The sequence below is a fragment of the Mycobacterium sp. E2497 genome (assembly GCF_001668695.1).
Classification (GTDB): Bacteria; Actinomycetota; Actinomycetes; order Mycobacteriales; family Mycobacteriaceae; genus Mycobacterium.
Genome location: NZ_LZKD01000155.1, coordinates 1 through 47,560, shown reverse-complemented (window position 1 = coordinate 47,560; position 47,560 = coordinate 1). Strand labels below are relative to the sequence as shown.

At 70.1% G+C, this 47,560-nt stretch carries 47 protein-coding genes and 1 pseudogene; 10 read left to right on the top strand and 38 right to left on the bottom strand.

Annotated features, from left to right (window positions below; all coding sequences use genetic code 11):
- Positions 1-41 precede the first annotated feature (41 nt).
- The gene (locus A5713_RS14545; protein ID WP_068092792.1) at positions 42-461 is read left to right on the top strand and encodes a MarR family winged helix-turn-helix transcriptional regulator; all 420 of its coding nucleotides are present in this window, start codon (positions 42-44) and stop codon (positions 459-461) included.
- A 7-nt stretch (positions 462-468) separates the two neighbouring features.
- On the opposite strand, the gene A5713_RS14540 is transcribed toward A5713_RS14545, so the two are convergent.
- From A5713_RS14540 to rpsB, 3 genes are read right to left on the bottom strand one after another with little or no spacing between them, the layout of a single operon-like run.
- Positions 469-1,866, bottom strand: coding sequence for an amidase (locus tag A5713_RS14540; RefSeq protein WP_068096476.1), 1,398 nt, complete (start codon positions 1,864-1,866; stop codon positions 469-471).
- A 33-nt stretch (positions 1,867-1,899) separates the two neighbouring features.
- Entirely contained in the window at positions 1,900-2,727 is an 828-nt protein-coding gene (gene tsf, locus A5713_RS14535) for a translation elongation factor Ts (RefSeq protein ID WP_068096474.1), read from the bottom strand.
- A 1-nt stretch (position 2,728) separates the two neighbouring features.
- Positions 2,729-3,562, bottom strand: coding sequence for a 30S ribosomal protein S2 (rpsB, locus tag A5713_RS14530; RefSeq protein ID WP_067918955.1), 834 nt, complete (start codon positions 3,560-3,562; stop codon positions 2,729-2,731).
- Between the two features lie 296 nt (positions 3,563-3,858).
- On the opposite strand from rpsB, the pseudogene A5713_RS14525 reads away from it, so the two are divergent.
- Positions 3,859-4,314 (top strand): annotated as a pseudogene (locus A5713_RS14525) (M23 family metallopeptidase); the annotation flags it as partial.
- 160 nt (positions 4,315-4,474) lie between these two features.
- On the opposite strand, the gene A5713_RS14520 reads toward A5713_RS14525, so the two are convergent.
- From A5713_RS14520 to dprA, 4 genes are read right to left on the bottom strand one after another with little or no spacing between them, the layout of a single operon-like run.
- Entirely contained in the window at positions 4,475-5,371 is an 897-nt protein-coding gene (locus A5713_RS14520; protein ID WP_068096465.1) for a tyrosine recombinase XerC, read from the bottom strand.
- 33 nt (positions 5,372-5,404) lie between these two features.
- A complete protein-coding gene (locus A5713_RS14515; RefSeq protein ID WP_068096464.1) occupies positions 5,405-6,568 on the bottom strand; it encodes a lactate 2-monooxygenase in 1,164 nt (387 codons plus the stop codon).
- Positions 6,569-6,610: 42 nt separating this feature from the next.
- Positions 6,611-7,462: a siderophore-interacting protein gene (locus A5713_RS14510; RefSeq protein WP_068096460.1), complete on the bottom strand. Its 852-nt coding sequence runs from the start codon at positions 7,460-7,462 to the stop codon at positions 6,611-6,613.
- A 33-nt stretch (positions 7,463-7,495) separates the two neighbouring features.
- Positions 7,496-8,662, bottom strand: a complete 1,167-nt coding sequence (dprA, locus tag A5713_RS14505) for a DNA-processing protein DprA (protein WP_068096457.1) — start codon at positions 8,660-8,662, stop codon at positions 7,496-7,498.
- A gap of 47 nt (positions 8,663-8,709) precedes the next feature.
- Between dprA and A5713_RS14500 the strand changes: the two genes are divergently transcribed.
- A complete protein-coding gene (locus A5713_RS14500; protein WP_231980411.1) occupies positions 8,710-9,051 on the top strand; it encodes a DUF4190 domain-containing protein in 342 nt (113 codons plus the stop codon).
- Between the two features lie 8 nt (positions 9,052-9,059).
- Here the strand turns inward: A5713_RS14500 and A5713_RS14495 are convergent, their stop codons facing one another.
- The 4 genes from A5713_RS14495 to A5713_RS14480 form a co-directional block, all read right to left on the bottom strand.
- Positions 9,060-10,571, bottom strand: a complete 1,512-nt coding sequence (locus A5713_RS14495; protein ID WP_068096455.1) for a YifB family Mg chelatase-like AAA ATPase — start codon at positions 10,569-10,571, stop codon at positions 9,060-9,062.
- Positions 10,571-10,948, bottom strand: a complete 378-nt coding sequence (locus A5713_RS14490) for a YraN family protein (protein ID WP_067918973.1) — start codon at positions 10,946-10,948, stop codon at positions 10,571-10,573. The genes A5713_RS14495 and A5713_RS14490 overlap by 1 nt, the downstream gene beginning before the upstream one ends.
- Positions 10,949-11,061: 113 nt before the next feature.
- Complete coding sequence (fdhD, locus tag A5713_RS14485; RefSeq protein WP_068096454.1) at positions 11,062-11,880, bottom strand: formate dehydrogenase accessory sulfurtransferase FdhD; 819 nt, start codon at positions 11,878-11,880, stop codon at positions 11,062-11,064.
- Between the two features lie 75 nt (positions 11,881-11,955).
- Positions 11,956-12,936, bottom strand: coding sequence for an NAD-dependent epimerase/dehydratase family protein (locus tag A5713_RS14480; protein WP_068096449.1), 981 nt, complete (start codon positions 12,934-12,936; stop codon positions 11,956-11,958).
- Between the two features lie 273 nt (positions 12,937-13,209).
- On the opposite strand from A5713_RS14480, the gene A5713_RS14475 reads away from it, so the two are divergent.
- Entirely contained in the window at positions 13,210-13,977 is a 768-nt protein-coding gene (locus A5713_RS14475; RefSeq protein WP_067918974.1) for a GAF and ANTAR domain-containing protein, read from the top strand.
- Between the two features lie 6 nt (positions 13,978-13,983).
- Here the strand turns inward: A5713_RS14475 and A5713_RS14470 are convergent, their stop codons facing one another.
- The 4 genes from A5713_RS14470 to rplS all read right to left on the bottom strand — a co-directional run bounded on the left by A5713_RS14470 (position 13,984) and on the right by rplS (position 16,403).
- Positions 13,984-14,289, bottom strand: a complete 306-nt coding sequence (locus A5713_RS14470; protein ID WP_007171389.1) for a DUF2469 domain-containing protein — start codon at positions 14,287-14,289, stop codon at positions 13,984-13,986.
- A gap of 4 nt (positions 14,290-14,293) precedes the next feature.
- Positions 14,294-15,088: a ribonuclease HII gene (locus A5713_RS14465; RefSeq protein WP_068096447.1), complete on the bottom strand. Its 795-nt coding sequence runs from the start codon at positions 15,086-15,088 to the stop codon at positions 14,294-14,296.
- Between the two features lie 13 nt (positions 15,089-15,101).
- A complete protein-coding gene (lepB, locus tag A5713_RS14460) occupies positions 15,102-15,992 on the bottom strand; it encodes a signal peptidase I (RefSeq protein ID WP_067918965.1) in 891 nt (296 codons plus the stop codon).
- Positions 15,993-16,061: 69 nt separating this feature from the next.
- The gene (gene rplS / locus A5713_RS14455) at positions 16,062-16,403 is read right to left on the bottom strand and encodes a 50S ribosomal protein L19 (protein WP_007775353.1); all 342 of its coding nucleotides are present in this window, start codon (positions 16,401-16,403) and stop codon (positions 16,062-16,064) included.
- A gap of 318 nt (positions 16,404-16,721) precedes the next feature.
- Here rplS and A5713_RS14450 point away from each other — a divergent pair, with 318 nt between their 5' ends.
- Positions 16,722-17,690 carry a hypothetical protein gene (locus tag A5713_RS14450; protein ID WP_067918966.1) on the top strand — a complete coding sequence of 323 codons (969 nt, stop codon included), beginning with the start codon at positions 16,722-16,724 and terminating at the stop codon, positions 17,688-17,690.
- Here the strand turns inward: A5713_RS14450 and trmD are convergent.
- The 5 genes from trmD to A5713_RS14425 all read right to left on the bottom strand — a co-directional run bounded on the left by trmD (position 17,687) and on the right by A5713_RS14425 (position 20,384).
- The gene (gene trmD, locus A5713_RS14445) at positions 17,687-18,400 is read right to left on the bottom strand and encodes a tRNA (guanosine(37)-N1)-methyltransferase TrmD (RefSeq protein ID WP_068096443.1); all 714 of its coding nucleotides are present in this window, start codon (positions 18,398-18,400) and stop codon (positions 17,687-17,689) included. The genes A5713_RS14450 and trmD overlap by 4 nt on opposite strands.
- Entirely contained in the window at positions 18,397-18,918 is a 522-nt protein-coding gene (rimM, locus tag A5713_RS14440) for a ribosome maturation factor RimM (RefSeq protein WP_067918968.1), read from the bottom strand. Before rimM ends, trmD begins: the two co-directional genes overlap by 4 nt.
- 17 nt (positions 18,919-18,935) lie before the next feature.
- Complete coding sequence (locus A5713_RS14435) at positions 18,936-19,178, bottom strand: RNA-binding protein (RefSeq protein ID WP_003878715.1); 243 nt, start codon at positions 19,176-19,178, stop codon at positions 18,936-18,938.
- 8 nt (positions 19,179-19,186) lie between these two features.
- Entirely contained in the window at positions 19,187-19,708 is a 522-nt protein-coding gene (gene rpsP, locus A5713_RS14430; protein WP_067918969.1) for a 30S ribosomal protein S16, read from the bottom strand.
- Between the two features lie 256 nt (positions 19,709-19,964).
- Positions 19,965-20,384, bottom strand: a complete 420-nt coding sequence (locus A5713_RS14425; RefSeq protein ID WP_067918970.1) for a nuclear transport factor 2 family protein — start codon at positions 20,382-20,384, stop codon at positions 19,965-19,967.
- Positions 20,385-20,443: 59 nt separating this feature from the next.
- Here A5713_RS14425 and A5713_RS14420 point away from each other — a divergent pair, with 59 nt between their 5' ends.
- Positions 20,444-21,328, top strand: coding sequence for a D-alanyl-D-alanine carboxypeptidase family protein (locus A5713_RS14420; protein WP_068096442.1), 885 nt, complete (start codon positions 20,444-20,446; stop codon positions 21,326-21,328).
- Here A5713_RS14420 and A5713_RS14415 read toward each other — a convergent pair whose 3' ends face one another.
- Genes A5713_RS14415 through ffh form a run of 4 tightly spaced genes read right to left on the bottom strand, consistent with a single transcriptional unit; the run spans position 21,329 to position 26,492 of the window.
- A complete protein-coding gene (locus tag A5713_RS14415; RefSeq protein WP_067928323.1) occupies positions 21,329-21,937 on the bottom strand; it encodes a TetR/AcrR family transcriptional regulator in 609 nt (202 codons plus the stop codon).
- Between the two features lies 1 nt (position 21,938).
- Positions 21,939-23,789 (bottom strand): amidohydrolase family protein, encoded by a 1,851-nt coding sequence (locus A5713_RS14410; RefSeq protein ID WP_156751886.1) that lies wholly within the window; start codon positions 23,787-23,789, stop codon positions 21,939-21,941.
- Positions 23,790-23,830: 41 nt separating this feature from the next.
- Complete coding sequence (locus tag A5713_RS14405) at positions 23,831-24,922, bottom strand: amidohydrolase family protein (RefSeq protein WP_156751885.1); 1,092 nt, start codon at positions 24,920-24,922, stop codon at positions 23,831-23,833.
- 13 nt (positions 24,923-24,935) lie between these two features.
- Positions 24,936-26,492, bottom strand: a complete 1,557-nt coding sequence (ffh, locus tag A5713_RS14400; protein ID WP_068096439.1) for a signal recognition particle protein — start codon at positions 26,490-26,492, stop codon at positions 24,936-24,938.
- A 283-nt stretch (positions 26,493-26,775) separates the two neighbouring features.
- On the opposite strand from ffh, the gene A5713_RS14395 reads away from it, so the two are divergent.
- Both A5713_RS14395 and A5713_RS14390 read left to right on the top strand, forming a co-directional pair.
- Positions 26,776-27,582, top strand: coding sequence for an alpha/beta hydrolase (locus tag A5713_RS14395; protein WP_068096438.1), 807 nt, complete (start codon positions 26,776-26,778; stop codon positions 27,580-27,582).
- 103 nt (positions 27,583-27,685) lie between these two features.
- A complete protein-coding gene (locus tag A5713_RS14390; RefSeq protein ID WP_068096437.1) occupies positions 27,686-29,416 on the top strand; it encodes a DEAD/DEAH box helicase in 1,731 nt (576 codons plus the stop codon).
- A 34-nt stretch (positions 29,417-29,450) separates the two neighbouring features.
- Here A5713_RS14390 and A5713_RS14385 read toward each other — a convergent pair whose 3' ends face one another.
- The 7 genes from A5713_RS14385 to A5713_RS14355 form a co-directional block, all read right to left on the bottom strand.
- Positions 29,451-31,916 (bottom strand): [protein-PII] uridylyltransferase, encoded by a 2,466-nt coding sequence (locus tag A5713_RS14385; protein WP_082972951.1) that lies wholly within the window; start codon positions 31,914-31,916, stop codon positions 29,451-29,453.
- A 45-nt stretch (positions 31,917-31,961) separates the two neighbouring features.
- Positions 31,962-32,300 (bottom strand): nitrogen regulatory protein P-II, encoded by a 339-nt coding sequence (gene glnB, locus A5713_RS14380; RefSeq protein ID WP_066952569.1) that lies wholly within the window; start codon positions 32,298-32,300, stop codon positions 31,962-31,964.
- Positions 32,297-33,688 carry an ammonium transporter gene (locus tag A5713_RS14375; RefSeq protein ID WP_067920395.1) on the bottom strand — a complete coding sequence of 464 codons (1,392 nt, stop codon included), beginning with the start codon at positions 33,686-33,688 and terminating at the stop codon, positions 32,297-32,299. Before A5713_RS14375 ends, glnB begins: the two co-directional genes overlap by 4 nt.
- A 185-nt stretch (positions 33,689-33,873) precedes the next feature.
- Positions 33,874-35,223 carry a signal recognition particle-docking protein FtsY gene (gene ftsY, locus A5713_RS14370; RefSeq protein ID WP_068096435.1) on the bottom strand — a complete coding sequence of 450 codons (1,350 nt, stop codon included), beginning with the start codon at positions 35,221-35,223 and terminating at the stop codon, positions 33,874-33,876.
- A 45-nt stretch (positions 35,224-35,268) separates the two neighbouring features.
- Positions 35,269-38,874: a chromosome segregation protein SMC gene (gene smc, locus A5713_RS14365; RefSeq protein WP_068096432.1), complete on the bottom strand. Its 3,606-nt coding sequence runs from the start codon at positions 38,872-38,874 to the stop codon at positions 35,269-35,271.
- Positions 38,875-39,017: 143 nt separating this feature from the next.
- Positions 39,018-39,311 carry an acylphosphatase gene (locus A5713_RS14360; RefSeq protein ID WP_067927866.1) on the bottom strand — a complete coding sequence of 98 codons (294 nt, stop codon included), beginning with the start codon at positions 39,309-39,311 and terminating at the stop codon, positions 39,018-39,020.
- Complete coding sequence (locus A5713_RS14355) at positions 39,298-39,711, bottom strand: OsmC family protein (RefSeq protein WP_068096430.1); 414 nt, start codon at positions 39,709-39,711, stop codon at positions 39,298-39,300. The genes A5713_RS14360 and A5713_RS14355 overlap by 14 nt, the downstream gene beginning before the upstream one ends.
- Before the next feature lie 54 nt (positions 39,712-39,765).
- On the opposite strand from A5713_RS14355, the gene A5713_RS14350 reads away from it, so the two are divergent.
- Positions 39,766-40,542: a PIG-L deacetylase family protein gene (locus tag A5713_RS14350; RefSeq protein WP_067927883.1), complete on the top strand. Its 777-nt coding sequence runs from the start codon at positions 39,766-39,768 to the stop codon at positions 40,540-40,542.
- Between the two features lie 120 nt (positions 40,543-40,662).
- On the opposite strand, the gene A5713_RS14345 is transcribed toward A5713_RS14350, so the two are convergent.
- The 7 genes from A5713_RS14345 to sepIVA form a co-directional block, all read right to left on the bottom strand.
- Positions 40,663-41,253, bottom strand: coding sequence for a NifU family protein (locus A5713_RS14345; protein WP_068096423.1), 591 nt, complete (start codon positions 41,251-41,253; stop codon positions 40,663-40,665).
- Positions 41,250-43,163, bottom strand: coding sequence for a ferrous iron transporter B (locus tag A5713_RS14340; RefSeq protein ID WP_068096421.1), 1,914 nt, complete (start codon positions 43,161-43,163; stop codon positions 41,250-41,252). Before A5713_RS14340 ends, A5713_RS14345 begins: the two co-directional genes overlap by 4 nt.
- The gene (locus A5713_RS14335) at positions 43,160-43,432 is read right to left on the bottom strand and encodes a FeoA family protein (RefSeq protein ID WP_231980409.1); all 273 of its coding nucleotides are present in this window, start codon (positions 43,430-43,432) and stop codon (positions 43,160-43,162) included. The genes A5713_RS14340 and A5713_RS14335 overlap by 4 nt, the downstream gene beginning before the upstream one ends.
- A gap of 180 nt (positions 43,433-43,612) precedes the next feature.
- Positions 43,613-44,473: a DNA-formamidopyrimidine glycosylase gene (gene mutM, locus A5713_RS14330; protein ID WP_067927880.1), complete on the bottom strand. Its 861-nt coding sequence runs from the start codon at positions 44,471-44,473 to the stop codon at positions 43,613-43,615.
- A 123-nt stretch (positions 44,474-44,596) separates the two neighbouring features.
- Entirely contained in the window at positions 44,597-45,310 is a 714-nt protein-coding gene (gene rnc, locus A5713_RS14325) for a ribonuclease III (RefSeq protein ID WP_067927881.1), read from the bottom strand.
- Positions 45,307-45,891 carry a DUF177 domain-containing protein gene (locus A5713_RS14320; RefSeq protein WP_197509450.1) on the bottom strand — a complete coding sequence of 195 codons (585 nt, stop codon included), beginning with the start codon at positions 45,889-45,891 and terminating at the stop codon, positions 45,307-45,309. The genes rnc and A5713_RS14320 overlap by 4 nt, the downstream gene beginning before the upstream one ends.
- A 58-nt stretch (positions 45,892-45,949) precedes the next feature.
- Positions 45,950-46,687 (bottom strand): cell division protein SepIVA, encoded by a 738-nt coding sequence (gene sepIVA / locus A5713_RS14315; RefSeq protein ID WP_067927889.1) that lies wholly within the window; start codon positions 46,685-46,687, stop codon positions 45,950-45,952.
- 275 nt (positions 46,688-46,962) lie between these two features.
- Between sepIVA and A5713_RS14310 the strand changes: the two genes are divergently transcribed.
- A partial coding sequence (locus A5713_RS14310) for a permease (protein ID WP_231980408.1) occupies positions 46,963-47,560 on the top strand: 598 nt, incomplete at its 3' end.

The following is a 47,560-nucleotide window of genomic DNA, read 5'->3' as shown; positions in this document are numbered from 1 at the left end:
CATCGACGTCCAGACGGCCGAAATATGTCAATATCGTTGACATGGCCCTCGCCGAAGACGCCCCGCTCGGTTACCTGCTCTATCGGGTGGCGAGCCTGCTGCGACCGGAGGTGTCCGCGGTGTTGGGCCCGCTCGGTCTGACGCTGCCCGAATTCGTCTGCCTGCGCATGCTTTCGATGTTTCCCGGGACGTCGAGCGCCGAGCTGTCCCGGCAGGCTGGGGTCACCCCGCAGGCGATGAACACCGTGCTGCGCAAGCTGGAAGACATTGGCGCCGTGGCGCGTCCGACATCGGTGTCCAGCGGCCGCGCCCTACCCGCCACGCTGACCGGGCAGGGCCGGGCCCTGCTGAAGCGCGCGGAAGGCGCGGTGCGGAACGCCGATGCCCGCATCCTGGCGAAGCTGACCGAGCCTCAGCAGCGCGAGTTCAAGCGGATGCTCGACAAGCTCGGGTCCGACTGAGCGGCAACTAAGCCGTCTGGATGCGGGCCCAGGGCCGGGCCTCTTCCAGTTCGTAGGCCAGCTCGAGCAGCAGCGCCTCCTGCCCGACGTCGGCCGAGAACATCATGCCGACCGGCATGCCGTCGTCGGACTGCGCCAACGGAAGTGAGATCGCCGGCTCGCCGGTGACGTTCTGCAGCGGGGTGAAAGACACCCAGTCGATCAGCCGCTCGATGACCTGGTGGTAGTCGGTGGGTGCCAGGTAGCCGATGCGGGGCGTCTCGTCGGCGAGCGTCGGGGTCAGCACGACGTCGTAGGTGCCGAAGAATTGCGCGGTACGCCTACGGATTCGGCGCAGGCGCATGATGGCCAGAGGCAATCGGTGGATGTTGCGGCCGGTGTGTCGCTCCAGACCGAGCGTCAGGCTGTCCAACCGCCCGCGGTCGAACGTCTTGCCGAACATGTGCCGGCCGCTGCGCACCTGGGCCAGCGCGAGAAATCCCCAGTAGAGGACGAAATCGTCGACGAAGCTGGCCGGCACCGGGGGCTCATCGAGGTATTCGACACGGTGCCCCAACTCCTCGAGAAGGCCGGCGGACTTCAGCGTCAGCTCGCGTACCTGGGGGCTGCAGTCGCGTTGCACCGACCGGGTCAGCACGGCGATCCGCAGCCGCTGTCTGCCGGGCCCGGTGACGTCCCCGACGGACGCCAGTTTCGGGTTGCGCCAGATGCGTTCGGCCTCCCGGTAGAGCGCCGCGGTGTCACGCACCGACCGGGTCACCACACCGTTGGCGACGATGCCCACCGGCATCCGGCGCAGGTGGGCGTCCAGCGGCAGCCGCCCGCGCGAGGGCTTCAGCCCGACGAGCCCGTTGCAGGCGGCGGGGATGCGGATGGAGCCGCCGCCGTCGTTGGCGTGGGCGATGGGCACCACGCCGGCGGCAACGAACGCACCCGAGCCCGACGAGGAAGCGCCGGCGCTGTAGTCGGTGTTCCACGGGTTGCGGACCGGCCCCAGCCGTGGGTGCTCGGCCGACGCGCTGAATCCGAATTCCGACAGCTGCGTCTTGCCCACGGGGGCCAGCCCGGTGGCCAGGAACAGCCGGGTGAATTCGCCGTCGGAGGCGGCATTCCACGGCGTCCACGCGTCGGTGCCGTGCATCGTCGGCTGGCCGGCGATGTCGACGTTGTCCTTGAGGAACGTCGGGACGCCGTCAAAGAAGCCGCTCGCCGCCGGGGCGGTTCGCGCCTGCTGGAACCCCGCATACGCCAGGCCGTTGAGGATCGGATCGACGGCCTCGGTGCGCGCGATGGCGGCCTCGACGACCTCCGCCCTGCTCACCCACCCGGCCTGGATGGCGTGGGCGAGACCCACCGCGTCCAGATCACCGAGGGCGTCGTCGCCGAACGCGTGCACGTGTCGCATAGCACCAGACGCTAACGCGCGCGTGCCCGCGGGTTAAGCCTGGCCCACCTCGAAGCGAACGAAGCGCGTCACCGTGACACCGGCCTCGTCGAGCAGCGCCTTGACCGTCTTCTTGCTGTCGGACACCGACGGCTGCTCCAGCAGCACCGCGTCCTTGAAGAATCCGTTCAGCCGGCCCTCGACGATCTTGGGCAGCGCCTGCTCCGGCTTGCCCTCGGCCTTGGCCGTTTCCTCGGCGATGCGGCGCTCGCTGGCCACGACGTCTTCGGGGACGTCGTCGCGCGAGAGGAAGCGCGCCTTGAGCGCGGCGATCTGGAGCGCGACCGTGTGGGCCGCGTCTTTGTTTTCGCCGCTGAACTCCACCAGAACGCCGACTGCCGGGGGCAGGTCGGCGGCGCGCTTGTGCAGGTAGGCCTCGACGTTGCCGTCGAAGTACTGCACGCGCCGCAACTCGAGCTTCTCGCCGATCTTGGCCGACAGGTCGGCGATGGCCTGCTCGACGGTCTTAGTCGCCGATCCCGAAGAAATAGGAGCCGCCTTGAGCGTCTCGACGTCGGCGGCCTTCGCGGCCAGCGCGGCGTCGACGACCTGGTCGGCCAGGGCCTGGAACTCGGCGTTCTTGGCGACGAAGTCGGTCTCGGAGTTCAGCTCGATCAGCGCGCCGCCCTTGGCCGCGACCAGACCCTCGGCCGTGGCGCGCTCGGCGCGCTTGCCCACGTCCTTGGCGCCCTTGATGCGCAGCGCCTCGACCGCCTTGTCGAAGTCGCCGTCGCTCTCGGCCAGCGCGTTCTTGCAATCCAGCATGCCGGCGCCGGTGAGCTCCCGAAGCTTCTTGACGTCGGCGGCGGTGAAGTTGGCCATATCAGCCTTCCGTGGGGGTGGATTCGGGCGCGCCCGCAGCAGCATCGGTGGGGGCGCTGGCAGCGGCGGAGGCCAGCAGTTCCTGCTCCCATTCGGGCAGCGGCTCGGCGGCTTCCGCCTCGGGCTTGCCGTCGCCGCGGCCGACTCCGGCGCGCGCCTGCAGGCCCTCGGCGACCGCGGAGGCGATTACCTTGGTCAGCAGCGCGGCCGAGCGAATCGCGTCGTCGTTGCCGGGGATCGGGTAGTCGACCTCGTCGGGGTCGCAGTTGGTGTCCAGGATCGCGATGACCGGGATGCCCAGCTTGCGGGCCTCGCCGACGGCGATGTGCTCCTTGTTGGTGTCGACCACCCAGATCGCCGACGGCACCTTGGCCATGTCGCGGATACCGCCCAGGCTTCGCTCCAGCTTGTTCTTCTCCCGGGTCAGCATCAAGATTTCCTTCTTGGTGCGACCCTCGAAGCCACCGGTCTGCTCCATCGCCTCGAGCTCCTTGAGGCGCTGCAGCCGCTTGTGCACGGTGGAGAAGTTGGTGAGCATGCCGCCCAGCCAGCGCTGGTTCACATATGGCATGCCGACGCGGGTGGCCTCGGCGGCGACCGATTCCTGGGCCTGCTTCTTGGTGCCGACGAACAGCACCGTGCCGCCGTGGGCGACGGTTTCCTTGACGAACTCGTACGCCTTGTCGATGAAGGTCAGCGTCTGCTGCAGGTCGATGATGTAGATGCCGTTGCGGTCGGTGAAGATGAACCGCTTCATCTTGGGGTTCCAGCGACGGGTCTGGTGCCCGAAGTGAGTGCCGCTGTCGAGCAGCTGCTTCATGGTTACGACGGCCATGGTTGCGCCTTACTTGTGTCGGTTGTCGCCCGGCATCGGGTGAAGCCGGGCCCTGGCGCCTGCTGCGATGCCGGACCCAGTTAAGGGACCGCCCGGCACGCGGTGCGAACTCCTAGTGGAACGGGAGACGCGGGGCGGACGCGCGAAGTCAGCCCGCGGACGAGCTGCGACCAGCAGTTTACACCGACTCAGCAGGTGGTTTTGCACAGCATCGGCGGGCCTGAGTGGTGCGGGCGCCGGCGGGGCAGTGAACTGAGCGGATGCGACGGGCCTGGTGGCTTTTAGTGTGGCTGACGGCGCTTAGCGCGGCGCCCGCCGCCGCGGACGACGCGCGCCTGGACTGGCCGTTGCGCCCGCCCCCGGCCCCGGCCGTGGGCCGGGGCTTCGACGCCCCGTCACCGGATTGGAAGCCCGGACATCGCGGGGTGGACCTGCCCGGCGCCCCCGGCCAGCCCGTGTATGCGGCGGGCGGCGCCACCGTGGTGTTCGCCGGGCAGCTGGCGGGACGGCCTGTGGTGTCGCTGGCCCACCCGGGCGGGTTGCACACCAGCTACGAGCCGGTCCGGGCCGCGGTGCGGGCGGGTCAGGCGGTGACGGCCCAGACGGTGATCGGCTCGTTGGAGGCCGGGCATGCCGGTTGCCGGGCCGCGGCATGTCTGCATTGGGGTGCGATGTGGGGTCCGGCGTCCGGCGCCCACTATGTCGATCCGCTGGGCCTGGTGAAGTCGACCCCGATCCGGCTCAAACCGCTGGACGGATGAGGGCGCTTCGCGGCTTCGCGTGTGCGTCCAGGGCTTCGCGTGTGCGTCCAGGGCTTCGCGTGTGCGTCCAGGGCTGTGCGTGTGCGTCCAGGGCGCGAATTTCCCGGATTTTGCGCCGTCAACGCACACCCGACGCCGTCAATGCAGACCCTCACGCCCGCGGGTGCGCCTGATCATGCACCGCGCGCAATCGGGAGACGGCGACGTGGGTGTAGAGCTGGGTGGTCGCCAGGCTGGAATGGCCGAGCAGCTCCTGCACCACCCGCAGGTCGGCCCCGCCTTCGAGCAGGTGCGTCGCCGCGCTGTGCCGCAGCCCGTGCGGCCCCATGTCGGGCGCACCGTCCACCGCGGCGACCGTCTGGTGCACGACGGTGCGGGCCTGGCGCACGTCGAGGCGCCGCCCGCGCGCACCCAGCAGCAGCGCGGGGCCCGACTCCGCGGTCACCAGCGTGGGCCGTCCGTCGTGCAGCCAGGCGCGCAGCGCCTCGGCGGCCGGCATCCCGAAGGGCACGGTGCGCTGCTTGTTGCCCTTGCCCAGCACGCGGATCACCCGATGTCCGGTGTCCACGTCGTCGACGTCCAGGCCGCACAGCTCGCTCACCCGGATTCCGGTGGCATACAACATCTCGACGATCAGCCGGTCCCGCAACGCCATCGGATCCCCTTGCTGGGCACCGGATTTCGCGGCGGCCATGGCGTCGAGCGCCTGGTCCTGGCGCAGCACCGCCGGCAGGGTGCGATGCGCCTTGGGCACCTGGAGTCGGGCGGCGGGGTCCCCGGCCAGCAGGCCGCGCCGCGCGGCCCATGCGGTGAACGCCTTGACCGCCGAGGTGCGACGCGCCAGCGTCGTGCGCGCCGCACCGGCCGCGGCCGTGGACGACAACCAGGAGCGCAAGAGCGGCAGGCTCAACGTGTCGAGCGCGGCGCCGCGGCTCTCGAGGAAGGTCAGCAGCGAGCGCAGGTCGCCGAGGTAGGCCCGACGGGTGTGCGCCGAACGGCCGCACTGCAGCGCCAGGTACTCGTCGAACTCCTCGAGGATGGCCTCCACGCCTGCAACGTTCGCAGGAGCCGGGGACCTGAATCAGCCGACGCGCCGAAGCGTGTCCGGGGTGAGATCTTTCAGCGTCGGATATCCGTCGACGGCCATGATCAGGTCGGCTTCAGCCAGCAGCGAACGCAGCACGTGCACAATGCCGTCAACGCCGCCCAGTGCCAGACCGTAGGCGTACGGACGACCGACGCCCACCGCGGTCGCGCCCAGCGCCAGCGCCTTGGCGATGTCGGCGCCGTTGCGGATGCCCGAATCGAACAGCACCGGGAGGCCGTCGGCCGCCTCCACCACCCCCGGCAGGCAATCGAGAGCGGGCAGTCCGCCGTTGGCCTGCCGGCCGCCGTGCGTCGAGCAGTAGATGCCGTCGACGCCACCGTCCCTGGCGCGCCGGGCGTCGTCGGGATGGCAGATGCCCTTGATGATGAGCGGCAGCTTGGTCAGCGATCGCAGCCACGGCAGGTCGTCCCACGTCAACGGATTGCCGAACGTCGTGACCCACTGCAGCACAGTGGCTTGCGGGTCCTCCTCGGGCGGGCGCTGCAGGCCGGCGCGAAAGACCGGGTCGCTGGTGTAGTTGCTCAGGCACAGCCCGCGCAACTGCGGAAAGTTCGCCGTGCTGAGGTCGCGCGGACGCCAGCCGGGGATCCAGGTGTCCAGAGTGACGATGATGCCCTTGTAACCGGCGGCCTCGGCCCGCTGAACAAGGCTGGCGGCGAGCTCACGATTCTTCGGCGTGTACAGCTGAAAAAACCCGGGGGTGTCGCCGAATTGTGCGGCGACGTCTTCCAACGGGTCGGCGGTCAGGGTGGAAACGACCATCGGGACACCCGTAACCGCCGCGGCGCGCGCGGTGGCCAGGTCGCCGTGGCCATCTTGAGCACAGATGCCGATGACGCCGATCGGGGCCATGAACACCGGCGACGGCAGGGTCAGGCCGAACATCTCTACCGACAGGTCACGCTCGGCGGCGCCGACGAACATACGGGGCATCAAACCCCAGCGGTCGAACGCCTCGCGATTGGCCCGCTGGGTGCGCTCGTCGCCGGCTCCGCCGGTGACATAGGACCACACCGACGGCGACATGGCCCGCTCGGCCCGGGCCTCGAGCTCCGCGAAGGCCATCGGCAGCGCGGGCGCCACCCCACCCAGGCCCTTGAAGTAGATCTCGTTCTGGTAATCGCCGAAGTGCGCCATGGGATAAGAGGATGCCAGCCGGCAGCCGGGCCGACGAACCCGCTACGAGGCCCCGGCCTCCGCCTCGGACAGTTCCCTCTTCCATTGCCGGAACGTCTCTTCGGTGCGTCCGCGCCGCCAGTAACCCGAGATGGACGACGCCCACCTGGCGTCCACGCCGCGCTCCTTGCGGATGTAGGGCCGCAGGTTGTGCATGACGCTTTGGGCCTCGCCGTGGATGAAGACGTGCACCTGGCCGGGCAGCCACGGCGTGGTGGTGACCGCCTCGATCAGCGGGGCGTGGTCGCCGGCGCGGTCCTCGGGAACCAGGTCGGCGCGGCCACCGCGATACACCCAGTGCACCTCGACGCCCTCCGGCGCGGTTAGCGGGATCTCGTCTTCCTGGCCCGCCACCTCGATGAACGCCTTGCCGACGGCGTTGGGGGGCAACGCTTCCAGCGCCGCGGCGATCGCGGGCAGCGCGGATTCGTCGCCGGCCAGCAGATGCCAGTCGGCGGCCGGGTCGGGCGTGTAGGCCCCGCCGGGACCCATCAAGAAGATCCGCTGGCCGGGCTCGGCGGCGGCCGCCCACTGGCCGGCGATCCCGTGCTCGCCGTGGGTGACGATGTTCAGGGTGATCTCGCGGGCCGCCACGTCGACGTGGCGGACCGTCATGGTCCGGACCGACGGCCTCTTCTCCGGGGGCAGCTCGGCGAAGCTGTCCAGCGTCAACGGCTGGGGCAGTTCCGCGACGTCGACGTCATCGGAGACGAACACCAACTTGACGTAGGAGTCGGTGAATTTGCTGGGCACGAAGGCGTCGAAATCCACGCCCCTCAGTACCACCGCGACCATGTGCGGTGTGAGTTCTTTCGTATCGACAACCTCGAAGCGTTGCAGAGGTCGACCCGCCACTTGTCCTCCCGTCCAGACCCGGCCCCCGGTCGACTATACGAGCCGCGTTGTCGGCGCAGCTTGACCGCCGGCGGCCCGGACAAGGCGCCATCGACCGTCCTGGCGCTGCACCAGCCCGGCCAGCTCCAGGATCGCCAGCGGCCCCAGCACGCGCTCGGGTGCCAGCCCCGACGCGACCGCGAGCTGCTCGACGGTGGCCGCGCCGCGGCCCGGCAGCGCCTCGTAAACCCGGCGCTCGGCGTCGCCGAGCCCGTCGAGCGCGGTAGCGGGGCGTGGTTCGTCGGCCGCCAACTCACCGATGCGGCCGATGAGCTCGACGACGTGGTCGGCCCGGGTCACCAGCTCGGCCCCGCCGCGCAGCAGCGCGTGGCACCCGGCCGACGCCGACGAGGTCACCGGCCCGGGCACGGCGGCCACCGCGCGTCCCAGCGCCCGCGCCCAGGCGGCGGTGTTCGCCGCGCCGCTGCGCAGCCCGGCTTCCACCACCACCACGGCGCCGGCGACGGCGGCCACCAGGCGGTTGCGGGTCAGGAATCGGTGGCGAGCCGGCCGGACACCGGGCGGGTACTCGGTGAACAGCAGCCCGTGCTGGCCGATGCGATGCAGTAACGCCGAGTGACCGCTCGGATAGGGGACGTCCAGCCCGCCGGCGAGGACGGCCACGGTGATCCCGTCGGCGTTGAGCGCCGCGCGGTGCGCCGCGCCGTCGATGCCGTACGCGCCGCCGGAGACGACGGCGACCTCACGTTGCGCCAGCCCGACGGCCAAGTCGTCGGCCACCTGCTCGCCGTATGCCGTCGCGGCCCGAGTTCCCACCACGGCTGCCGCGCGATGCGCCACCTCGTCGAGCCGGCTGGGGCCCTGCGCCCACAGCACCATCGGCGTCCCGCCGCGCGCCTTGACCGAAGCGCCCCCGAACGCCGCGAATGCCAGCAGCGGCCACTCGTCATCGTCGGGGGTGATCAGGCGTCCGCCACGGTTGGCGAGGAGCTCGAGGTCGGCCGCGGCGCAGTCGATTTCGCGCCTCGCCTCGGTGTGTCGCGCCAGCTCGTCGTCCACCAGGCCGCGGCGCACCCGGTCGGCGGCCTCCACCGGGCCGACGGACCGCACCAGGGCGGTGAGCTGGGCGCACGGCGGCTCGGCCACCCGGGACAGGTATGCCCAAGCGCGCAGCACGGGATCGTCGATAGCGGTCAGCATGGCCGTGTTCGCAGTTCCAAGCATTCGCCAAGGATCCGTTTAGCCGCGTGCGCGAACGTGTTGTCGTCGAACCCCATTCGCCATCGCTCAGCCGGCAACGAACGGAGGGAACCGTGATCATCTGCCAGCCGACCCGGCTCGCCGCGCCCGCCCGGCCCGTCAACCCCTGGGCGATCGCGGCGTTCGCCCTGAGCCTGGTCAGCTGGTGCGGGTTGCCCATTCCGATCCTGAGCGGCGCGCTGGCGTCCGTGGCGTTGCGCGACATGGAACACCGCGGCGAAGGCGGTCGCGCGATGGCGCAGTTCGCCCGGGCGTTCGCCATCCTGGTGACCGCGGCGATCGTAGTCCGGGGCGGACACAACGACTGGCTGACCAGGGCGTACTGGTGATCCGGCGCTCATCGCGCCGCCCCCGACTGCCGGAAGCTGAGCGCGGCCGCGACCTCCTCTGGTCCCGGCGACACCCCGCCGGCGAGGTCGGTCAGGCTCCACGCGACTCGCAGGGTGCGGTCCAGGCCCCGGATGCTGAGCAGCCCCAGGTCCAGCGCCTTCTGCAGTGGGGCCATGGTGGTGTTGCCGGGACGGAACTTTCGGCGCAGCAGCGCCCCGCTCACCTCGGCGTTGGTGCGGAACCCGTACGGTCGCCAGCGCTGGGCCGCCGCCGCACGGGCCTGCGCCACCCGCTGCCGCACCTGTGCCGTCGACTCGGCCTGGACGCCCGAGAAGGCGCCTGCCCGCACCGCATGCATCTGCACCCGCAGGTCGACCCGGTCGAGCAGGGGCCCGGACAACTTCCCCAGGTAGCGGCGCTTGACCGCGGCCGCACAGATGCAGTCCTGCGGGTCGGCGGGCGCGCATGGGCACAGGTTGGCCGCCATCACCAGCTGGAACCGCGCCGGGTAACACGCCACCCCGTCGCGGCGGGCGAGACGAATCTCCCCGTCCTCCAACGGGGTTCGCAACGCCTCCAGCGCATGCACGCTGATCTCCGCGCATTCGTCGAGGAAAAGCACGCCGCGGTGCGCGCGGCTCACGGCGCCCGGGCGCGCCATGCCCGAGCCGCCGCCGACGAGCGCCGCCACGCTGGAGCTGTGATGTGGCGCCACGAACGGCGGGATGGTGATCAGCGGCGTGTCCCCCGACAGCAGGCCGGCCACCGAATGGATCGCGGTGACCTCCAGTGACTCGCTCTCCGACAGCGGCGGAAGCAGGCCCGGAAGTCGTTGGGCAAGCATCGTTTTCCCGACGCCCGGCGGGCCGGTGAGCATGAGGTGGTGCGCCCCGGCGGCGGCTACCTCCACCGCGAAGCGCGCCTGCGTCTGCCCGACCACCTCAGCGAGATCCACCGAGAGTTCCGGCGCGGTGGCCGTCGGGGTGATTCTGTCCTCCAAAGCGGCCGACGCGCCGAGCCACTTCTGCAACTGCCCCAGCGTGCGCACGCCCCAGACCTCGATGCCGTCGACCAGGCTGGCCTCGGCCAGATTGTCCACCGGGACGACGACGGCCGGCCAGCCGTCGCGTTTGGCGGCCAGCACCGCCGGCAGCACGCCGCGCACCGGGCGGACCCGGCCATCCAGCGACAGCTCACCCAGAAGCACCGTCTTCTCCAGGCGCTCCCACGGGTTCTTACGCTGCGCCGACAGGACGGCCGCGGCCAAGGCGATGTCGTAGACCGAGCCCATCTTCGGCAGCGTCGCCGGGGAGAGCGCCAGCGTGAGCCGCGCCATCGGCCAGCTGTTGCCGCAATTGGCCACCGCCGCCCGCACCCGGTCCCGGGACTCCTGCAGGGCGGCGTCGGGCAGACCCACCAGGTGCACGCCCGGCAGACCGGAGGTGATGTCGGCCTCGATCTCCACGATCTGCCCGTCCACCCCGCGCACGGCGACCGAGAAGGCGCGCCCCAGCGCCATCAGCCGATCCCTTGCAGGTGGGTGATTTCCGGGGTGCGGCGGCGCCCGATCCGCACCTGGATCACGTCGATGCGAAGCCCGGCCCAGCGGGTGTCCTGGGCGGCCAGCCACAGCCCGGCCAGCCGGCGCAGCCTGCGCACCTTACGCTCGGTGACCGCGTACGGCAGCCCGCCGTAGCCGTCGCCGGTACGGGTTTTCACCTCGACGAACACCACCGTGCGGGCGGCCTCGTCGCAGGCCACGACGTCGAGTTCGCCGTAGCGGCAGCGCCAGTTGCGGTGCAGCACGCGCAATCCCATCTTCGTCAGATGGTCCACCGCCAGCGCCTCACCCATCGCCCCGAGCTGGACCCGGGTCATCGTCGTTTCGGTCGTCATGGGGCAACTGTGCGCAACGGCCACGACAAGGCCGGCCGCGGCGGCGCCGGCGGGCCCGGCCGGGCGACCGGTTATCCCCAGCGCCGCGTTCATCCACAGCCGGCGGGAAACGACTAGCTGATTCGATCCGCTCGGGTGTAGACGTTCATCGAGTCCTCGCGCAGGAACGCCACCAAAGTGATCCCGGACTCCTCGGCCAACGAGACCGCCAGCGACGACGGCGCGGACACCGCGGCGAGCACCGGAATCCCGGCCAGCACGGCCTTCTGCGTCAGCTCGAAGGAGGCCCGACCACTGACCAGGAGCACCGAGCCCGCCAGCGGGACCCGCCGGTGTTCCAGCGCCCAGCCGATGACCTTGTCGACCGCATTGTGCCTGCCCACGTCCTCGCGCACCACCAGCATGGTGCCGTCGACGCCGAACAGCGCGGCCGCGTGCAGCCCCCCGGTGCTGTCGAAAACCTTTTGCGCCGAACGCAGTTGGGTTGGCATCGCCTTGAGCGTCGCCGCCGCGACGGTGGCGGGATCCGCGCCGGGCGCGAAGCGGCCGATCAACCGCACCGCGTCCAGCGACGCCTTTCCGCACACCCCGCACGACGAGGTGGTGTAGAAGTTGCGGGTGACGTCGAGGGTGGGCGCGGGGACGCCGGCGGCCAGCGTCACGTCGAGGACGTTGTAGGTGTTCGCGCCGTCGACGGCGCCGCCGCAGTACCGGATGGTCTGCACGTCGTCGCGGCCGGCGATGATCCCCTCGGTCAGCAGAAAGCCTTGGGCCAGTTCGAAATCCGCGCCGGGCGTGCGCATCGTCACGGTGACCGCGGCGCCGTTCACCCGGATCTCCAGCGGCTCCTCGACGACGAGCGTCTCCGGCCGGGTGATCGCTTTACCGGCGGAGAGGTGCTTGACCCGCCGGCGTGCGGTTACGTGCCGCACTGGGCGATTTCACCGCCAGCCGGGCGCGCGGCGCAACGCGGGGACATCACGCAGCCAAAGCTACCCTGGTCGACGTCACACCGCCGAAGCCAGCGCCGCCAGGGTTTCCGCCGACGAGTGCAGCGGCCGCCAGCCGAGCTGGGTGCGCGCTTTGGTGGTGTCCATGACCATCGACGTGCGCGCGGTGTGCAGCCACTCCAGCATCGACGGGACCAGCGGGACCCGCGACAGCGCCGCCGACGCGGCGGAGGCGGCGACCGCCGGCACCCGCACCGGACGGCCACCCAGGGCCCGGGCCACGTCGCCGACCGTCACCACGCCGTCACCGGCGATGTTGTAGGCGCCGGGCGGCGCCGGGGCGGTGGCCGCCAGCGCGATCGCGCTCGCGACGTCGTCGTGGTGCACCAGCTGCAAGGGAATGCCGGGATCCGGCACGACCGGCTTCAGGATCGGCACCGCCTTGACCACGGCGCGCATCGGGCCGGGCAGCTGGTTCCACGGCATCGCGTCGGCCAGGACGGTGGCGTTGGGCCCCGCGACGATGCACGGCCGCAGCACGAACACCTCGAGCGGCGAGTCCTTCGTGATCTCACCGAGCAGCGCCTCGCACGCCGCCTTCTGCGCGGAGTAGTAGTGCTCGTCGGAGCCTCGCGCCGGGACGTCTTCGGTCAGCGGGTCGGGGTTGTCGGCGTGGTAGCCGTAGGCCGCCACCGACGAGGTGTACACCAGGCGGCGCGTCCGCTCGCTGGCCACGGTCGCCTCAAAGACGTTGCGGGTGCCCTGCAGGTTGATGCGGGCGCTCTCTTCCCGCGAACCCATGATGATGAAAGCCAGGTGGATCACCACGTCGGCCTGCGCCACCAGGGCGTCGACGGCATCGCGATCCAGGATGTCGCCCTGCTGATAGCTGGTCTTCAGCCAGCCGCGCGACGACGGGTCGAACGGCCGGCGCGCCATCCCGACGATGGCGTCCACGGCGGGTTCGCGCTCCAGCGCCGTCACGGCCGACATGCCGATCTCGCCGGTCGGCCCGGTCACCGCGACCGTAATTCCCATCCCAAGGCTCTTGCCCGGCCGGGGCCCGGCGAAACCACGGGTGGGAAACATCACCCCCGGAACGGCGCGGGGTGCCGCCATTTGTGAGCGCCGGACGTGCGGGTACCCGTATTGTCAGCAAATGTTTTCGCCGGCCCGTGGCCGGCAGCCCGGGGCGCGTGGATTTCGGTGCAATCGCACCGAACATCGTGTGAGGCTCGCGCCGAGGACCGATAATCTACGGCGATCAGGCGCGGGGTCATACTGCCGACTGCGCAGGAAATGAGGCACAACATGGGGGACGAATCGACGGCCGACGGCGGCTCGACGCCCGGCGGTGAGAAGGCCGACCCGGGTACCGTTTTCGCCGCGCTGGCCGAGATCATCTACCAGGGCTCCGACGCCGGCCAGATGTATGCGGCCATCTGCGTCGCCGCCACCCTGGTCGTCCCCGGGTGTGACCACGCCAGCCTGTTGGTGCGCGAGGGCGACCGCTACGTCACGGTGGGCGCGAGCGACCGGTTGGCGCAGCACGTCGACGAGCTGGAACGACGTTCGGGGGACGGACCCTGCATCGACGCCATCGAGGAGGAGACGCCCCAGATCGATCCGGACCTCACCACGCCGTCGCTGTGGCCCAAGCTCGCGAAGGTCCTGGTGGCCGAGACCCCGGTGCGCGGGGCGATGGGCTTCCGGCTGCTGATGGACAAGCGCAAGGGCGCCGCGCTCAACCTCTTCAGCGACACTGCCAACGTGTTCGACGCCGAGTCGGCCGGACGCGGGGCGCTGCTGGCCGCGTTCGCCAGCGTGGCCATCAACGCGGTCGCCAAGGGTGAGGACGCCACCAGCCTGCGCCGGGGGCTGCTGAGCAACCGGGAGATCGGTAAGGCGGTCGGCATGTTGATGCTGCTCCACGACATGACCGAGGAGGAGGCGTTCGACCTGCTGCGGCGCCATTCCCAGGCATTGAACATCAAGCTGGCCGATGTGGCGCGGGAGGTCATCGACCGCCGCGGCGAACTGCCGGCCCCGGAGGACAAGCAGGCGGCGGGCGACGGCTAGCGCCGGCTATTCCGGCAGCCGCAGCTCGGGCTTTTCCACCTCTTCGATGTTGACGTCCTTGAACGTCACCACCCGGACCTGTTTGACGAACCGCGCCGGACGGTACATGTCCCACACCCAGGCGTCGGACAGTCGCAGCTCGAAGTACACCTCGCCGTCGGCGTTGCGGGGCACCATCTCCACGCTGTTGGCCAGGTAGAAGCGCCGTTCGGTTTCCACCACGTAGCTGAACTGGCCGACGATGTCCTTGTATTCGCGGTACAGCGAGAGCTCCATCTCGGTTTCGTACTTTTCGAGATCCTCGGCACTCATCTGCTCAGACGTCCTTCTCGGAGAAACACTTCCCCGGCGTTCCGCCCGGGGAATCTTCGACCCATCTTTCCTCACCGATATTCGCCGCGCGCGGGCGAGGGTCCGGCCCGCATTCCGCCACCACGCGGCCGCCCGCCGTCTCTGACCCTAGGGCCACCCGCCGCACATTGATGAACGAATGGCGATGTTCGGGGCAGGGACCCAGCCGGGTGAGGGCCGCGCTGTGCGCCGGTGTGCCGTAGCCCTTGTGCTCGGCGAAGCCGTACCCCGGGTGCTCGGCGTCCATGGCCACCATCAGCCGGTCCCGGCTCACCTTCGCCAGCACGCTGGCCGCGGCGATGCACGCCGCCACCGCGTCTCCGCCGATCACCGGCAGCGACGGCACCGGCAGGCCGGGCACCCGGAATCCGTCGCTGAGCACATACCCGGGCCGCAGCGACAGGCCGGCCACGGCGCGGCGCATCCCTTCGATGTTGGCGACGTGCACGCCGCGCCGGTCGACTTCGGCCGGCGGGATGAACACCACGTGGTAGGCCAGCGCGTAACGCCGGATCAACGGGAACAGCTTCTCCCGGGCGCTCTCGGTGAGCTTCTTCGAGTCATCAAGCGCGGCAAGGCTTTCCAACCGCCCCTGCCCGAGCACGCAGGCCGCCACCACCAGTGGGCCCGCGCAGGCGCCGCGGCCGACTTCGTCCACGCCGGCCACCGGCCCCAGACCGCTGCGGTACAGGGCGGACTCCAGGGTGCGCAATCCGGACGACTTGCGGATCACCGTCCGCGGCGGCCACGTCCGGGTCATGGTCGCGCCATGGCTACTGATGTTGCTGCGGGTTCACCGAAGACACGCCACCCCATCGTCCCGGCGGCCACACGATGAACCTCGCCTTGCCGATCACGTTGGACACGGGAACCGTTCCCGACGTCGGATCGCCCGTGCACAACACCCCTTTGAGCGCCTCGGCCGGGACGCTGGTGCAGTGGGCACGCGAATCCGCCGAGTGCGTCCTGTTGTCACCCATCACCCACAGCCGCCCCTGCGGGACGGTGACCGGCCCGAACTCGCTGCCCAGGCACGGGTAGACCGCGGGGTCGGCCATCATGGTGGCCGGGTCCAGGTAGGGCTCCTTGAGCGGCTTGCCGTCGACCGTCAGACCGGTGTCCGCCCGGCACTGCACCGTCTGCCCACCGACCGCGATGACCCGCTTGACCAAGTCGTTCTCGTCGGGAGGCACGAAGCCGATGAAGGACAGCGCGTCCTGCGCCCAGCGCAGGACGGTGTTGTTGGACCGGATCGACTTGTACCCGAGGTTCCAGGAGGGCGGTCCCTTGAAGACGATGACATCGCCCGGCCGCGGTGCGCCGAAGCGATAGCTGACCTTGTCGACCATGATCCGGTCGCCCACGCAGCCGGCGCACCCGTGCAGCGTCGGCTCCATCGATTCCGACGGGATCAGGTAGGGCCGGGCAACGAACGTCAACATGACGTAGTAGAGCCCCACCGCGATCACCGCCAGGAGCGCGAATTCCCGCAAAGTGGATCGCTTGGCGCGCTCCGGCGCGCCGTCCTCGGTCGCCTCCCCCGGCTCGGGGAGCGGTTCGGCGTCCTTCGATGACTCGCCTTCGGGCGTGTCCGGGATGCGGGTGGAGACCTTCGGCTCTGACTGGGCGGACTGGGGCTCAGATGAGTCCGTGGGATCGGTCACGAGATCAGAGTAGCCAGCGCAGATTGTGACGCTGTAAACCGACCGGAACTGCCGCCCGGCCGCCCCGGCTCAGCGCTTTTCCTTGATCTTGGCCTTCTTGCCGCGGAGCTCACGCAGGTAGTACAGCTTCGCGCGGCGGACATCGCCACGGGTCACCACCTCGATGTGGTCGATGTTCGGGGAATGCACCGGGAAGGTCCGCTCGACGCCGACGCCGTAGCTCTCCTTGCGCACGGTGAAGGTTTCGCGGATGCCGCCGCCCTGCCGGCGGATCACCACGCCCTTGAACACCTGGATACGCTCCTTGGCGCCCTCGATGACCTTGACGTGCACGTTGATGGTGTCGCCCGGGCCGAAAACCGGGATGTCGTCGCGCAGCGACGCTTGGTCGACGAAGTCCAGGCGGTTCATCGTAAGAAGACACTTCCTTGCGGTCGCGGCCTGCGGCAACAGCCCTCACCGCGAGGGTGAGCGGTCGCCAAGCCGATGGTTTTGGGCAACTTGCGCGTATCTCGCAGCAGGCGGGAAGCGGCCCGGCCGGCCTGCAACCGCTGGAGACAACTGGTCAATTGTGCCAGACGGGACGCGTGCGGAGAAAATCACAGGACCGGACGCGGTTCGCAGCGAGCCGAAAGGGCTGGTGAATGGTACATATGAGCTGGGCTGGAACGCGCTGACCGCGCGATTCGGGCCCGCGTTCGAGCAGCTTGGGAACACCGGAGGAGAGGAATGCGCGTTCGGCCGCTGTTTCTGCTCACCGCCACCGCGGCGGTGGCGTTGGTGGTGGCCGCCGGATGCGAGGCGAAGGTCCAGGCCAAGGCATACAACTTCCCGGTGTACGTCACCCCCGACCGCGGACTGCGCCAACCTCCCCCGCAGGTGGCCGAGCTGATGCTCGAGGCGGCCAAGCCCACCCAACCCGAACAGCAACCGACCGCCGCGGGCCCCGTGGGCCTGCAGGCGCGGGTGCAGCGGGCCACCGACGAGGCCGCCGCCGGCGGAGCCGCGCTGTCGGTGGCGATCCTCGACCGCAAGACCCACGAACTGGTCTCCACCGGCAACAGCCAGGTCATCGGCACCGCGTCGGTGGCCAAGCTGTTCATCGCCGACGACCTGCTGCTGCACGAATCCCAGGGCAAGGCCGCGCTGAGCGCGGACGACCGGCAGGCGCTGGACATCATGTTGCAGTCGTCCGACGACGGCGCGGCCGAGAGGTTCTGGGCCCAGGGCGGCGAGAACGCCATCATCGCCGCGGTCGCGGCCCGCTACGGGCTCACCTCGACGACCCCGCCCAGCGACGGACGCTGGTGGAACACGATGAGCTCGATGACCGACCTGATCCGCTACTACGAGATGCTGCTCGACGGATCGGGAGGGCTGCCGGCCGACAAGGCGAAGGTCATCGTCGACGACCTGGCGCAGTCCACCCCGAATGGGCTCGACGGTTACCCGCAGCGCTTCGGCATCCCCGACGGGCTGTATGCCGAACCGGTGGCGGTCAAGCAGGGCTGGATGTGCTGCATCGGCAGCGACTGGATGCACCTGTCGACGGGGGTGATCGGCGCGGACCGTCGATACATCATGGTGGTGCAGTCTTTGCAGCCCTCCGACGACGCCACCGCCCGCGAGACCATCACCCGTGCGGTCAAGACGATATTTCCCGAGGGCCGCATCGATCCGCTGCGGCGCGGGCTCTAGTCGTCGCCGGGCTCTAGTCCGGGCGAGTCCAGCAGCTCCGGGCGCCGTTCACGGGTGCGCTGCAGTGAGACCTCCCGGCGCCATGCGGCGACGCGCGCGTGGTCGCCGGACAACAACACCTCGGGAACATCGAGCCCGCGCCAGCTCGGCGGCCGGGTATAGCTGGGCCCCTCCAGCAGCCGGTCCAGGGCCGGCGAGTGCGAATCCTGCAGGTGCGACGCCGGGTTGCCGAGCACCCCTTCGAGCAGGCGCACCACGGCTTCGATCATCACCACGGCCGCCGACTCGCCACCCGGCAGGACGTAGTCGCCGATCGAGACCTCCTCGACCCGCATCCGCCGGGCGGCGTCGTCGATGACCCGCTGGTCGATGCCCTCGTAGCGGCCGCACGCGAACACCAGGTGCTCCTCGGCACTCCAACGCTGCGCGTCCGCCTGGGTGAACAACGCACCGGCGGGCGTGGGGACGACCAAAACGGTTTGCTCCCAACAGATTTCGTCCAGCGCCTCGCCCCACACCGGCGCCTTCATCACCATCCCGGGGCCACCGCCATAGGGTGCGTCGTCGACGGAGCGGTGCACATCGTGCGTCCACCGGCGCAGGTCGTGCACCCGCAGGTCGACCAGGCCGGACTGAATCGCCTTGCCGGGCAAGGATTGCCGTAACGGATCCAAGAAGGCCGGGAAGATGGTGACGACGTCGATCCTCATGCCAAGTCCAGCAGGCCCTCGGGGGGATCGATCTCCACGACGTGATCGTCGAGCGACACCGACGTGACGATCGCGCCGACGAACGGCACCAGCACCTCGCCGCCGTCGCCCCGGCGCACCGCCAGCAGCTCCCCGGCCGCCGTGTGCAACACCTCGGCGACGACGCCGACATCCTGGCCCGTCACTGTCCGCACGCGCAGCCCTTCGAGCTGGTGGTCGTAGTAGGTGTCCGGCTCGTCGATCGGGGGCAGGTCAGCGGAGTCGACGACGAACAGGGTGCCGCGCAGGGCGTCGGCGGCGTCACGGTCGGTCACCCCGGCCAATCGCACCAGCAGCCGCCCACCGTGTTCGCGCACGCTCTCCACGACGAAGTCGCGTTCCGCGCCACCGCGGGATGCCTTGCCGCGCAAGGTGTTACCCGGCGCGAACCGGGACTCGGGGTCGTCGGTGCGGACCTCGACGACGAGCTCGCCGCCGATCCCGTGCGCTTTCGCGACGCGCCCGACGGTCAACTCCAACGGAGTTCCATTCCCGGCTACTGGTCGGTGTCCACCACGTCGACGCGGATCCCGCGGCCACCGATGCCGGCGACCAGGGTGCGCAGGGCGGTCGCGGTGCGCCCGCCGCGGCCGATCACCTTGCCCAGGTCGTCGGGGTGGACGTGCACCTCGACAGTTCGGCCACGGCGGCTGGTCACCATGTCCACCCGGACATCGTCGGGGTTGTCGACAATTCCGCGGACCAGATGCTCCACCGCATCAACGACGACCGTACTCATCGCCGCGGTCAGCTCTCGGTGCTCGGCGCGGCCGGCTCGCCGCCCTCGGCAGTCGTCTCCGCGGGCGCGGCCTCGGCGGCGGCCTCCGGCTCAGCGGCGGCCTCCGGCTCGGCGGCCTTGGCGGCCTTCTTCGCCCCTGAAGTTGAAGCCTTCTTCTTGGGCTTGGCGGCCTCGGTGGTGGGACCCCCCTCGGCCTCGGCCAGCGCGGCGTTGAACAGCTCGAGCTTGCTGGGCTTGGGCGGGGCGACCTTCAGGGAGCCCTCGGCGCCGGGCAGGCCCTTGAACTTCTGCCAGTCGCCGGTGATCTTCAGCAGCTTGAGGACGGGCTCGGTGGGCTGGGCACCGACGGACAGCCAGTACTGGGCACGCTCGGAGTTGATCTCGATGAGGCTCGGCTCTTCCTTCGGGTGGTAGCGGCCGATGACCTCGATGGAGCGGCCTTCGCGGCGGGTCCGCGCGTCGGCGACGGCGATGCGGTACTGGGGATTGCGGATCTTGCCGAGGCGGGTGAGCTTGATCTTCACAGCCATGGTTGAGCGGATTCTCCTGTATGTGTCACGCTGCAATTCAGCGATGCGGGCGGGATGCCCGGATCCGGTTTTGCCTCGCGTGTGTGACCACGAAGCGATGCGTGATCGCTCGGCGGACAGCCGCCCATTGTGCCAGAACAGGCCGCCACGCCAGAAATCGCGGCGCTCGCGCCCAGATTGCCGTCATGGTCGTGTCCGGGGGCCGAGGCGCAACCCCGGTGGCAATCTCGGCGACAGCCGCGGCGGTCCGCCGCGCCTACATCACCTTCTGGAAGACCTTGGTCTCCACCCGCCGGGTCATCCGCCAACCCTGCGGCGTGCGCACGAACTCGTCGTCGTACCAGAGCCCGCAGAACAACACCTGATCCTTGTCGCCACCGAGCACCATCGGGTTGAAGCAGATCACCCGCGACGACGCCGTGTCGCCGTCGATACGCACCGAGAAGTTGCCCAGCATGTGCGCGTACACCGGAAAGTTCGGCAGCACCTCCGACAGCCACTTCTTGACCTCGGGATAGTGGCCCTCGATGCCCCCGAGCGCGGTGTAGTCGATGTACGCGTCGTCGGTGAACACCTTGTCGAGGTCGTCGAATCGGCGCTGGTCAATGGCGGTGGAATAGTCCACGAGAAGTTGCTGGATCTCTAAGCGGTCGGAAATCTCGGCCAGGCTCAACATGCATCGGACAGTAGACGAAAATCGTCGCCGAACAGGACAGGTAGTTAGACTTTCGACCCATGCGCAAGGTCATGGCCCTCAGGGTCGGCGTCGCGGCCCTGCTCGCGGTCGGGGCGTGCGGCGCCGCCGCCCCCGCGTCCTGGGCCGACAGCATGCAGCCGGTGGGCTCGGTACCGATCCCGGACGGTCCGGCGCAGACCTGGATCGTGGCCGACCTCGACAGCGGTCAGGTGCTGGCCGGCCGCGACCAGAACGTGGCCCACCCGCCGGCGAGCACCATCAAGACGTTGCTGGCCCAGGTGGTCCTCGACTCGGTGAGCCTGGACTCGACCGTCGTCGCGGACGCCGCCGACACCCAGGTGGAATGCAACTGCGTCGGCATCAAGCCGGGCCGCACCTACACCGCGCGCCAGCTCCTCGACGGCCTGCTGCTGGTCTCGGGTAACGACGCCGCCAACGCGCTGGCGCACATGCTGGGCGGCGCCGACGCCACGGTCGCCAAGATGAACGCCAAGGCCGCATCGCTGGGCGCGACCAGCACCCACGCCGCGACACCGTCCGGCCTGGACGGGCCCGGCGGATCGGGGTCCTCGACCGCGCACGACCTGGCGGTCATCTTCCGCGCCGCGATGGCCAACCCGGTGTTCGCCCAGATCACCGCTGAGCCGTCGGCGATGTTCCCCGGCGATAACGGCGATCACCTCATCACCAACCAGGACGAGCTGTTGCAGCGCTACCCCGGCGCGATCGGCGGCAAGACCGGGTTCACCAACGCGGCCCGCAAGACCTTCGTCGGGGCCGCTGCCCGCGGTGGCCGTCGGCTGGTCATCGCGATGATGTACGGGCTGATCAAAGAGGGCGGACCGACCTACTGGGACCAGGCGGCGACGTTGTTCGACTGGGGATTCGCGCAAAGCCCCCAGTCCAGCGTCGGCTCGCTGTAGCTATTCCGGTCGGCCCGCGTCCGGCGCCGCCGCGGACAGCAGCGTCATCAGCATCGGGATCCGCTGCTCGGCGATGTGCGGCTGCGGCAGCACCCCCTCCACCACCGCGGCCCCGTCGAAGACGTTGGTCAGCACCGAGACCAGCACCGGGAACGTCTCCTCGGGGAAGCCCTCGGCGCCGGGCAGCGCACGGGCGGCGTCGTGGATTTTCGTGGAGTACTGCCGCAACTCGTGTTGCAAGGTGGCCCTGAGCTTTTCGTCGGTGCGGGCGGCGACCAGCAGTTCGTACAGCACGGCGTTGCTGGGCGCGGTGGTCAGGTCGCGCAGGATCGCCAGGGCGGCCTCCAGCGCCGGCCGATCGGGCGGGATCTCGGCGACCCGCTTGGTGAAGGTCTCGAGCTGGCGACGCAGCACCTCCGACGCCGTGGCCGCCATGAAGTCGCCCATGGTCTCGAAGTGCCGGAACAGGGCGCCGACGGAGACCCCCGCGCGCTTGGTGATCACGGCCGCGGACGCCCGGGCGTAGCCGACCTCGATGATGGTGTCGATGCAGGCGTCGAGGAGCCGGCCCACGGTCTCCTCGCGGCGCTGCTGCTGGGTTCTCGCCATGTCAGGCCCCGATCGTCAGCGGGCTCCGGCCGCGGTGCCGCTGGCCGGCGCGCAGGTAGCGGCCCGATTTGACGGTTTGGCCGTAGCCCTCACGGAACCGGCCCGCACGGAAGACGACCGCGCCGCCCACACCGGTCGCGACGACCGCGTCGTCGTTGCGATTCACCATGCGCCGCAGGCCGCCGTAGAACGGCACCTCGTCCTCGTGGTAGCCCTCGACCGTTTCGTTGAGGCCGGCCGGGTCTATCACCACGAAGTCCGCGCGGTCGCCCTGGCGCAGCGTGCCGGCGTCGACGCCGAACCACTCCCCCAGCTCGCCGGTCAGCCGGTGCACCGCCCGCTCGGTGGACATGAACGGCGCGCCGGCCCGCTGGGCATCCCGAACCCGCTTGAGCAGCTTGACCGGGAAGTTGTAGAAAGCCATGTTGCGCAGGTGCGCACCGGCGTCGGAGAAGCCCATGTGCACGCTGCCCTCGTTGGCGAGTGCGTCGAGCAGCTTGGGGCGGTGGTTGGCGACGACGGTCGTCCACCGCACGTTGCGCTCACCGTTTTCGACGAGCACGTCGAGGAACGCGTCGAGCGGGTGCAGCTTGCGCTCGTCGGCGATGGCGCCGAAGCTCTTGCCGATCAACGACTCGTCGGGGCATTCGACGATGACCGCGTCGTGGAAGTCGCGGTGCCACAACGACGGTCCGAGCTTGACGCGGTCGAACTCGCGCCGGAACCTGCGGCGGTATTCCTTGTCCGCCAGTAACTCGTTGCGCTCCAACTGATCCCGTAGGTGCAGGGCGGCCGTTCCGGCGCCGAACTCCTCGAACACCGGGAGGTCGATCCCATCGGAGTACAACTCGAAGGGCACCGGCAGATGCTGGAACCGCACGCTGGCGCCCAGCAGCTTGTTCAGCAGCCGCGTCCCCGGGCCGAACACGTACACCGACAACGGCATCGACTTGGCGTCGGCCGATACCAGCATGCTCATCCGAACACCCTTGCCGCGGTTGAGGATCCGGCTGCTGGCCAGGAAGAACAGCATCCCGGTCGACGGCTTCGCCACGTTGGGGGCGCTCTGCAGCAGCCGCCCGCGCTTGCGCAGCACCTTGATCAGCCTGCGCCGCTCGCGCCAGGTCGCGAAGGTGGACGGCAGCGCCCGCGACCGGAAGCGCTCACCGTCGAGCTTGTCGATGCCCGCGTCCATGCCCGACATGCCGAGCATCCCGGCTTCCAGGGCGTCGTCGAGCAGGTCCGCCATCTTCTCCAGTTCGGCGTCGGTGGGCGCGGCGGCGGCGTCGGTGGACCGGTCGAGCCCCAGCACGGCGGCCCGCAGGTCCGAATGACCGAGCAGCGAGCCGATGTTCGGCCCGAGCGGCAGGGCGTCGATCGCCTTGATGTATTCCGCCGGGCCCGACCACGTCTTGTCTTGCAGGGCGCCGTAGACGTATTCGCGCGGTACGGCCTCGACCCGGCTGAAGAGGTCGGCGGCGTCCTCGGCGTCGGCGTAGACCGTGGACAACGAGCAGTTGCCCAGCAGCACCGTGGTCACGCCGTGGCGCACGGACTCCCGCAGGCCCGGGTCCAGCAGCACCTCGGCGTCGTAGTGGGTGTGCACGTCGATGAAGCCGGGCAGGATCCACTTGCCGGCCGCGTCGATCACGTCGGGGCAGCCCGCCTCGTCCAGCGGCCCGTCCGACACCGTGGCCACCACGCCGTCGCGGATGCCCAGCGTGCGGGTCTGCGGTGCTCCGCCGGTGCCGTCGAACCACAGCCCGTCGCGGATGATCACGTCGTACGCCACTCTTGCCTCCAGGTCCTCGCGGTGACACGGACCGTAACATAGATAGCAAGCACTCGCAATCTTTTCTGCCCGGTGTGTCCGCCCGTCGGGCGAGTGCCGGCCTACGCCGGCGAGTGAAACGCCTTGCCGCGCAATATCACCAGGTCCGGACGGCCTAGCACGTCCGGGCCCGACCGCGGGTCCCGCGCGTAACACAGCAGGTCGGCGGACGCGCCGTGATCCAGGCCGGGTCGGCCCAGCCAGCGGCGGGCGTCCCAGCACGCCGCGCCCAATGCCTCGGCCGGGCTCATCCCGATGCCCTTGAGCGCCTCGACCTCATCGGCGATACGCCCGGGCGCGACCATGGTGCCGGCGTCACTGCCGGCGTAGATCGGCACGCCCGCCTCGCGGGCGGCGGCGATCCGCGACAGGCCGCGGGCGTGCAGGTCGCGCATGTGGGCGGCGTAGGTCGGATACTTCGCGGCGGCGGCGTCGGCGATGCCGGGGAAGTTCTCCACGATGTTGACCAGCGTGGGGACCAAGACCGTTCCGCGCTCGACCATCAGCGCGATGGTGTCGTCGGTGAGACCGGTGCCGTGTTCGATGCAGTCGATGCCGGCGTTGATCAACCCGGGCAGCGCGTCCTCACTGAAGACGTGCGCGGTGACCCGCGCGCCGTGGGCGTGTGCGGTCTCGATTGCGGCCTTGAGCACGTCGTCGGACCACAGCGGGGCGAGATCGCCGACGCTGCGATCGATCCAGTCACCGACCAGCTTGATCCAGCCGTCCCCGCGGCGCGCCTCCTCCGCGACCGCCTCGGGCAATTGCCACTCGTCTTCGAGCTCGCGCGAGAAGCCGGCCGCATAGCGCTTGGGCCTGGCCAGATGTTTTCCGGCGCGGATGATGCGGGGCAGGTCGTCGCGGTCGTCGAGGCTGCGGGTGTCGGTCGGTGAGCCGCAATCACGCAGCAGCAGCGCCCCGACGTCACGCTCGGTCTCGGCCTGCGTGACCGCCTCGTCGAGCGGGATCTCGCCGTGCTCGCCGAGGCCGACGTGGCAGTGGGCGTCGACCAGTCCGGGCAGGATCCAGCCTTGAAACCCAGACGAGCCAAAGACGGTATCGGCCCCGGCGACGGGCTCGGTGCTGATGCGCCCGTCGACGATCCACAGCTCGGTTGGGCTCTCGTCCGGCAGCCCGACACCTCGCACGTGCATGCGCACGGCGCGGCTAGTTCTTGCCTGGGAACTTGAGCTTGGACAGGTCGAAGTCCGCCAGCCCGGGCGGTAGCTCGTTGAGACCCTCGGGCATGTGCGACAGGTCGGGGAACCCGGCCGGCATGCCCGGCATCCCGGCGCCGAGGGGGTTGCGAACCTTGGGCGGCGTGGGACCCCGCCCACCCTTCTTGCCCTTCTTGCCCTTGGTGCCCTTGGCCTTTCGGGTGGCGGACTTGCGGCCCATGCCCGGGATGCCCATGCCGCCGAGCATCGACGACATCATCTTGCGGGCCTCGAAGAAGCGGTCGACCAGCTGGTTCACCTCCGACACGGTCACGCCCGAGCCGTTGGCGATGCGCAGCCGTCGCGACGCGTTGATGATCTTCGGGTCGGCCCGCTCTTCGGGTGTCATGCCGCGGATGATGGCCTGCAGGCGGTCGAGTTGCTTGTCGTCAACCTGGGCCAGGGCGTCCTTCATCTGCCCAGCCCCGGGCAGCATGCCCAGCAGGTTGCCGATCGGGCCCATCTTGCGGATGGCGAGCATCTGCTCCAGGAAGTCCTCCAGCGTCAGCTCGCCGGTGCCGATCTTGGCCGCGGCGGCCTCGGCCTGCTCGGCGTCGAAGACCTGCTCGGCCTGCTCGATCAGGCTCAGCACGTCGCCCATGCCCAGGATGCGGCTGGCCATCCGGTCGGGATGGAAGACGTCGAAGTCCTCGAGCTTCTCGCCGGTGGAGGCGAAAAGGATTGGCACGCCGGTCACCTCGCGCACCGACAACGCGGCGCCACCGCGGGCGTCGCCGTCGAGCTTGGTCAGCACCACCCCGGTGAAGCCGACACCCTCGCGGAAGGCCTCCGCGGTGGTCACGGCGTCCTGGCCGATCATCGCGTCCAGCACGAACAGGACCTCGTCGGGGTTGACCGCGTCCCGGATGGCCGCGGCCTGCGCCATCAGCTCGTCGTCGATGCCCAGCCGGCCGGCGGTGTCGACGATGACGACGTCGTGGTGCTTGGCTCGGGCCTCCGCGAGCCCCGCCGCCGCGACCGCGACCGGGTCGCCGGGTCCCGATTCGGGCGACTCGCCGGGATGGGGCGCGAAGACCGGGACCCCGGCACGCTCGCCGACGACTTGCAGCTGGTTCACGGCGGCCGGCCGCTGCAGGTCGCACGCCACCAGCAGCGGGGTGTGCCCCTGGCCGCGCAGCCACGCGGCCAGCTTGCCGGCCAGCGAGGTCTTACCGGACCCCTGCAGGCCGGCGAGCATCACCACGGTCGGCGGTGTCTTGGCGAACGCCAGCTGGCGGGTCTCGCCGCCCAGGATGCCGATCAGTTCTTCGTTGACGATCTTGACGACCTGCTGCGCCGGGTTGAGGGCACCCGAGACCTCGGCGCCCTTGGCGCGGTCCTTGATCCGGGTGACGAACGCCCGCACCACGGGCAACGAGACGTCGGCTTCCAGCAGCGCCAGCCGGATCTCGCGGGTGGTGGCGTCGATGTCGGCGTCGGTCAGACGACCCTTGCCGCGTAGCCCCTGAAGTGCACCGGTCAACCGGTCGGACAGCGATTCAAACACCCCGCCAGCCTAGTGGTACTGCAAGCGCGGCGAAGCCGGGCGCGGCAGGTACCACTCATCAGGCCTAGTGGTACTGCAAGCGCGGCGAAGCCGGGCGCGGCAGGTACCACTCATCAGGCCTAGTGGCTCACCGCTTGGGCCGGCTCGGCGCCGCCCATCGACCGCGACATTGCAACTACGCAGACGACACGCCGGCAAACGTGTGCGTGGTTTCAGTCTCGGCGAGACGGCGAGCGAGTTTGAATGGTCGAGCGAACCAAGACGCCGCCGAAGGGGTCAGCCCATGCTCGAGGTGATCGACAAGGGGTCCTGCAGCCGGGACCATCCCGTCCCGCTGCTCTTCGTGCACGGCGGCTGGCACGGGGCGTGGTGTTGGGAGCACTTCCTGGACTTCTTCGCCGACGCCGGGTACCGCGCGGTCGCGGTGAGCCTGCGCGGCCACGGCGCCAGCCCGACGGCGAAGCCGCTGCACAAGGTCTCCATCGCCGACTACATCGAGGACGTCCGCTCGGTGGCCGACGGGCTGGGCGGCGCGCCGGCGCGCCACCCTGTCCTCATAGGCCATTCCCTGGGCGGCTTCGTGATCCAGCGCTACCTCGAAGAGCGCCGCGCCCCGGCGGCGGTGCTGGTGGGATCCGTGCCGCCACAGGGCGTGCTGAGGTTGGCGGTGCGCGTGTGGCGCCGCCGGCCGTCGATGACGTTGGAAGCCTGGAGCGACCGCACGCTGCTGAGGTTCCTCGCCACCCCGGCGCTCACCCGCGAGTACCTCTTCTGCGCCGACACGCCCGAGGCCGTCGTCGAATCCTGCATGCGGCGCGCCGGGGCCGAAAGCGTGCGTGCCGCCATGACCGACCCGATGGTCCGCCGCGTGAGAACCCGACGGGTGAGCACGCCGATCCTGGTGCTGGGCGCCGAGTACGACGGCTTCGTCAGCGTCGGCGACGTGCGCGCCACCGCGCGCGCCTACCGCACCGAACCGGAATTCTTCTCGATGGGCCACAACATGATGCTCGAGCCGGCTTGGGCTGACGTCGCCGAACGCATCCATGCGTGGCTGGAGACCCATGACCTGGCGGCCGAACCGCGCTAACCACGCTCGAGTCGTTACTGCGCCGAAAAGCGTTGGCGTGCTACATTTCACGTCCGCCACTTAACCGGGCCGTCCGCGTCGACAACTGCAACTACGGGGGAAAATGTCCGTGCAACCGGCCGATCGCACGGAGACCTCCGTCGACGGCGGCGGCAGGGCGCTGCGCGGCTGGCAGCGCCGGGCGTTGGTCAAATACCTGGCCGGCCAGCCGCGCGATTTCCTGGCGGTGGCCACCCCCGGATCGGGGAAGACGACGTTCGCCCTACGGGTCGCCGCCGAACTGCTGAGCCAGCGCGCCGTCGAGCAGATCACGGTCGTGGTGCCCACCGAGCACCTCAAGGTGCAGTGGGCCCAGGCCGCGGCGCGGCACGGCATCGCCCTGGACCCGAGGTTCTCCAACACCAGCGCCCGCACGTCGGGCGAGTACCACGGCGTGATGGTCACCTACGCGCAGGTCGCGGCGCACCCGACGCTGCACCGGGTGCGCACCGAGCAGCGCAAGACCCTGGTGGTGTTCGACGAGATCCACCACGGCGGCGACGCCAAGACCTGGGGCGACGCCATCCGCGAGGCCTTCGGCGACGCCACCCGCCGGCTCGCCCTGACGGGCACGCCGTTCCGCAGCGACGACAGCCCCATCCCGTTCGTGGACTACGAGGCGGGCGCGGACGGGGTGCGCCGGTCGCGGGCCGACCACACCTACGGCTACGCCGAGGCCCTCGCCGACGGGGTGGTCCGGCCGGTGGTGTTCCTGGCCTACTCCGGGGAGGCGCGCTGGCGAGACAGCGCCGGCGAGGAACACGCCGCGCGGCTGGGCGAGCCGCTGACCAGCGAGCAGACGGCGCGGGCCTGGCGCACCGCGCTCGACCCCGCCGGCGAATGGATGCCCGCGGTGATTGCGGCCGCCGACCAGCGGCTGCGCCAGAAGCGCGAGCACGTGCCGGACGCCGGCGGCATGATCATCGCCTCCGACCGCACCGCGGCCCGCGCCTACGCGGCCCTGTTGACCACGCTGACCGGCGAGGCGCCGACGGTGGTGCTGTCCGACGATCCAGGATCGTCCGAGCGCATCAGTGGATTCGCCGCGAGCACCAGCCGGTGGCTGGTCGCGGTGCGCATGGTCTCCGAAGGCGTCGACGTGCCCCGGCTCGCCGTCGGCATCTACGCCACCAGCGCCTCGACTCCCCTGTTCTTCGCGCAGGCCATCGGCCGGTTCGTGCGGTCCCGCCGGCCCGGCGAGACCGCGAGCATCTTCCTGCCCTCAGTGCCCAACCTGCTGCAGCTCGCCAGCGAGCTGGAGGCCCAGCGCAACCACGTGCTCGGGGAGCCGCACCGCCCGGACGAGGATCCCCTCGACGGTGACCCCGCCGTCCGGACGCAAACCGAGAAGACCGAGGTCGACAACGGCTTCACCTCGCTGGGCGCCGACGCGGAGCTGGATCAGGTCATCTTCGACGGGTCGTCGTTCGGCACCGCGGCCCCCGCCGGAAGCGACGAGGAGGCCGACTACCTCGGCATCCCGGGCCTGCTCGATGCCGAGCAGATGCGGGCGCTGCTGCACCGCCGCCAAGACGAGCAGCTGCAGCGACGGGCCGCGCAGGGGGTGCCGGCCCCGGTGTCGGCGGCGCCGTCGATGCACGGCCAGCTGCGCGAGCTGCGCCGCGAGCTCAACACCCTCGTGTCGGCCACCCACCACCGCACCGGTAAGCCGCACGGCTGGATCCACAGCGAACTTCGCCGCCGCTGCGGGGGACCGCCGATCGCCGCCGCCACCCGCGAGCAGATCCAGGCCCGCATCGAAGCGTTGCGGCAGCTCAACGTCGAGCACTCCTGAGCCGACTAGTTGTAGAAGCCGACTGGTTGTAGAACTAGTCGCCGACGGGCTCCTCGAGCACTTCGACCGCGGGGCCGCCCAGCACGGCCAGGAGGTTCTGCTCGATCGCGGCCCGCGCCCGGTGCTCGGCGTTCGCCGGCACCGTCACGCAGAAGACGTCGGCCGCCGTGGAGCCGAACGTGTTGACCTTGGCCCACGCGATGTCCGCGTCCGCACGTTCCAGCGCATTCGTCAGCAGCGCGAGCAGGCCCAGGCGATCCATGGCGCGGACCTCGAAGATCAACTGGCCCGCGGTCGCCGCGTCCAGCCACAGGATGCGCGGCGGAGCGGTCGAGCGGGTGACGGGCACCCCGGCCTGGATCTCGCCGGCCCGCGCGGTTGCGGCGCTGACGGCGTCGTTGTCGCGCCTCTCCAGCGTGCCCAGGACGTCGAGGTCGCCGGCCAGGGCGCCGTTGAATTGCTGACGCAGCAGGCCGGATTCGGGCGGGGAGCCGAACACCGGCGACACGACGAACTCGACGATCGCGACGCCCTCGTGGATGTTGGCCAACGCCGAATGGATGCGCAGCGAGTTCAACGCCAGCACCGCGGCGGCTTTCGACACCAGCCCCCGCTGGTCCGGCGCGAGCATCACCGCGGTCAGGCGCTCGCGGTCGCCGGGTTTGATCTCCACGTGCACCCCGCGGTCGGCGGCCAACGAAACATAATGCGGCGCAATGGGTTCGGCCTCCGGAAGCGGCTCTCCGGCCATCACCAGCCGGCAGCGGCGGACCAGGTCCTCGATCAACGAGGCCTTCCAGTCGCTCCACACCCCCGGCCCGGTCGCCTTCGAGTCCGCCTCTGCCAGGGCGTGCAGCAGCTCGAGCAGGTGCGGGTCGCCGTGCAGGGCCGCGGCGACGGACTCGATGGTCTTCGGGTCGTTGAGGTCGCTTCGGGTGGCGGTGATCGGCAGCAGCAGGTGGTGGCGGACCATGCCCGCGAGCGTGTCGGTGTCCTGCGCCGACAACCCCAGCCTGTTCGCGATCGGGACCACCAATTCCGCGCCCAGCACACAGTGGTCCGTGCCGCGCCCCTTGCCGATGTCGTGCAGCAGCGCGCCGAGCGCAAGCAGGTCCGAGCGCGCCACGCGCGTGGTGAGAGGGGCCGCGTTGACGGCGGTTTCGACGATGTGACGGTCGACGGTCCACTTGTGCGAGACGTCGCGCGGCGGCAGGTCGCGGACCGCGTCCCATTCGGGGAAGAGGCGGCCCCACAGCCCGGTGCGGTCCAGCGACTCGATCGTGTTCACCGTCGTGGGACCCGCCAGGAGCACCACCAGCAGGTCGTCCAGCGCCTCCCGCGGCCACGGCGACGGCAGGTCGGGGACGCTGTCGGCCAGCCGTTTGAGGGTCCCGGCGCCGATCGGCAGGCCCGTGTCGGCCGACGCGGCGGCCACGCGCAGCACCAACCCGGCATCGGTCTGGGGTTGGGCATCGCGGGCGAGGACCACCTCGCCGTCGTACTCGACCACTCCCTCGTCCAGTGGCCGGCGTCTCGGGCGCCGCACCAGGGCGGTGAGGCCGCGCCGGGGCAGCGCGTTCTGCGCGGTCCGCAAGCCGGTCTCTGCGTGGTAGGCGATGGTGCGGCTGACGCTGGACAGCATGCGGGACAGAGCGAATCGGTCCCCGACGCCCAGCGCGGCGCTGACCTCGTCGGCGAACTGCGCCAGCAGTTGGTCGAGTCCGCGTTTGGACACCCGGTGCAGTTCGGTGCGGACGTCGAGCAGCGTGAGGTACGCGGCATCCAGCGAGCCGCCCGGCGCGTCGGGATGGCCCATCCCGTGGCGGTCGATGAGCTGCGCGACGCCCAGCGCGTCGAGCAGCTGGACGTCGCGCAGGCCGCCACGCCCCGACTTCAGGTCCGGCTCGGCCCGTTGCGCGATGCGCCAACACCGTTGCCAGCGTTCATAGGTCATCGCGACGAGCTCGTCCATGCGGGATCGGATCGCGCTGCGCCACTGGCGTCGCGCCCCGTCGATGAGTTCGGCCGACAGCCGCTGGTCCCCGGCGATGTGCCGGGCATCCAGCATGCCCAGCGCGGCCACCATGTCGCTGTTGGCGACGCCGAGGGCCCCCGACACCGTGCGCACGCTGTGGTCGAGCCGGACGTTGGCGTCCCACAGCGGGTACCACAGCCCGTCGGCGACCCGCTGCAGCACGTCGTCAGACTTGTTGTCGTGCAACAACATCAGGTCGAGATCGGAGTACGGCAGCAGCTCGCGGCGGCCCAGACCGCCCACGCCGACGATCGCGAAACCGCTGTCATCGGTGATGCCGATCTCGCCGGCCTTGGCCACCAGCCAGGATTCGTGCAGATCGAGCCACGCTTTGCGCAGTTCCGCCGCGCCGAGCTCGCGGCCGTCTGACAGCAGCTGGCGTCGGGCGGCAGCCAGATCGCTTGCGCCGCCGGCGCTTTGAGCTTCTGCTTCAGATGACCCGGACGGGCCGGGTGGGTTTGTCATACCCTCCCGGCCCGTCCGGCCCGGTTCGTCAATGCGCGGGTGGCCTCAGAGGGCATCTGTTCCGCGTTCACCCGTGCGCACCCGCACAATGGTTTCCACGGGGGTGACCCAGACCTTGCCGTCACCGATCTTGCCGGTGCGCGCCGCCCGGACGATGCTGTCCACGACCTTGTCCACGATGGAATCGTCGACCACGACCTCGATTCGCACCTTCGGCACGAAATCCACCGAGTACTCAGCGCCCCGGTACACCTCGGTGTGGCCCTTCTGCCGCCCGTACCCCTGGATTTCGCTGACCGTCATCCCGAGGACGCCCGCGTCCTCGAGGCTGGTCTTCACGTCATCGAGGGTGAACGGCTTCACTATTGCGGTGACTAGCTTCATGCCTGCTCTGCCTCCACCTTGTCGCCCACTCGGTCCTCCTCCAGGCCGTTGCGCTCATCCAACGGAATCCGCGCCGCCGGGAGGACGGACCCTTGCCCACCGATCGTCCCGAAATCGTACGCGCTCTCCGCGTGCTCGGACTCGTCGATGCCGGTTGATTCCTCCTCGGCGGGGACGCGCAAGCCGATCGTGTACTTCAGGATCAAGGCCAGGATCAGCGTGACGATGCCGGAGTAGAACAGTACCGCGAAGGCGCCGACGGCCTGCCGTTCCAGCTGGGCCCAGCCGCCGCCGTAGAACAATCCCTTCGACACCCCGACCACGCCGTTGATCGCCGGCGACTCGGGTGCGGCGAGCAGACCCACGAGCAGGGTGCCCGTCAGACCACCGATCATGTGCACCCCGACCACGTCGAGCGAGTCGTCGTAGCCGAACTTGAACTTCAGTCCGACGGCCAGCGCGCACACCACCCCGGCCACCGCGCCGACCACCAGGGCGCCCAGCACGTTGACCGACGAGCAGGACGGGGTGATCGCCACCAGTCCGGCGACGATGCCCGACGCCGCTCCCAGCGTCGTGGGCTTGCCGTCGCGGATGCGCTCGGTGAGCAGCCAGGCCAGCATGGCCGTGGCGGTCGCGATGGTGGTGGTCATGAACGTGGTACCGGCCGAACCGTTGGAGCTGGTCGCCGAACCGGCGTTGAACCCGAACCAGCCGAACCACAGCAGACCGGCGCCGAGCATCACGAACGGCAGGTTGTGCGGGCGGAACAGCGTCGTGGGCCAGCCGCGGCGCTTGCCGAGGACGATCGCCAGGGCCAGGCCCGCCACACCGGAGTTGATATGGACCGCTGTCCCACCGGCGAAGTCGATGGCGTGCAGCTTGTTGTTGATCCACCCGCCGTGCTCGGACGCGAAGCCGTCGGCGGCGAACACCCAGTGCGCGACCGGAAAGTACACCAACGTCGCCCACAGCCCGGCGAACACCAGCCACGCGGTGAACTTGAGCCGGTCGGCGACCGCGCCCGAGATCAGCGCGACGGTGATGATCGCGAACATCAGCTGGAAGGCCACGAACACGGTGGCGGGCATGGTGCCGGCCAGCGGGATGTCGACCTGCGTGACGCCCTTGCTCGGGTCGGCCTTGACGGCGTTGCCGCCGATCAGCTTCGCCAGGCCCCAGTAGTCGGTCGGATTGCCCACGACGCCGCCCCGGTCGTCGCCGAACGACATCGAGTAGCCGTAGAGCACCCACAGCACGGTGACCACGCCCATCGCGCTGATGCTCATCATGATCATGTTGAGCACGCTTCTGGTGCGCACCATGCCGCCGTAGAAGAACGCAAGACCCGGCGTCATCAACAGCACTAGCGCGGAACTCGCCAACATCCAGGCGGTATCGCCGGTATCGGGTTGGCCCAATTGCGGGAATGCCACTCGCTCACCTCCGGTCGGACATGAATGGCCGTCAGGCGACGCCTGTGACCTGATCCAGAACCTTGCGCAATGGTTGTTTCGGCGGTGGAGCGGGCGTGTTTCGCCCGGATTAACGTCGCGCTCGCCGTGTAAGAGCTTCAGCCGAGCAGGGCGTCGACGAAGGCGGCCGGCTCGAACGGCGCCAGGTCGTCGGGACCTTCCCCGAGCCCGACCAGTTTCACCGGCACGCCGAGTTCCTGTTGAACGCGGAATACGATGCCGCCCTTGGCCGTACCGTCCAACTTGGTCAGCACGGCGCCGGTGATCTCGACGACCTCGGCGAACACCCGCGCCTGGGCCAGCCCGTTCTGTCCGATGGTGGCGTCGAGCACCAGCAGCACCTCGTCGACCGCGGCGCGGCGTGTTACCACGCGCTTAACCTTGTCGAGCTCGTCCATCAGCCCGACCTTGGTGTGCAGCCGCCCGGCGGTGTCGATGAGCACCACGTCGGCGCCCGAGGCGATGCCCTTGTCGACGGCGTCGAACGCCACCGACGCCGGGTCGGCGCCCTCGGGTCCGCGCACCACCTCCGCGCCCACCCGCGACGCCCAGGTCTGCAGCTGATCGGCGGCGGCGGCGCGGAAGGTGTCGGCGGCGCCGAGCACGACGCGACGCCCGTCGGCCACCAGCACCCGCGCCAGTTTGCCGACCGTGGTCGTCTTTCCGGTGCCGTTGACCCCGACCACCAGCAGCACCGACGGGTGGTCGGCGTGCGGCAGGGCGCGAATCGAGCGGTCCATCTCGGGGTGCAGCTCGCGGATCAGCACGTCGCGCAGGACGGCCTTCGCGTCGGCCTCGGTGCGCACGGCGCTGCCGGCCAGGCGGCTGCGCAGCGCCGACATCACCGACTCGGTGACGACCGGGCCCAGGTCGGCGACCAGCAGGGTGTCCTCGACGTCCTGCCAGGCGTCCTCGTCGAGGTCGCCGCCGCCGATGAGGCCCAGCACGCTGCGTCCCAGCGCGTTCTGCGACCTGGCCAGCCGGCCGCGCAGCCGCTCCAACCGGCCTTCGGGCGGCGCGATGGCCTCGATCTCCGGGGCCTCGGGCGTCGTCGGGGCTTCCGGGACCGCGGCGGCTGCTGGGGCCGCCGGCGGCTCGGGGGGCGCGACCGGTGGCGGCGGGGTCACAGTTTCCGGGGTCTCCGGTTCGGGGAGTTCGACCTCGGAGATGGCGCGCCGCGGCGCGTCACGCGGGATGGTGGCGTCGTCGCCCACCGCGGGCAGCCCGGTGGTGTCGAGCCGGTCGGCCCCCAGATCGGCTCTCGCGGTCTGACTGAACGTGATGCCCGACGACGCGGTGTAGCCGCCCGACCGGTCGATCGCGCCGGGCTCGGGCTTGGTGGCGAAGCTGATCCGCCGGCGGCGGTATCGCACCAGGCCCAAGACCAGCGCGGCGACGACAACCAGGACGGCTATGACCGCGATGGCGATCCAAAGACCTTGCGACACGCTGACATTGTTTCAGCCGCGGGATGGCGGCCCCCGGCGCGGGTGTTACGACTGCGAGACCAGCTGCTCCACCTGCTGTCCGCGCATCCGCTGTGAGATGACCGCGGTGATGCCGTCGCCCTGCATGGTCACGCCATACAGCGCGTCGGCGACCTCCATCGTCGGTTTCTGGTGCGTGATGATGAGCAGCTGCGAGCGGGCCCGCAGCAGCTCGAAGAGGCTGATCAGGCGGCGCAGGTTGGTGTCGTCGAGCGCCGCCTCGACCTCGTCCATGATGTAGAAGGGCGACGGGCGCGCCCGGAAGATCGCCACCAGCATCGCCACCGCCGTCAGCGCCTTCTCACCGCCGGACAGCAAGGACAGCCGAGTGACCTTCTTGCCCGGCGGCCGCGCCTCGACCTCGATGCCGGTGGTGAGCATGTCGTCCGGATTCGTCAGCCGCAGCCGGCCCTCGCCGCCGGGGAACAGCACGGTGAAGACTTCCCGGAATTCGCGTTCGACGTCGACGAAGGCGTCGCTGAACACCTGCAGGATGCGGGCGTCGACGTCGGCGACGACGTCCAGCAGGTCCTTGCGCGCCGCCTTGACGTCCTCGAGCTGGGTGGACAGGAAGTTGTAGCGCTCCTCCAGCGCGGCGAACTCCTCCAGCGCCAGCGGGTTGACCCGGCCCAGCTCGGCGAGCTCCCGCTCGGCGCGTTTGGCCCGCCGCTCCTGGGTGGCGCGGTCGTACGGCATCGGGGCGGGCGCGACGACCTGCTCACCGCGTTCGCGGGCCTGCTCGAATTCGGCCATCTCGAGTTCGGTGGGCGGCAGGGCCACGTCGGGCCCGTACTCGGCGATCAGGTCGGCGGGGGCCATGCCGAACTGCTCCAGCACCATCTGCTCGAGCTGCTCGATGCGCATCGCCGCCTGCGCGTTGGCCACCTCGTCGCGGTGCAGCGAGTCGGTGAGGGTGGACACCCGTGCGCTCAACGCGTTGACCTCGTCGCGCACCGCCGCCATCGCCGTCGTGCGCTGCTGGCGTTCGGCCGCCAGGGTGTCGCGGATCTTCGACGCCGCCCGCACCACCCCGTCGAGCCGCTGGGCCAGCAGCCGTCCGGCGTCGGCAACCGCCGCGGCGACGGCGGCCGCGCGCAGCCGCGCCTCACGCGCCTGCTGGGCCCGCAGCCGCGCCTCCCGACCCGCGGCCGCGGCGCGGCGCAGGGAATCCGCGCGCCCGCGTACGGCGTTGGCCCGCTCCTCGGCGGTGCGCACCGCCAGCCGGGCCTCCACCTCGGCACTGCGGGCGCCTTCGGCGGCGGCGGCGATCCGCTGCCGGACCTCCGCGTGGTTGGGCTCTTCGGCATGCACGTGCTGGGTCTCTTGCGCGTTGCGCAGCCGGGTTTCCAGCTGCGTGACTTCCTCGACCGTCTGCGTGCGGCCCGCTTCGAGCTCCTCGCGCTGCCGCAGCAACCTGTTCCACTCGTCGTCGGCGGTGCGGGCTTCCTGCCCGAGCCGGCCGAGCTGCTCGTACATCGCCGAGATCGCGGTGTCGGATTCGTTGAGCGCGGCCAGCGCCTGCTCGGCGGAGTCCTGGCGGGCGGCCTGTTCGGTCAGCGCCCCGGAGAGCGCCGCGGTCAGCTGGGCGACCTGCGATTCCGCGGCGGCCAGCTCGTTGCCCGCCTTGTCGATTTCCGACGTCACCTCCAGCGTGGACAGCTTGCGGTCGGAGCCTCCGCTGACCCAGCCGGCGCCCACCAGGTCGCCGTCACGGGTGACCGCGCGCAACCGCGGGCGGCCCGCCACCAGTTCGAGCGCCTGGTCCAGGTCGTCGACCACCGCGACGCCGGAGAGCATCGCCGTGATGGCGCCGCGCAGGCGCGCGGGCACCTCGATCAGGTCCAGCGCCCACAGCGCGGAGCCGGGCAGCGCGTCACGCGACGCGGGGTCGTCGGCGGGCCAGTCGCCGAGCACCAGCGCCGCGCGCCCGCCGTCGGCCTGTTTGAGCGCGGCGACCGCGGACCGGGCCGCGCCGAGGCTCTCGGCGGCCAGCGCGTCGGCCGCCGAACCCAGCACCGCGGCCAGCGCCGCCTCGTAACCGGAGCGGACCTTGACCAGCTTGGCGACCGGGCCGAAAAGCCCTGCGCCAGCGTGGTTTTCGGTGAGCCAGGCCGCACCATCCTTGCGTTCCAGCCCGACCGAGAGCGCGTCGATGCGGGCCCGCAGCGACGCCACCCGGCGCTCGGCGTCGCGTTCGGCGGCCTGCAGTTCGGCGACGCGTTCGTCGGCTGACCGCAGCGCGGCCACGGTCCGTTCGTGGTGCTCGTCGAGCCCCACCTCGCCCTGGTCGAGCTCACCGACGCGGCCCTGCACGGTCTCGAATTCGGCTTTGGACTGCTGCGCCCGGGCGGCGGCCTGTTCGATGCGTTCGGACAGCCGCGCGACGCTGTCGTCGATCGATTCGACGCGTGCCCGCATGGTCTCCACCTGACCGGCCAGCCGCGCCAGGCCCTCGCGCCGGTCCGCCTCGGCCCGCACCGCGGCCAGGTGGGCCCGGTCGGCCTCGGCGGCCTCGCGCTCGCGCTCGCCGAGTTCGGCGCGGGCGGCTTCCAGGCGGGTGCGCGCCTCGGCCAGCTCGGCCAGCAATTGCTGCTCGGCAACCGCGACCCGCTCGGCCTCGGCCTCCAGCGCCTCGGGGTCGGTGTCGCTGGGCGGCGCCGGTTCCGTGTCGAGGTGCTGGGCGCGTTCGCTGGCGATGCGCACCGTGGCGGCCACCCGTTCGGCCAGCGCGGACAGCCCGAACCAGGTGTGCTGGACCGATTCGGCGCGGGCGGTGAGTTCGGCCACGGCCGCCTCGTGCGCGGTGAGCTCCTCCGACGCCACGGCCAGCCGGGTGGCGGCCTCGTCGTGCTCGCGGCGGATGGCGGCCTCGGCTTCGAAGATGGCGTCCCGTTCGACCTGCCGATTGACCAGGTCGTCGGCGGCCAGCCGCAGCCGGGCGACGGGCAGGTCGGCCTGGATGGTCTGGGCGCGGCGGGCCACCTCGGCCTGGCGGCCCAGCGGCTTGAGCTGGCGGCGCAGCTCGGTGGTCAGGTCGGTCAGCCGGGCGAGGTTCGCCGACATCGCGTCGAGTTTGCGGAGGGCCTTCTCCTTGCGCTTGCGGTGCTTGAGCACGCCGGCGGCCTCTTCGATGAAGGCGCGACGGTCCTCGGGGCGCGACTGCAGGATCTCGTCGAGCTTGCCCTGCCCGACGATGACGTGCATCTCGCGGCCGATCCCGGAGTCGCTCAGCAGCTCTTGCACGTCCATCAATCGGCAACTGGCGCCGTTGATCTCGTACTCGCTGGCGCCGTCGCGGAACATGCGGCGGGTGATCGAGACCTCGGAGTATTCGATGGGCAGCGCGTTGTCGGAGTTGTCGATGGTGACGGTGACCTCGGCGCGACCGAGCGGGGCCCGCGAGGAGGTGCCGGCGAAGATGACGTCTTCCATCTTGCCGCCACGCAGGGTCTTTGCTCCCTGCTCCCCCATGACCCACGCGAGGGCGTCGACGACGTTGGATTTTCCCGAGCCGTTGGGCCCGACGACGGCGGTGATGCCCGGCTCGAAACGCAGAGTCGTCGGCGATGCGAAGGACTTGAAGCCCTTCAGCGTCAGACTCTTGAGGTACACGGCGAGCCAGACTACCGCTCAAATCGCCCGTGCCAGCCTCACCGCGGGGTGTCGCCCGGGCCGAAATGTCCACGCCGAACACGCTGCGGCGCACTGGTCACAGTGGCCACATCAGTCACGGGGGGATGGGGTGTGGGGCCGCGTCAGCGCTCGACGAAGCCGTCGAACCGCTCCTGCGGCGCTGACCAGTCCGCGATCACGTTGTCGACGCGGCCCGGCCGCGGCGGCCAGAACTCGCCCCCCTTGAGCAGGGTCAGCAGCTTCTCGCCGGCCGCGCGCGGCCCCTGGGCGACCACCAGCACGCGGCCGTCGGCCTGGTTGGCCGCGTATCCGGTAAGCCCTAGCTCGAGCGCCCGGGATCGCGTCCACCAGCGAAAGCCGACGCCCTGGACCTCCCCGCGCACCCAGGCGGTAAGCCTGACGTCAGGATCCGACATCGGCGACCTTGAAATCGATCTGCGTGCCGCCTTTGAGCGTGCGCCCGACGGTGCAGACCAGGTCGATCGCCCGGCCGACGACCACCAGCAGCCGCTCTTTGTCCTCCGCGGACAGGGCGGACAGGTCGAGCTCGAGCGTCTCTTCCAGCAGCGGATAGACCTCGTTCTCGCGGTCGGCGTCCCCGGACACCCTCACCACGGCCTTGTAGTCGTCGCCGAGCCTGCGGGCGAGCGGCTGATCGCTGGACATCCCGCTGCACGCAGCGAGCGCGATCTTGAGCAGCTCGCCGGGGGTGAACACACCCTCGGCGTCCTCCGAGCCGACGAGCACCTGCGCACCGCGCGAGCTGTGTCCGGTGTACCGGCGCGACCCCGTGCGCTCCACCCATAGTTCGGTCATGCCCTACTTTTTACCGGGCGGCGCGTGCCCCACGCCGCGGGCATACTGCGTTTCATGGCCACCGTGGTCGCATTCCACGCCCACCCGGACGACGAGGTGATCCTCACCGGCGGCACGCTCGCACGTGCGGCGGCGGGCGGGCATCGCGTCGTCGTCGTCACCGCGACCGACGGACGGGTGCACAACGACGAAAGCGACTTCCGGCTGGGCGAATTGCATTCGAGCGCAGACATTTTGGGAGTCGATCGGGTCGAATGTCTCGGCTACGCCGACAGCGGCTACGGCCCGCTGTTCTACCCGGACCCGCCGGGGCGGGTCCGTTTCGGGCGGGCGAACGTCGAGGAGGCCGCGCAGCAACTCGCGGCGATACTCGGCGAGGAAGGCGCCGACCTGCTGCTCAGCTACCAGCCCAACGGCGGGTACGGCCACCGCGATCACGTCCAGGTGCACCACGTCGGCAAGCGGGGCGCCGAACTCGCGGGGACACCGCGGGTGCTGGAGGCGACCATGCCGCGCGAATTACTGGTCCGCGTCGGCCATCTCGCCCGCATGTTGCGGCTCCCGGCGCCGTACGAGCCGGACGTCGCCCGCACCGCGTACGCGCCCCGGGCGAGCATCACCCACCGCATCGACGTCTTCGGATTCGCCCGCCAGAAGCGTGACGCGTTCGCCGCCCACCGCTCGCAGATCGGCGAATCCAGCGTGGGCGCGCGCATGTACGCAGCCCTGCTCCGGCTACCGCCCCAGGCGTTCGGCCTGCTCTTTCCCCGCGAATGGTTCGTCGACCCCGCCTTACCCGCGGGGATTTCGCGGCGGGACATCTTCGATTGACTGCCCCGTAAGCCCGAATCGAGCGTGCGTCCTGGGTGGCGCCGCCCGGCGTGTCGCCGCCCCGAACGCACACCCGAAGCCCTGAGCGCACACTCGATGACCGATGCGCCCGCCGCGCCCTCAACGGACTATCAGCGACAGCAGCTTCTTACCCAATGAGATCGCGGACGAATCGCTTTCGCACGACACCACCACGTCATCACCGGACCGCCGCCGCAGTTCGCGCTCGAAGACGTCGCGCAACGTGGACGACGCGGCCGGACACCCGTCGCAGGCACCCATCATTCGCACGGTCACGGTGCGGCCGGCCACCGAGACAAGCTCGATCGACCCGCCGTGCGAGGCAGCGAGCGCGCCGACGGGGCCCGCGAGCAGTTCCGCGGCAATGCTTTCCAGGCTTTCTGGGCTTTCTGGGCTTTCCAGGCCGGGGGCGGACGATTCGTCGACCACCCAGTCCTGCGGGGCCACCAGCGCTTCGCAGAGCGCCTCGCGAACGTCGTCTCCCAACTCGCGCCAGCTGCCACCCGCGCCGGCCGTGATCAGGATGCCGCCGGAATCCACCAGAATCTCTGCGATCGTCCCGCTGTCCAGCAGGGCGCCCAGCCCGCCCGGGGCCTGCCGAACGGTGCCGCGCGCCGGCAACCGGTCGGGCGGCACCACCCAGCGCAGCTGCTGAGGGTCCGCGGTGGCCGTGGCGTGGATCGGGATCATGCGCCCACCGCTATCGCGATCGATCGCGCGGCAAAGGCCATCGTCCAGGCCAGGACGAACATGTAGGACCAGGCGAAGGCGGGCCACCGCCACGAGTTGGTCTCGCGGCGCATCACCGCGACGGTGGACATGCATTGCAGCGCGAAGATGAAGTACGCCATCAGCGCGATGATGGTCGACGAGGTGAACACCTTGTGGCCGTCGTCGTCTGTCATGGCGACCAGGGCCTCGTGCGGATCCTCGGGGTTCGTCGCCGCCGAGACCTGCCCCAGGGTCGACACGAAAACCTCACGCGCCGAGAAGGACCCGAGCAGCGCGACGTTGATGTGCCAATCGAACCCCAGCGGCTTGAATACCGGTCCGATCGCCTTCCCGACGTCGGCGGCGTAGCTGTGGTCCATCACGTAGGCGGTGGTCTCCGTCGGCGACATGTGTGCGGTTTCGGCTTGCCGCGCGGGCAGATTGAGCAGCACCCACAGCACCACGGACGTGCCCAGAATGATGGTTCCGGCCTTGCGCAAGAACACTTTGGCCGAATCCCACATCGTGATGAGCACGGTCCTGGGCGAGGGGAAGCGGTACGGCGGAAGCTCCATCGTGAAGGGCAGCAGGTCGCTGCGCAGAATTGTCGACTTGAACAGCGACGCGGCGATCAGGGCCGAGGTGCCGCCGCACAGATACAGCAAGAACATCGCGATGCCCTGCGCGCTCAGCCCCCACCACTGGGTCTGCGGTGAAACCAAAAGCCCCACCAGCAGGGTGAACACCGGGAGCCGCGCCGAGCACGTCATCAGCGGCGCCGTGATGATGGTCGCGATCCGGTCGCGCGACGACGGCAGCGTCCGGGTGGCCATGATCCCCGGGATCGCGCACGCGAAAGAGGAGAGCATCGCGACGAACGCACGACCCTCCAATCCCGTCGCGGCCATCACCCGATCCATCAAGAACGCGGCCCGCGCCATGTAACCGACGTTCTCCAGCAACGCGATCAACAAGAACAGCAACACAATCTGCGGGATGAACTGCAATACCGTTCCCACGCCGCCGATGAGTCCCTGGCCGAGCAGTCCGCGCACCACGTAGTTGCCGACGTGGTCGCTCACCAGTACGCCGAGCCAGCCCAGCCCCTGACTCACCCGGTCCTGCAGTGGCGCGGCGACGGTGAAGACGACTTGAAAGAAGCAGAACATCACCGCGAAGAAGATGATGGTGCCCCACAGGGGATGGAGCACGATCGCATCGATTCCCCGGGTGCGCCGATCCGGTTGTGGCGCAACGTATCCGGCCGCGGCGAGCACCGATTTACCCCAGGCGTCGATGGCATCGTCGTGAGATGGGGGCAGGATCGGGGGCCGTTGCCACCGGTCGAAGGACGCCAGCCGGGCGCGCAGGGTGTCGATCCCCGCGCCGCGGTGCGCGATCACGGGGACCACCGGAATCCCCAACGCCGTCGACAAGGCGTCGACGGCGACGGTGCCCCCGCGCGCGGTCAATTCGTCGGTCATGGTCAGTGCCAACAGGCACGGCACGTCAAGCCGCAGCACCTGTGCGACGAGGGTGATCGAGCGGTGCAGCGTGGTGGCGTCGGCCACCAACACGATCGCGTCGGGTCGATCGGCGTCGGCGATCTTGCCGGCCAGCAGGTCGGCCACGACTTGTTCGTCCGGGCTGATCGGCTGCAGGCTGTAGGTGCCGGGCAGATCCTCGACGGCGATCTCGACGTCGTCGACCTTGGTGACGCCCACCCTGCGCCCGACGGTGACGCCCGGGTAGTTGCCGGTCTTGGCGCGCAGGCCGGTGAGGTGGTTGAAGACGGAGGTCTTGCCCGCGTTGGGGCTGCCCACCAGCGCCACGCGCGCCACGCCCACGACCGCGAGCGCGGTGCCGCCCTCCTCGTGGCAGGACGTCATGAGCCGCTTCCCGGGTCGACTTCGATCAGGCAGGCTTCGCGCCGGCGCAAGCACAGCTCGGTGTCTTGAACCCGGTAGATGGTCGGGTCGCCCATGGGGGCGCGTCGAATCACCTCGACGTGGGATGCCGGCCGGAATCCCAGTTGCCGCAGCCGGCCCGCCACCACGGGCGGCGCCGCCGGCGCCACACCCACGATGGTTGCCCGCTGGCCCGGCGTGAGCTGGGCGAGCACCGTCGGAGAATCCGACACCCGAACTGAATCCCGCATTAGTAGCCCCGACGCCGAAGGTTCACCATGCACCCAGGATAACGATGCTAGGTGAGGATAACCTCACCTTTCTCCGAAACGTTCGCGACCTCCCGTGCGCCGCGTCGAGCGTGCTTCCCCGGCGACACCGCCCGGCGTGTCGCGACCGTCGACGCACGCGCAAAAGCCCCGATCGCACGGTCAAAGTCGCGGGCGCGGCTGACATTTCGGGCAGTAGAACGACGACCGGTTCATGAACTTCTCCCTGCGCATCACCGCCCCGCAGCGCCGGCAGTTCTCGCCTTCGCGGCCGTAGGCGTCCAGCGACCGGTCGAAGTAGCCCGATTCGCCGTTGACGTTGATGTACAGCGAGTCGAACGAGGTCCCGCCCTGCGCCAGCGCGTCGCGCATCACGTCGGCCGCGGCATCCAGGATGGCGCCCAGCCGGCCGCGGCCCAGCGTCGCGGCGATCCGGGCGCCATTGACCTTGGCCCGCCACAGCGCCTCGTCGGCGTAAATGTTGCCGATGCCCGAAACCACGGTCTGGTCGAGCAACTGCCGCTTGATCTCGGAATGCTTGCGCCGCAGGACGTTCACGACGGCTTCGCGGTCGAAGAGCGGGTCCAGCGGGTCGCGCGCGAGGTGCGCGACTGGCGCGGGCACCACGCTGCCGTCCACGCTCACCAGATCGGCGAGCATCCACCCGCCGAAGGTGCGCTGATCGGCGAAGCTCAGCACGGTCCCGTCGTCGAGCAGCGCGGAGATGCGCACGTGGTCGGCGCGCGGCACCTCCCCCAGCAGCATCTGGCCGCTCATGCCGAGGTGCACGACCAGTGCCGTGTCAGGGTCGTCCGCACCGTCGAGCAGCAGCCACAGATACTTGCCGCGCCGGTCGGTGCCGGTGATCCGGGCATCGAGCAGCCGGGCGGTGAGGTCGGCGGGCCCGGCCTCGTGCCGTCGCACGGCTCGCGGGTGGTGCACCCGCACGGCCTTGATCGTCTTGCCCACGACGCGGGCCTGCAGCCCACGGCGGACCACCTCGACTTCGGGTAGCTCGGGCATCTAGCGATGATCGCAAGCGCGGCGAAGCCGGGCGCGGCGGGTCATCGCCATCGACCCGAGCGATGATCGCAAGCGCGGCGAAGCCGGGCGCGGCGGGTCATCGCCATCGACCTATTCGCGCATCTAGACGGACGTTTTCCCCGCCGTGTCGAGCGCTTCCAGCGTTTTCCAGGTCGCCGCCGCGGCTTTCTGCTCGGCTTCCTTCTTGGAGCGGCCCACACCGGACCCGTATTCGGTGTCCATCACGACCACGACGGCGGTGAACTCCTTGTCGTGGTCGGGACCGGTGGAGGTGACGACGTAAGAGGGCGCGCCCATGCCCCGCGCCGCGGTCAGCTCCTGCAGGCTGGTCTTCCAGTCGAGCCCGGCCCCCAGCGTCGGCGCGGCGTCGAGGAGCGCGCCGAACAACCGCAGGATCACCTCGCGCGCGGTGTCGATCCCGTGCTGCAGATAAATGGCGCCCAGCAGCGATTCCATCCCGTCGGCCAGGATGCTCGACTTGTCGGCGCCGCCGGTGTTGGCCTCTCCGCGCCCGAGAAACAGGTGCACGCCCAGGCCGTCCGGGCACAGCTTGCGCGCGACGTCGGCCAGCGCCTGGGTGTTGACGACGCTGGCCCGCAGCTTGGCCAGGTCCCCCTCGGAGCGGTCGGGGTGGCGGTGGTAGAGCTCGTCGGTGATGGTCAGGCCCAGCACGGCGTCGCCGAGGAATTCCAGACGTTCGTTGGTCGGCAGCCCGCCGTTCTCGTAGGCGTAGCTGCGATGCGTCAACGCCAGCGAGAGCAGCTCCTCGGGCAGCCCGACGCCCAGCGCGTCGAGCAGGTCCTGCCGCGAGGTCACTGCTCACCCCGCGGCGGGTCGGGCTCGGGAAACATGCCGGCCAGTTTCGTCCACCGCGGGTCGATGCGGTCGTGGTGGTGTCCGGGCTCGGCGGCGAGGGCAACGCCGCATTCGGGGCACAGACCCGGGCAGTCGGGGGTGCACACGGGCGAGAACGGCAGCTCGAGCCCGACGGCGTCGACGATCGACTGCTCGAGGTCGAAAGCGTCGTCGACGATGTGTCCGACCTCGTCTTCCTCGGTGGTCGCCTCCGTCGTGCTGTCGGGGTAGGCGAACAGTTCGGTCAGCTGGACCTGCACGTGACCCTTGACCGGGGTCAGGCAACGCGAGCACTCGCCGACGCTGGGCGCGTCAACCGTGCCCGTCACCAGCACGCCCTCGGAGACCGACTGAACTTGCAGGTCCAGCTCCAACGGGGCGCCGGCCTCGATCGCGATCATGTCCAGCCCGATGCGCGACGGGCTGGGCACGGTCTTCCGCAGGGTGACCATCGCCCCGGGGCGACGCCCGAGCCGGGTGATGTCAACCGTCAACGGCGAGCTCAGACGGCGTTGCGAGGTGGTGCTGTGCTGCCGCGTCATAGCACAAATCCTACGGTGCGAGCCGCATAATTCCAGGGCGCGGCCGCCCGGCTGAGGCTTAGCGCACCGCGTAGTCGTGTGTGCCGGCCGCCGTCCGTAGCTGGTGACGACCGCGGCCGACCGAGCGCAGCGTGCCGTTGAGGAATTCCTCGAACTCGGCCAGCTTGTTGTCGACGTAAATGTCGCATTCGCCGCGCAGCCGGTCCGCCTCGGCGTGCGCCGAGTCGATCAGGCGGGTGGCCTCGGCGTTCGCCGCCTCCACCACGCTGTTCTGCGACACCAGGCGCTGCTGTTCCTTGATGCCCTCTTGCACGGCCTTCTCGTAGGAGATGTTGCCGTTCTCGAGCAGCCGGTCGGCCTCGGCCTGGGCGCGGCTGACACTGGCCTCGTAGTCCCGCTTCGCGGCCGTGGCGATACGCATCGCCTCCTCGCGCGCCTCGCCGACCATCCGCTCGCTGTGCTGGCGCGCCTCGCTGACCATGCGGTCGGCCTGCGCTTTTGCGTCGGACAGGAGCCGGTCCGCCTCCGCGCGGGCGTGGTTGAGCATGGAGTCCGATTCGGTGGTCGCCGAGGAAACCATCGATTCGGCGTGCGACTTGGCGTCCTGCAACATCGAGTCACGCGCGTCGAGCACGTCCTGGGCGTCGTCCAGCTCGCCGGGGATCGCATCCTTGATGTCGTCGATCAGTTCCAGTACGTCGCCCCGTGGCACCACGCAGCCGGCCGTCATCGGAACGCCGCGTGCTTCTTCAACGATGGCGCTCAGCTCGTCGAGCGCTTCAAAAACCCGGTACACGGCCATATCCTCCTGGCTTCTGCAAACGTGTTGTTACCAGTGTGCCTGGTGTTGCCTCTGTGACAGCGGTGGCGAGGCCGGTGTGTCGGACATTTCACTGGTTGCGCCTGTTGCGGCCATTCTAGGGATCAGGCCGGCTCTCCGCCCTGGCCAGAACGCTTTGCCCGGTTTGTCAGATACCCCTGTGGGGTATATGTTGGGAGCCCGAGCCAACCGAAAGGGGTCGAGCACTCGTGCTAGCAGCGGTCGGACACGCCTTGGCGGTGGCGGGATCGATGACGTGGGAAATCCTGTGGGCGCTGATCTTGGGATTTGCCCTGTCGGCGGTGGTGCAGGCAGTGGTGCGACGCTCGACCATCGTGGCCCTGCTCGGCGACGACCGGCCACGCACCCTGGCACTGGCCGCCGGACTCGGCGCGGCATCGTCGTCGTGTTCGTACGCCGCCGTGGCCTTGGCCCGGTCGCTCTTTCGCAAGGGCGCCAGCTTCGTCGCCGCCATGGCGTTCGAGATCGGTTCCACCAACCTGGTGGTGGAACTGGGCATCATCTTGGCCCTGCTGATGGGTTGGCAGTTCACCGCCGCGGAGTTCGTCGGCGGCCCGCTGATGATCGTGGTGCTCGCCGTCTTGTTCCGGCTGTTCGTGCGCTCGCGCCTCATCGACGCCGCCCGCGAGCAGGCCGACCGCGGGATCGCCGGCTCAATGGAAGGCCATGCCGCCATGGACATGTCCATCAAGAAACAGGGCTCGTTCGCTCGCCGGCTGTTTTCCGCGGAGGGTTTCACCTCCGTCTCCCACGTGTTCGCAATGGAGTGGTTGGCGATCCTGCGCGACCTCGTGCTGGGCTTGTTGATCGCGGGGGCCATCGCGGCGT

What these genes read in the sequence shown, in the direction of transcription:
- A5713_RS14490 (WP_067918973.1), bottom strand. Translation starts at nt 10,948, where the DNA reads ATGACGACCGAAACGACGATGACCCGGGTCCAGCTCGGGGCGATGGGT.
- A5713_RS14390 (WP_068096437.1), top strand. Translation starts at nt 27,686, where the DNA reads ATGTCCGTGCAACCGGCCGATCGCACGGAGACCTCCGTCGACGGCGGC.
- A5713_RS14540 (WP_068096476.1), bottom strand. Translation starts at nt 1,866, where the DNA reads ATGCGACACGTGCACGCGTTCGGCGACGACGCCCTCGGTGATCTGGAC.
- trmD (WP_068096443.1), bottom strand. Translation starts at nt 18,400, where the DNA reads ATGAGGATCGACGTCGTCACCATCTTCCCGGCCTTCTTGGATCCGTTA.
- rpsB (WP_067918955.1), bottom strand. Translation starts at nt 3,562, where the DNA reads ATGGCCGTCGTAACCATGAAGCAGCTGCTCGACAGCGGCACTCACTTC.
- A5713_RS14345 (WP_068096423.1), bottom strand. Translation starts at nt 41,253, where the DNA reads ATGATCCCGATCCACGCCACGGCCACCGCGGACCCTCAGCAGCTGCGC.
- A5713_RS14425 (WP_067918970.1), bottom strand. Translation starts at nt 20,384, where the DNA reads ATGTTGAGCCTGGCCGAGATTTCCGACCGCTTAGAGATCCAGCAACTT.
- rpsP (WP_067918969.1), bottom strand. Translation starts at nt 19,708, where the DNA reads ATGGCTGTGAAGATCAAGCTCACCCGCCTCGGCAAGATCCGCAATCCC.
- A5713_RS14320 (WP_197509450.1), bottom strand. Translation starts at nt 45,891, where the DNA reads ATGACGCGGCAGCACAGCACCACCTCGCAACGCCGTCTGAGCTCGCCG.
- A5713_RS14385 (WP_082972951.1), bottom strand. Translation starts at nt 31,916, where the DNA reads ATGACAAACCCACCCGGCCCGTCCGGGTCATCTGAAGCAGAAGCTCAA.
- A5713_RS14480 (WP_068096449.1), bottom strand. Translation starts at nt 12,936, where the DNA reads ATGGGAATTACGGTCGCGGTGACCGGGCCGACCGGCGAGATCGGCATG.
- A5713_RS14470 (WP_007171389.1), bottom strand. Translation starts at nt 14,289, where the DNA reads ATGAGTGCCGAGGATCTCGAAAAGTACGAAACCGAGATGGAGCTCTCG.
- A5713_RS14420 (WP_068096442.1), top strand. Translation starts at nt 20,444, where the DNA reads ATGCGCAAGGTCATGGCCCTCAGGGTCGGCGTCGCGGCCCTGCTCGCG.
- A5713_RS14435 (WP_003878715.1), bottom strand. Translation starts at nt 19,178, where the DNA reads ATGAGTACGGTCGTCGTTGATGCGGTGGAGCATCTGGTCCGCGGAATT.
- A5713_RS14350 (WP_067927883.1), top strand. Translation starts at nt 39,766, where the DNA reads ATGGCCACCGTGGTCGCATTCCACGCCCACCCGGACGACGAGGTGATC.
- A5713_RS14495 (WP_068096455.1), bottom strand. Translation starts at nt 10,571, where the DNA reads ATGGCGCTGGGGCGCGCCTTCTCGGTCGCCGTGCGCGGGGTGGACGGG.
- A5713_RS14355 (WP_068096430.1), bottom strand. Translation starts at nt 39,711, where the DNA reads ATGACCGAACTATGGGTGGAGCGCACGGGGTCGCGCCGGTACACCGGA.
- A5713_RS14545 (WP_068092792.1), top strand. Translation starts at nt 42, where the DNA reads ATGGCCCTCGCCGAAGACGCCCCGCTCGGTTACCTGCTCTATCGGGTG.
- tsf (WP_068096474.1), bottom strand. Translation starts at nt 2,727, where the DNA reads ATGGCCAACTTCACCGCCGCCGACGTCAAGAAGCTTCGGGAGCTCACC.
- A5713_RS14450 (WP_067918966.1), top strand. Translation starts at nt 16,722, where the DNA reads ATGCGCGTTCGGCCGCTGTTTCTGCTCACCGCCACCGCGGCGGTGGCG.
- A5713_RS14475 (WP_067918974.1), top strand. Translation starts at nt 13,210, where the DNA reads ATGGGGGACGAATCGACGGCCGACGGCGGCTCGACGCCCGGCGGTGAG.
- A5713_RS14340 (WP_068096421.1), bottom strand. Translation starts at nt 43,163, where the DNA reads ATGACGTCCTGCCACGAGGAGGGCGGCACCGCGCTCGCGGTCGTGGGC.
- A5713_RS14415 (WP_067928323.1), bottom strand. Translation starts at nt 21,937, where the DNA reads ATGGCGAGAACCCAGCAGCAGCGCCGCGAGGAGACCGTGGGCCGGCTC.
- glnB (WP_066952569.1), bottom strand. Translation starts at nt 32,300, where the DNA reads ATGAAGCTAGTCACCGCAATAGTGAAGCCGTTCACCCTCGATGACGTG.
- dprA (WP_068096457.1), bottom strand. Translation starts at nt 8,662, where the DNA reads ATGCTGACCGCTATCGACGATCCCGTGCTGCGCGCTTGGGCATACCTG.
- A5713_RS14465 (WP_068096447.1), bottom strand. Translation starts at nt 15,088, where the DNA reads ATGACCCGGACGTGGCCGCCGCGGACGGTGATCCGCAAGTCGTCCGGA.
- A5713_RS14335 (WP_231980409.1), bottom strand. Translation starts at nt 43,432, where the DNA reads ATGCGGGATTCAGTTCGGGTGTCGGATTCTCCGACGGTGCTCGCCCAG.
- mutM (WP_067927880.1), bottom strand. Translation starts at nt 44,473, where the DNA reads ATGCCCGAGCTACCCGAAGTCGAGGTGGTCCGCCGTGGGCTGCAGGCC.
- A5713_RS14395 (WP_068096438.1), top strand. Translation starts at nt 26,776, where the DNA reads ATGCTCGAGGTGATCGACAAGGGGTCCTGCAGCCGGGACCATCCCGTC.
- A5713_RS14360 (WP_067927866.1), bottom strand. Translation starts at nt 39,311, where the DNA reads ATGTCGGATCCTGACGTCAGGCTTACCGCCTGGGTGCGCGGGGAGGTC.
- rplS (WP_007775353.1), bottom strand. Translation starts at nt 16,403, where the DNA reads ATGAACCGCCTGGACTTCGTCGACCAAGCGTCGCTGCGCGACGACATC.
- A5713_RS14405 (WP_156751885.1), bottom strand. Translation starts at nt 24,922, where the DNA reads ATGCACGTGCGAGGTGTCGGGCTGCCGGACGAGAGCCCAACCGAGCTG.
- A5713_RS14515 (WP_068096464.1), bottom strand. Translation starts at nt 6,568, where the DNA reads ATGGCGCACTTCGGCGATTACCAGAACGAGATCTACTTCAAGGGCCTG.
- A5713_RS14375 (WP_067920395.1), bottom strand. Translation starts at nt 33,688, where the DNA reads ATGTTGGCGAGTTCCGCGCTAGTGCTGTTGATGACGCCGGGTCTTGCG.